Genomic DNA, 57,671 nt, shown 5'->3' on the forward strand with positions numbered 1-57,671 from the left:
GGTCAGATACCCTAATCCTACGTCTTTTAGCGTATGCACTCTTTTTATGATCTTAGGTATTTTAAAATAATTAATAGCCTCGTCTATTGTTAAATCTAAAATCTCTACTATATTTTTATCTTGATATCGATATGACAGTGCTTCGTCTGAATATCTCGTACCGTCACATGCTTCACAAGCGATTGTCACCGGATCTGCAAATGCTACGTCTGGCGTTAGGACTCCTTTTCCTTTGCAGATAGGACATGCTCCTGAGGAGTTAAAGCTGAACAAACCTGCTGGTTGTCCTGTTTCTTTTGAAATTGTTACGCGAATATCATCCATTATTCCCATATATGTAGCTAGGGTCGAACGATTGGAGATTCCTATGCCGCCTTGTCCTACCATTATGGTTTCTGGATATCTTTCTGTGAACGCTTCCAACATTAAGGAGCTTTTACCTGAACCTGATACTCCACATATAGAGACTAAGACATTTTTAGGTATATTTACGCTTATATTTTTTAAGTTATTGTTACTTGCTCTGTTTATTGTAAAATATCTTTTTATATCCCTTGGATTTTTATTTATTTTTAGCTTGTGGTTTAGGGCTGTTGCGGTGGGAGAGTTTTTTAGTCCTTCTAATTTTCCTTGATAGACAACTTCTCCTCCATTTACACCTGCTCCTGGTCCCATTTCTATTATTTCATCCGCTACTTTTATTACTGATAGATTGTGTTCGATTACGATTACAGTATTATGTTGGTCTTTTAGCCTTTTTAGCATTTGTATTAACATATCCACTTCTTCTGGATGGAGTCCTGCACTTGGTTCGTCGAAAATGTATGTAATATTGTTTAGACTGCTCCCTAAATGACGAGCGATTTTTACCCTTTGAGCTTCGCCACCGGACAGGGTGCCCATTTTTCTTGATAGACTCAAATATCCTAGTCCCATGTCGACTAGTTGTTTTACATGTGGGATTGCTTGTTGTGCTATAGATTCTCCCATAGGATCTTTTATGTTCTTTAGTTCTTCTAGTATTTCTGGAAGCTCTAATTGATCGTATTCTGCGATATTTAGGCCATTTATTCTACATTCTAATACCTTTGGGTTTAGGCCTAAACCTTGGCAGGTTGGGCATAATGAATGTGTTGACACTGCTAAGACGTCATCTTGGGATACTTGTTTTAGTTTTGAGATGTCCCTATTTATATAAAGACGCATAAATCGAGGCAACAACCCATCCCACTCCGCGTTTTGAGCTCCATGTTTTGTGTGAAACGGTGCATAGGCTCTTTCACCTTCTCGGGGACCATATAATAGTAGGTGGAGTTCTTCTTCTGAGTAGTCCTTTATGGGTTTACCTGGATCGAATAATCCGCAGGTCATCATCCAATTACCTTGCCAACCTGAAGGCGATAATGGCTTAAATTTCACTGCATAATCTCGAAGTGACTTATCGTAATCGATAATCTTATTTAGGTCTGGCGCAATTACCTCCCCATATCCACCACATTCTGGACATCTACCAAAGGAACTTTGGCTCGAAAAATCGTTGGCAAAACCTATTGATGGATTTCCTATTCTCGAGAACAAAAGTCTAATTAATGGATTTATATCCATATAGGTGCCTACTGTTGAGCGGGAATTGCCTCCTATAGGTCTTTGCTCTACTACTATAACCGGGCTTAAGTTTTGCATAAGATCGGCGTGGGGTCTTTCGTACCTTGGCATTTGATTTCTGACATAGAGAGGATAGTTCAAAGTCATTTGTCTTCTACTTTCTGTTGCTAATGTATCGAATACAACTGAGCTCTTTCCTGAGCCTGAAAGACCTGTAAATACGATGATTTTTTCTTTTGGTATGTTTAAATCTACATTTTTTAAATTATGTTCTTTAAGCCCTCTTAAAATGATTTCATCTTTTATTTCTGACATTTTGTTATCCTTTCTGACTTTATCATTTTTCCGACAGAAGACTCCCACTTCAAGGAATGTGTAGGGCGTAGCCCAATGAGTAAGTGGGAGATGAATGTCGGTAGGCGTTAGCCTAAAGATTACTTTTCAAGACCTTTTCGTATTAATTCGTATACAGCACCAGAAAAACTTGTGATGTAATTTTCCTTTTGATACCTTTCGATCTCTGACACTAAATCAATAGGGAATTTAATTAATTTTGAAATACGCTCCATATTTTTCACGACCCTTCCAGTATATACTTGAAATATATTATATATATTATAAAGGAGGTGAAAATCAATGTTAGTTCATAAAGCGTACAAATTTCGTATCTATCCAAACAATGAACAAGAAATTATGATTGCGATTCCTAAAAGGACAATTTTCATATATTACCTCCGTATCAGAGATTCTATTTAAAATAATCAGTTTCAATATCCAACAAACCTGTCTGATTGCTTGATACCAATTATTTCAAAGTCCGTTACTTAACTCAATCCTTTTATTTCATGAAAAAGACGCTTTCCTTAGGAAAGCGCCCTTTAATTGAACTGTTAATATTTTATTGTCGCTCGTTTTATAAGTTAGAAAAGTTACAAAACTGACGAATGATCTTCCAGAGTCCTTAGTATAGTAAACTTTTCATTCCTTCATAAAACTAGTAATTTGACGATATAGCTTCTCGTGATGCGTGAGATTGACCATATGGTCAGCACCTGGAATTTCTATTATTCGAGCATCTGAGTGCTTTCGAAAGTAATTGGCAACACGAAGGTTATCGGGTGAATCCTCCTTACCGATTATCAATAATGTTTTTGCCGTCAATTCTCCTAATCTTTCGATGGCCGGTGGTTGCGGCCAAATCAATTTAACAGTCGGCCATTCAAACATTCGGTTCATATGGTGCCGGAGCATTTGAACCATCAAATTCCTGTGAGGACTCACCGTTACAACACGATACGATGGATTACTGAGCAAAAGCTCAACCATTTTATCGATATCGGGGGCAGCTTCATGAATCTTCTTCATATTCTCTTCAAATTCCTTTGAATATAATCCTAAAATGTGTTGTTCTAGAATCTGGTACAATAAAAAAGACGCCTTCTTATTCGAGAAAAGCGCCCGTTTCTTAAACATCTGTTAACTAATATTTATATATAGATGAACTACATTGATTACAAATCGCTCTTTTTTGAATGGCAACAAGAATCCGATTCAAAAGAGTGTTCATATTCGTCATGACGACGAAGCCATGTCTTGCCGTTGCCGTCACTGCGTCCAGGTGGCTGTTCCCAGTCCTCCTGCCTGCCAAGAGCTGTTAAATCGAGGTAGTTGAAGGTGCCAATTAGTAGGTCAGTTCCACGGGCGTAAGTCGTATACGTGTGAAAAATTCTTTCACCATCGCGAAGAAAGGTACTCACGCCAGGCACTTCCATTGACTGTCCGGAATCAAGGGGTACGCCCTTCTGAACAAGCTCGTCCTTGGTCAAGTAGTTGTATTCGATCGGAGCGACGGATTCGTCTAGCGTAACATGAAAGTCATAGTTAAAGTCGCTATCGAAGGACGAGTACCAAGGAATGTTCCAACCCATGCGTTCCTTGTAGCGTTGGAGCTTGGGAAGTGGAGCACGGGATATCAGAGCCAGTGACGTGTTTCGTGCATGCAGGTAGGCAAGATGGCCGATGTTGTCCGCAGCGAGCGAGCAAGCCGGACAACCTGCTTCCCAATCAGGATCGAACATGAAGTGATGCACGATAAGTTGAGGACGTCCTTCAAACAGATCAAGCAGACTGGTCTTACCATGCGGACCATCTAAGACATAGTCCTTATTAATCTCTACCATTGGGAGTCGACGGCGCTCGGCATTCAGCGCATCCCGTGCTCTAGTGAATTCCTTCTCTTTGGCCAGCAGTTCCTTACGAGCAACAAGCCATTCGTCTCGTGACACGACATTTGGTAGTTGCAGATGATTTTGCGTTTTTTTCATATAGTCTTCTCCCTTCTTTTGTTTTCTTAAGCTTATCACACACGATGGCTATGGATTTCTTCTCGATTGCTAAAAACATTTCCTTTATTTCTTTGCCATCACTACTATGTATATTGAAAACAGATAGGTGTTCTCCTCCAGATGCCTTCTTTTTATCACCTTAAAGGAGCAAGGGCTTTCTGCAGTGCAGGCAAAAGCCAGAATTGCAGGTTTTCCTATATCAAATGAAGCCGCTTAAACTATAGGGTTCTTTTTTTGATTTGTTATTTGCCGGCAGGGGTATTTAAGTACGCACGAATACTCCATTAAACAGTAAGAACCATTAAGCGAACGAAACTTTCGGCGGTAAAATAACCAGGAAAATAACTGTGTTCAATGAATCTCAACTGAGCCTCTGCATCAAAATTTGCAAAGGCTCAGGCTTTACCATATTTTCAAACATGGCCTTTAGAAGCGCACCACATGAAGCTTTGCATAAGGCACAGTAGAAATCGATCTGGTTTGCACACAGGTTCAACCCTGCTTGAATACCTTTTACAAAGGAACCCCATAGGTTTGCGAAGTTAAGTTGAACTCCCCTTATGCCCCCCAACATGCCCGGCCCGCTGAAGATATGTTCCACCCCTCATCAGACTGTAGGCACGGAAGATCGCATCCTTACCAAACCGGTCGCGTATTTCATCAATCGTTTCATCCAAAATATGCCGCCGTTCGTCCACTTCCGGCGGGGTGAAAAGGTCCATTTGCTCGTGTCCGGCCTGCTGGAGCTTGCTGCACACAACATGAATTTGGCGCACCGGCTGCTGATTCCAATACTGCTTAAACAGCCGCACAAAGTGATTCGCAAGTTCAGCGGTTGTATTCGTCGCGCGCGGCAGCAGAACTTGATGGCGGAAACCCCGGTCTTCAATATCGCGAGTGTAGGAAATGCCAAGCGCGATGCCTGCAGCTGCTGCACCATGCTTGCGCAGACGGCTGGCCACGTCTTCTGTCATTTCTTTGATCACGATGATGATCTCGCCTTCATTGTAGTAATCCCTCATCAGGATCTGTCCTTTTGAGTACGACTTTTCATGGACGCCCGCTTTCTCAGAAATGACGCTGTAGTCGATTCCCCAGGCATGGTAGTACATCTGCATCCCAAGTATGCCGAACTTCTTTTTCAGCTTCCACTTATCCGCATGCGCTAGATCTCTAACGGATTCAATGCCGATATGGGCCAGTGACTTGGCATAGCCGGACGAAATGCCCCACATATCCGTGATCGGATGGATGTTCCACACTTTTGCCGGCACATCTTCATATGTCCAGCAGGCGATGCCGTCCGGCGCATTCTTTCCTTCATTATCAAGCGCCAGCTTGGCCAGCAGCGGATTGTCCCCGATGCCAATCGTCACCACCAGCCGCAGCTCCTGCCAGATCGTATGCTGGATCTTCCTTGCGATGGTTCTTTTATCGCCAAAAAGTCTCCGCGATGCAGTTACATCTAAAAATGCTTCATCCACCGAGTAAACATGCAGGTCTTCGTCCGCCACAAAGCGGCGGAAAATGTTCAGGATCAACTGGTTTATTTGGAGATAAAGCGACATAGACGGCTCGACAATCATAAGCCGCGGATCGCTGGGGATTTCAAAGTTTCGAGAGCCTGTTTTAATGCCGAACTCCTTTTTAACCCGGGGAGAAGCGGCGAGGACCACGGACCCGGGTTGCTCCCGATTGGCGATAACGATCATATACGCATCAAGCGGATGAATACGGCGCCGAACCGCTTCCACACTAGCGAAAAAAGACTTTACATCCACACAAAGCACATCGCGGCGCGGCAGCTGGTCATCCTCAATCGGCGTCCTCCTATTCATCACCTTCAGCCAGCTTCATCGAGACAATTTCGTCAATTAAAAAACGGGAGCTGAGGCCGTCCATCTTTAGGTACGACTTCTGTCCGGGATGCCGGCAGCACTCCGACACCACTCCCTTTACTTTCATCAGATCATCATCGCCAAACGTATTGAGTTCAAAAACCACCTCTTTTTTCAAATGGATAGAGACATGGACCATCCGGTTAAACTCTTCGTACTGCTGCTCATCCAACAGGATGCCTCTTCGTTCCCTTTTGTTTTTTTCAGCGTTCATCATTTCAGCATGTTCGGACAAAATCAGTCCTCTCCATTTCAACATGCCCCGATCCGGGTACTGTTTTCTCATTATCAACATCACTTCTTTAAATAAGAATATACGTTCTTACTCTTTATACTATTCAGTATACGAACAAATATTCCTTCTGGCAAATGTAATTTTTTCTTATAGATAAAAGATGATCGAAAACATGTTTGTAAGTACTTATAAAAAAACATTTGTTTGTGCAAGAGAAGGAGAAAGGAAGGTTGCTAACATGGGTTTTTTATTGAAAATCTCGATTGAAGACAAGATGCCGATTCAAATTATGTACCTGTCCGTAGACAACATGATTGCCGTCGGATCAATAGTGTTGACAATGTAGGTAGAGAAAGTATCAAGTAGAAAAACTGAACGAACAGAATTGCAAAATGCGATGAAAGCAGGTGCAAGTGGCGATCGCTTTGTTGTGTACAAATTAGATCGGCTCGCTCGGAGTACGAAAGAGTTGTACCAGCTAACATCGGAAGGAAAAACTGGCTATTCAGTAACACACCGAAAGGTGCACGAGCCAGTGCTGTAATCTACAGTATTGTGGAGACAGCCAAAGCAAATGGATTAAATCCATATTATTATCTTCGCCATCTATTTGAGCAGCTTCCCAATATGGATTTGACAGATATAGATGCCATAGATCGACTACTGCCATGGTCAACAACTTTACCTGTTACTTGTATCGTCTTTAACAAGTTACCTAAATAATAAATCAAGTCCCGACCTCTATGAAGGTGGGGACTATTTGACGCTTACAGTTTAAGTAAGATTGATAGAAGAAATGAAATGATATAAAATTCAGTTTTTTTGTGCTTTATAGGCCACTAAGCAATAACAAAATGTAATCACAGCAAAAATAATCGAAACAGCTGCTTTTATTTTTTTCATTATATCCTCCTCCATCCATCTTTTAGTTTTCCTAGCTTATTTTGGAATACGAAATCCACGACACGCCTGCTGTTGCTTTGAAATAAAGTTTGATCAAAAATACCTTACAAACCAATATTTTATAATAAGTAAAAAGAATCCAATTTGAAAAAGCTTGATCAAGATGTATTCTTATCCAGCAGATTTAAGTTTCAGTTTTATAAAAAAGTTTGATCATTTTCTACCCGTGTTGCTCTACAATCGCGCCCGATTGTGGAATAACAACTTACCTTTAATTAGGTCGTATTGTTAAACGGAAAACAATAGTTCAATAAAACAGCGGCAGTCTAGGACTTTATTTTCCCTAGGCTGCCGATTTTGTAATTCTAAAAACCGCGTGAGATCAGCAACCTCAATCTAAAACATTATTTTCAACGAACAAAAAGAAAGAAACTACTTAATCAGATATTCCTTGCTATCTATGATCGCCATTCGTAAAGGCTGTTCTTTTATTACATAATCCTTTTCTGATAGTTGTTTATTAATCAACTGACCATCTATAAACACGTGCTGTTTTAATTTCTTGTAGTAGAAAAAACCTGATTTTTCGTAAAACACTAAATTTGTGTCCCATAAGGTTGGCTTATGATATTCTCTGATTGCGATTAATTTCTCCCGATTGTTGTTTTCTTTTTATGGTAGTGGCGGCAATCTGCACGAACATCATCACTACGTTAATTACAATCAGCCCCGCTATTGCTGTTGAGAAGCTATCCGTCGCATCGTGAATCCAGCCAAGAATAAGGGGGCCGGTTGCCCCGATCACATAGCCGGCTGATTGAGTCATGGCCGACCAAGCAGCCGCCTCCTGCGGATTGTCGGTAGCGTCTAAAGGCAGTAGTAGATTGAGAGAAAACAATCCGCCGGCGCCTACACCAATAAAGATCGTGGCAACCCACGGTTCAATGGAGTATGCAAGCATCACAAGCCCGACGAGTTCCAACAGCGCTGCAACCATTAGCCAAAGGCGACGGGAAGGGAATTTGCGAAGCAAGATCGGCAAAACAAGGCTTACCGGAATCTGAACAACGACGAAAATCGTAAGCGCGCTTGCAGCGTAGGACTTACTATAGCCCATCCCTTGAATAATGTCTGGCAACCAAGCTGTGAATGAATAGAATAGCATGGCCATCAAGCCGAACGTCAGTGTAAGTAGCCACGCTTTCTTATTTGTCCATGGCATTCTCATCTTCGTGCCGGTTGAAGTGGGATGATCTTGCGGTCTAATATGCCGCATAACGAAAAACCACCATAACAGCACTGCGACGAATGCGATTACCGCCCATACCCCGAGCGCGCTCTGCCAAGAGTTCATACTATTCTGCATCGGCACGATCAAGCTCGAGCTTAGTGCTGCTCCCAGAGTAAGCGCAACCGTGTATATCGCAATCATCGAGGGCACATGCTTAGGAAAGTGGCGCTTAATAAATCCGGGAAGAAGCGGTCCTGCAAATGCAATCCCTATACCCGCGATAAAAGCGGTAATAAGCAAAAATGAGACCGAATTCGTGAAGAACCTAAGAATAGTACCGACTCCGATGACAAGCAGCGACCATCCCAATACCCGCTCAATACCCCATTTTCCGCTGAACTTTACGGCTACAGGAGCGAAGAGTCCCATGCAAAGAACAGGAATCGAGGTCAGCAAACTCGCTACGGAGGCGTTCATTCCTAAGCTGGTTCTAATCGTTTCGAGCAATGGTGCGATCGAGTTAATTGCCGGACGCAAGTTCAATGATGCAACAAATAAAGCTATTATCATTAGAATATATTTTTTTTCCATGAAAATTTCATACTCTCCTTTAGGGTGTTATTATAAATTTCAATTTAAAATTTACCATCGTTATAATCGCGATAAGCCTGTATGATCTCTTGCTCGGTGTTCATGACGAAGGGGCCTCTTGCAACGACAGGCTCGCGAATCGGCTCGCCGGCATACAACATGACACGCATGCTGCTGCGTGCTTCGATCTTTATTTCGCTCCGCTCGGCAGTTCCCGCAGATCCCATCCATAATACCTGCCCTTGCTTCCCTACAGTGCTATCGGACCCAAAGGAGCCTTCGCCTTCCAAAATATACAGAAACCCGTTGTAGGACCCTGGAAGCTCATACTTGAAGGCTGCGCCTGGCTCCATATTGATCTCAGCCATCGTAACAGGAGCAATATTTAATGTATCTGAGGCCTTATCGCCGAGTGACCCGGAAAATAGACGGATTTCAGCCCCGTTTTCATGAATGACAGGCATATCGGTCTTCCGCAAGTCTTGGTATCTGGAGGGTGACATCTTCTGTCCCGAGGGAATGTTCACCCACAATTGAAGAAGGTTTACTGTCTCGCCCTTTGCCGCGTCCTCGAGGTGTTCAACGCCTCTGCCCGCAGTCATCCATTGCGCGTCGCCGGCATGAAGCACGCCTGTTCCATGCTTGCTGTCATAATGGTTAAGGTTGCCGTCAATCAAAAAAGTGACCGTCTCCATTCCGCGATGAGGATGGACGCCAAACACTCCGCTGCGCATATGGTCATGTGCCATGAGCAGAAACGGATCATGCTCTTCCCAATGACCGGGTTCAATTATCCACGCCATCGTATGAATGTCGCTATTTCGTTGGAAATGAGGGGTGCGGACACTTTTTATGCCTCGACTAAATACATCTAGATTGGTCATCATGATCTTCCTTCCGTAAATTATTTATTAACTAACAAAGGTGTTAGGCGGTGTGGATTCATTATGCAACGAATCGAATGATTTATGAAGTAGGCACAACAATGAAACCGTGTATCTTCAAAGTAACCTTGCGGATTAGCAAAGCTTCTGGACGCCCTTTACACATCAAGTCGAATCGTAATAAAATTGAAATTACGATACAATAGGATAGTCAACAGGCTGGAGGATCAAAAATGGATGAAAAACCGGATAATTGTAAAGTCGCGACAACGTTGGATATGATTGTGGGCAAGTGGAAAATCGCCATAATGCTTCATTTGCTTCATAACGGGACGATGAGGTTTAATGAATTACGAAAAGTAATGCCCGGCGTTTCTCAAAAAGTACTCACCACCCACTTGCGAGAGTTGGAGGAGGAGGGAATAATCATGCGGGTAGCTTACCCTGAGGTTCCTCCGAAGGTTGAATATTCGATGACCAAATACGGGGAGTCGCTCCAAACGGTTCTTGATATGATGCATGACTGGGGATTGTCTCATTTGGCACGAAAGCAACGGCAGCAATCGCGACAACTGTTCGAGAATGATAATGGTTAACATTTGACACTTACTTTTAATACAAGAGGGGCTGCAATGAGCAGCCCCTTCGCCACGCTACTTGAGAGTGATTTTATAATATCAACTAAGTAGTTTCAGTTTTAAGCGTTTATACTACCCGCTAAATTTCCTAATAAGCAGAGATTTTCTGTAAGGATTGCTCTCTTATCCATTCTGAATCACTGTTGATATAAAAAATATTGTCGTTTTCTTTAGAATGAAGATCCTGTTCTTTAGAGACTCTCACTTTTAAATCAGAATACATCAGCAATCCCTCCAAATGCTTCAGCGATTCAGTAATCACAATCAGCCGCTCCCTAAACTCTTTCCATTTCAAAAACACCATAAGATCTTGAAGATCCCCTTTCGCGGAATAGATATAAAGCGGCTTGTTTTTATAAAAGATGACGCCCTCAAATGGCTCAATAGCGGGAGATATACGGGAACCGGGAAACCGCTCGTACAGCTGAAAGAAAAGCAGCTTTTTCAGCATCTCTTCCACCCCATATGCCAGCCAGTAGTTATTTTCATATCCAGGCACATTGACTGCCTTTGCCCCATTGATGCCAAGCGTATAAACCGGTATCAGCTGCTTGTTCTATTGAACCACTCTTTTTCAGTGCTCAAACTGCATTAGAGAAGGCACTTGAAAATGTGACCATTGAAGATGTAGTAAAGGATATTATTGAAAAAGAGAAATTAAACAGTTAAAGGAAATTCAAATATAAAAAAGCCTGATTTCTCGGTGTTGTAAGTGAGAAATCAGGCTTTTTTACTCATGAAAAACGTCCTTTAATGGAATCACTATAACAAGTTCTCAACCCTAAAATCTCTTAATTCTTATTCAGAAGCTGGTTTTTCCGCCATGGTATCTACCCTATCTCCTAATGTAATTTTTTCTTGTGTCCTGTCTTTTAATAATAAAAGGGGCAACAACTAGAGCAAATATTAAGATGATACCCAGGTAGCCAATTAATGGGTAAAAATAACTGACTAGGTCGGTAAATCCGACATAACTTGCCAAATATCCGACAATCATAGTGATGATAAAGAATATTTTAAATTTATTTGTTCCTGACTCTGCAAAACGAGCTGTAAAAGAAAAGAACATTCCAATAGCGGTGTTATAGATCATCCCAAAAATAACTAATGACATCATAATACCTAGTATAGGCGATAAATTACTAACAATACCTAGCATAGGCATGTCTAAGGTGCCAACTTCTTTGATTTTAGAAAAAATAGCTAAATGGATTAATATGATAAGTATTCCTAAAACAAGTCCACCAACTAATCCACCTATTGCTGCTATCTTGGGACTCTTTTCAGTTCCACCCATTACAATTGACATCGAAGCTCCTACGGCAACATTAAATGAAACATAATTAATACTGGAAATAAACCAGTTTGGTAGTGTAGTAGGAGTTGATTGTGCTACTTGGTTAAGCGATGCAAATGTTCTATCCATGGTTTGTAAACTATAAATTGATATAAACACAACAAAAAAAATTAAAAACGGGGTAATGCTTCCAATAATGGAAACGATACGACTTACTTTCAATAATCCTGTTAAAATTACTAGTATAGTCATAAAGGTCGTACCAACAAAGTATGGCAGTCCAAACTGTTGATTCAGGTTAGAACCTGCACCAGCAATCATGACGACTCCTACTCCAAACAACGTAAAGATAAGAATATAGTCAATAACTGTTCCAAGGTATCGTCCGCTAATTCTGTAAATGACTTCTTTATGTGATGTTGTTTTTGTATGACTACCGAGCCATACAAGGATCATGCCAATATATGAAAAAAGAACAGTTGCAGTAATTGCTCCAAAAATACCCATTAATCCAAAACTAGTAAAGTATTGCAATACTTCTTGTCCAGAGGCGAATCCAGCACCAACTATTACTCCTATAAAGGCGCTTCCAATTCTTAATATATTTTTCACTTCTAACTCTCCTTTTAATTCCATCGAGGATGTTTATAAATATCTAACAAATACTAATATGTTGCATTGTAAATCCAGGATTTTTTATCTATCAAAAAAAATTTCAGTCATTGTGAATCCTCTATCCTTTATGTTTTTTAACAATTTAAAAAATACAATTATGACTATAATGAATGTAATCGTTATAGGTATTCCAAAATCACAAAGGAAAAAGATAGATATGTATTTATCGATCCTGAACTCAGTCCATTTACATCTTCGCTGATTGTTGATCGAGGTATCACTACTGTCAATAATAAAAAAGATGTAATAAATGTATATATAGTAGTTTTCACTTAAGTTTTTTCCATGTCCATCCCCTTTTATCTTTTTCTAATCGTTTTTCCATAAAAATTCATAACATTATTAAACTAAACTGTCCAATAGTTTAAGTACAATCTTCATAATCACATTCGTATTTTAACATAACTATACAGAATTCTTTGAAGTTATTATTCCATTAATTGGCCCGATTACGGAACAAAAAAATCCTGCAACACAGGATTTCTGATCAAACTTTATTCAAAATCCACACCATTTCCTTTCTTACAGTCTCGATAGATTAAAATTACAGTCTGTATTCTTTATCTTTCTCATTTTATTCTGATATAATGTAAAATTCTCACAACCAGGAAATAAAAGATAAAAAATCCCGCCAGCATATAAGCCAACGGGAGAATTGATTTATTTTCCAATAAACATTTGTGTCCAATGACCGTCTACGTATCCAACGCCAATGTGCGTGAAGTCGGCACTTAAAATGTTTTTACGGTGTCCATCACTATTCATCCAAGCATCCATTACTTCTTCCGGTGTTTGTTGTCCTTTTGCAATATTTTCACCGGCTGATTTGTACGTAATGCCAAACTGTTTCATCATATCAAATGGTGATCCGTATGTCGGAGATTGATGAGAGAAATAGCCTTTATCTTTCATATCTTGTGATTTTGTACGCGCAACATCACTTAACTTCGTATCTAGTTGAAGAGCTTGCACTCCTTGTTTTGCGCGTTCTTGATTGACCAATTCAAAGACTTGCTTTTCAAATTGGCTGACGGAACCAGTCGTTGCTGTTGGCTGCGTTGCTGGCGCTTGTGTAGTAGTTGGTGCTTTTGTTGTTGTCGGTGCTTGTGCTGGTGCAGCAGATTCTTTTTGAACCGGCTGTTGTACTTTTACGTCTGTTTTTTCACCATTATATGTTTTATATTGAACAGGTTGATTCCAGTTACAAGTTGGTGTAGCGGCTTCTGCTTGTCCTGCTGTAAATAATCCAATTGACATTGCACCAGCAATCGCGGCCATACGTAGATTCTTTTTCATTTTTAAAATCCTCCTGGTCATTTGTTTTTGAATGTGGTGCCCGGGCTTCGGCTTTAATGTTGCCGGAAATCTTACAATCCCGCAATAGGTTTTAAGCTCCCAAATTAAGCTAGCTTTCCATAATAATAGTTTCCTGTTTTCACCACCAACTTCAGCGCACACAGCGCTTGGTATTTAATCAGGTCGCTTTTTTCAAAAAAAAATCAGTTTATAAAAGTGTAACCCGCTTGTCATATTTGTTATGGAGAAAAAATCCTAAAAAGGCATTTTATAAAGACGTATTATCATCAATTTGTGCTTTTAAAGCTTGTCCTAACATTGACACTCTTGATAAATATTTAATTATGAGTTTTGCACAATATGTATTTTTTAAATAAATTAAATAAAAGCGGCTCATATAGCTGAACCGCTCCGTGTGACAAGAACTTAAGATATAACTGAATAAATTCTGTCTTTTATCTATTAGCTGCTTTCATTCGTTTTCTCAATTGATTGCGTATAATATTGGGTAAATATGCCGTTCTGGTACCCTCCCCCTTACTAAATCTTAGATTCTTCTCTTGCTATGTTCTTTCATTGCTCAGAAAACTTAAAAGGCATGTGTGATTTGGTTGATTGCATAAAAAAGAACCGCTTGTTGGAGCGGTTCTTTACAGATATGAAGATATGCCAAACTTAGTTAGCCATGATACCAACCTGTTTTTACATTAACAGTAACAATGTAGTCGTATTCCACTCCATCCATCTCAGCACCTACTGAATAGTATCCTTGATTGCCGTAAACACCAGCTTTTTCATATTTAATAGTATCGATAGAATCTGCGTATCCTTGTCGTACCAGCTCAGCTTCAAATTCCGCTTTTACCCCGGGAGCCCATTTGTATGGATCAGCAAATTTTAGCTCGTGTGTTTTGACATAGGCGTATTTGTTTTTGTATTTGATTTTAGACCAGCCATATTGCTGAGCAGTACTAAAATCGTCCTGATCCTCACCGATAGGTACGCCACCATATACTGCCACTGTTTGACCAGTTTTAATATTCCCTACTGTTTTAGACAATGTGCTTGGTGAAGATTTTACGACAAGAGATTTGGCTGCATAGGCTTTGTCATAGTGTACAAATCCACTTGAAGCTACGTATCCCGCTTTTCCATTGTACTTAATCTTCGACCATCCACCCGGTTCAGTGTTGTAGACAAAGACAACAGTTCCTTTTTTAAGAGAACCTACTATCTTTGCTTTTGGACTTGGCTTTTCACGTACATCCAATTTGTTCAAATTAACCGTATAATGCTTGTTTACGGCTGCCGCTTCTGCCTGTTGCAAAGGCAACAACGTAATCATTAAAACTAAAGCTGCAATGAATCCAAAAATCTTCTTCATAATCTACCTCCTATGTATTTCCCTTCCAATGAGACAATTATACCATAACCTTTAGACCTATAATTAACATTTTTTTGATTTTAAACGAGTATTAAATAATGAAATAAAAAAACACGCTATTAATTGACGTGTCATAATTAATTCATTTTATTAATCATGGCTTGTTTCGTTGGTTTTCACAGCCTGCTTGTTTCGCCACTTCATAGCATCCCCTGTTTAAGAATTTCAACCGATAGAATAAAAAGAAAAATACGCCATTCATGGACGTATTTAAATCCTATCACTTAATAAATTGATAATTTTCGTGAGTTTCCATTAATTGAAAATATCTTGCGTCCTTCCTTGTGTTTTCAAATGATCCTACATACACAATTGCCCTAAATCACTTCTGTTTATTTCAGCATATTATGTTGAGTAACTATCTAATAAAGGAGTGAAATCGTATGCCACCTGAATTCCCTCCACCACCGTTTATTCCACCAAAGCCTTCTTCTCCATCCTATATAATAGACTGTTACTTTCAAAATACTTATGTTTGGCTTAGAAATGGGGAAGGTTTCTGGTTTTATCCAACTCGTGTCGAGTATGGTGAAATTTCCGGATATAGATGGAATGGTGCATTCTGGATGTTTTATGGTATAGACCCAAGACTTATTGATGCTGTTGCCTGTTATCCTACCCCTACCCTTTACTAAATGTAAAAGTTCCTTGTGGAAATTAAAATCACAAGGCTTTTTTTCATTTGTAAATCCAACGTAATTCATATTATGTTGAATATTTATTTTTGGGTCCATTCTTCTATACAAAACGATAGAGATACTCCATTTTCCTGCATCGTCATATGTATTAAATGAATATTCTGGAAGTGTAATGACTTTAACTTTTGACACTTAAAGGCATAAAAAAAGCATTTAAAACGGATTTCATTTTAAATGCCTTTTTTTATTTGTTTTTTAAGTATTGCTCGATTCTATTCATCGCTTCATTCAATTTTTCCATCGAATAAGCAAAGGAGATACGCAGTCGATCCGATCCTCCTTTTGTAAAAACGGTACTGGGCAGAAGACCTACTTTCGCTTGCTCCAACAGTTCCATGCTGAATGCATACGAATCATGATGAAATCTTTTTATACTTGGAAACGCATAAAACGTTCCATCAGGCACAATTGTATCTAATCCCAAGGCATTTAATCGTTTACACAAGTAATCTCTCCGTTTTTGATATTCGAGTTTCATTTGTTCAACTTCTTTTTCTCCGTGATTGAGGGCATAGGCAGCGGCTTCTTGTGAGATAGAAGAGATACTTGTATTGAGGTATTCATGAACTTTAAACAGTTCATTGGTGATATAGGAAGGCGCAAACGTACATCCGATTCTCCATCCCGTCATCGCATGAGACTTGGACACGCCATTAATAACAATCACTTTTTCTCTTATAGAAGGAAATGAAGCGATGGATTGATGAGGTTGATCAAAAACCAATTCACTGTACAATTCGTCTGAGATGACGAAAACATTATGTTTTTCTATGACTTTCGCTAAATCCATTAACTCATCTTTTGTTAGAATGGCGCCCGTTGGATTAGAGGGGAACGTTAGAATGATTGCTTTTGTTTTAGGTGTAATGGCTTGCTCCAGTTGTTCTTTTGTTAACTTAAAACGGGTGCTGCTAACATCAATGGGCACGAGTACACCGCCGCATAACTTTATAACGGGCTCATACCCTGGATAAGCAGGTGTTGCAAGGATAACTTCATCACCTGGTGACAAAAGGGTCTTCAACGTAAGATACACGGCTTCCGTTGTCCCATTCGTGACAATAATTTCAGTGTCGGGGTTATACGATAAATGATATCTCCGTTCCATAAATGATGACACTGCTTTTCGTAGTGCAGGTTCCCCCGCCGTTGGTGCATAAAACGTACGATTGTTGTCTATAGCAGCCTTCCCTGCTTCTTTTATCAAAAAGGGTGTTTGAAAGTCAGGTTCACCTATTGTTAATGCCACGACACCATCGTATGTTTTAATTATTTCAGACATTTTTATGATCCCAGAAATTTCGAGTGACTGCACATCTTTATTGAATAAATTTTTCATAAAACCCACTCACCCTCTTCCAAATTATGGTGTGTTTTAAGAGAAGAAAAATAAACCCTTTGAATGAAAAAGAATATTAAACATAAACAAATCTTGTTTTGTTTATTTTTATCTCCGAAAAATGACTACATGGGTTTCACTTGTGCTTTGTTTGGATAAATTCGATATCGGCACCATTCCACCACTCTTTCCACCTCCCTCAAAAAGCATTTGTGTTTATTCTTATTATATTATTTTTATATTTAGTGGTTCAAAATAATAAACCTCAACTGTTCTACTTTTGTTTTTCTAGCATGGCAATGATCGCTTTGTTACGTGCTTCCGATAGTTCTTGTAACTAAATGCTCCTATCATGCTGTATACATCCTGTGCGCTGAAGCCTTTCATGACTTTTTTCGGTACCTTTGGGGTTTCAACCTATTTCATTAAATTTTCCTTCCAGTACCCTTCTCTGACACACCAATTAAAAAAAGCTGAAACCATTTTATACATCGACACAACTCTTTGCGACTGCGATCCCGGCTGTTGCTTATAGCGAATCTATGCCCTTAGATCATCGAGATAAATACTTTGCAATTGAGTAATTCCACGTTTCTCTTTCAGAAACAGTTTGACGTTCTTTAATTCCTGTCGTTTGTTAATCAGTGTCTTATTTGTAGATCCTTTCCCCAAACAGTAGTAGACATACTCGTCAATCGCATCTTTTAATTCCATAATAAAAACCACCTTTTCTGATTAATCTTTCAACAAGAAAAGGTGGTTATCGTTATTTACAAGGAAAATAAACCGAATAAATGCAACAACAGTGAAGAAAGATTAACCTTTCGACATTCTGTTTAAATGAATAAGCAGAGAAAAATCGTTCCAACCCTTATTCAACAAAGAATTATTTCTCCTGTTGTTTATTCATTTGCGCCATCATTTGATTGATTTTCTTTTGTGATGGTTTCATTCCCATTTGCATCATCATTCGCAGCATTTGCTCGTTAATCGGTGGATTTTTTTTCAAATAATCCATCATGTAACGGCGTGCGATGAAAAAACCGATGGCAACGCCGGCAGCGAGTTTTTAATATGACAAGGGCTACAGACCAATATAACCCTTTAAATCCTTTAATCCGTATGAGGAAAAGTTATCATGAAATTGACGTTATTACAAGAAATGTTTAATAATTTAAAAAATCCGCTTAATTTTTCATTATATTTATAGTTGTTAATTAGGTTTTTAAGCCACATATATAATAGGAAAAGTTACACATTCAATTCAATTTTTAACTAAAATTTTATCTTATTCATAACCTTAAATCATTCTTTTTTAAATGTGTGTACTAGATATCTTTGAACAAATAGCATGGTTATCGGATTCCTAAAACACCCCTCATCTATTTTATAAAATCTTTCTTATTTCTTAATAGTAGCCATTCTTCATTAAGTATCATGGTTTTTTTCTTCAACAACCAATTTCCCCATTTTTACCTTTCTACACATCCAATCAATTAAGTTATAATACTAAGTAGATAAAAACTGTATTACACAAAATAAGAATATTACCTAAAACAAAGTACTCTCCTAAAAAATACTTATTTAACTTGTTAAGAGGAAGGACAGCAATGAAAATGAATAACAGTAATAATAGTTTACAAGTTGTTGAATCAAAAGAGGAATTATATAATCTAGAATTTAAAGAACGGTTTCTCCAATTATATTACTCAAATGAAAATACACGTAGAGTGAAAAGAGTTCAGCTAAAGCACGCAACTGATTTAGAGTATTACTATAATAAAGATTTATACGATTTTACTTATGTGGAATTTGAAGAATTATTATATAAAATAAAAGCCAAAACAGTACGAAGTCTCCAATCCATCCTTCCAACTTTCAGGAAATATATTCAGTTCTCAGTAGAACAGGGAGTAAAAAAATTAATCGATAATCCCCTCGCTCGTTTCAATTCAAAAGATGTTATTTCTAAATATTTAAATAAACTAAATATAATTAGTAAGGAAAAAATGACTAACATAATTTTCACAACTGAAAACCCTCAGGATGGGGTAATTTTAGCTTTGATCTTTGAAGGAGTAAGTATTAAAAACAAATTTCAAGAATTGGTAAACCTTCGAATAAATGATATTAATTTTGATAAAGGGATAATCACCTTACCGAACAGGGTAATTTCAATAAGTGATGAGACTAAAAAAATTATTCATCTTGCTATTAAGAGTATAGATTATTTTAGTACAAAAGGTGATGAAAGAAAATATGCGTTACCCACAAGTAAATATGTTTTAAAGTCTCCAAGGGAAAAAGAACAAATTCCTGCAGATATTATCTATCAAAGAATTGTTCGCATGTCTAATTATTTTGGTTTAGATACTTTAAACGCAACTACTACTTCATATAGTGGTCAGCTCCATTATGCAAGTAAGTTACTAATAGGTGGAAATAATATAGATAATGTTATTACTAGTATTCTTGAAAAGTTTAATATTAAGGACAACGCCAGCTCACGACATAAATTACGAAATATGATTGAAGAAAGATTAGGTGATTTATTACAAACTATGAAAAATAATTATATCGATCATAGTTCACGAGTTGATTTAAGTACAATAAAACGAGATTTAAATGCCAAACGTGCAGAAGAGGACGAATATTATGAAGATGGAGCAAGTATAATTTTTTATGGTAAGAGGTACGAACGTAATCCTAAAAATCGTCAACGTGCCATAGAAATTCATGGCTTATCATGTAAGGTATGCAATTTTAATTTTCAAGAAGTATATGGAGAATATGGAAAAGATTTCATAGAGGTTCACCATATTAAACCTCTTAGTTTATCAAAAAAAGTGAACATTAATCCTGCAGAAGACCTTATCCCTGTTTGTTCAAATTGTCATACAATCATTCATCGGCACAAGAATGAAATATTAACCATTGAACAAGTAAAACAAATTATTCAACAACAACAAAATAATAAAAAATATAAGAAGTAAATTCCTCTATCCAATTTTAAAAACTCCCTGCTGATAAAATTTTAAAAGAGCTATTCAACTAACCGGTGCGATGCTTAAATAAGACATCACTTTTTTTGTTTGATTAACATATGATGATTTAAATAATTAAAGCCGTTCTACAGATAAGAGCGGCTTTTTATCTTTATGATAGTTAATTAGCATTAAAAGCAAACAACTTTTTATTCAAAAATATTGATAAGCGTACAAAAAATTAAACTATAAAGAGAAAGACTATGTATATTATCTAATGAATGGATTACTTTATTTACATATTAAAATAACTACAATAAAAAGACAGGAAAAATCCCCACCCGCTCTATTCATATTTCATAAAACCATCAAAACCAAATGATTGAAGTTCTGCAAGCCGATTGTCTGCATTCTCTTTTACGCTGAACGCTCCAACGTAGACGATGTACAATCCCTCTTTTTGAACAACCGCTGTTTCAATACCATTTTCTTTAATATCATTTTCAAGCGCCATTGCATTAAATTTGGAAGAAAACACACCCGCTTGTATACGGTAAAGCTTGTCTGACGTTGAAGCATGTGCACTTGCCTCACTGTAGACATTATCATAATTGCTAGTACTTTCAATTGATAGGTTTTCTTCAGTTCTATTATATGTTTCCTGTGAATCATCATTAACCCCTGCAGTCTTTTCTTCAGGAATAGCATGGGAAGGTGCAGCTTGCAGAGCTTCTTTTTCTCTGGGAGACAGAACAGTACTTGCTTGTCCCCCTTCCTTCAAATCATTTAAAAGCAATTTATATTCGTATGACATGTCAGGAAAATTATTAGAAAAACGAACAATTAGGCCAATCAGAAATAAAGTGTTTAGACCAATCCCAGCGGTACTAAGCACCTTGAACTTTCTTCCAAGATAACCAGCTATTAAACCTATAAGAATACATAACATAAGTAGGCCTAGAAATATGAGGCCTGTCACTATATCGTATATGTTGTTTAGAGCTGCAGTAAGAGAGAGTGAGAAAATGCCGAACAGAATAGATATTATTGCCCACAGTTTGCCTTTCTTTTTAGGTTTTTCTATATCCGTATATACGTTTGTTGATGTACTCCTTTCACTACCACTCTCAATCTGGACGATTTCAGTCCCGCATTGATCACAAAGTTTAGAATTCTGAGCACGTTCTTTACCACATTCATGACAAAACCTTACTTCCATTCCTGTAACCACCTCTTTTTAAGAAGCTGATTTTAAAAGTGCCTGCTTCGACAATGATAATATATGGTATGAAATGTTAAATAACAGTACTATATACCATGATTCCATGGAAAGTCAGACACTTTTAAATCATTCTCATAAATACCTTATTTCTCAAATAAAACCCTTGCCAATGCCTCATCTATATGATCGGTCTTTCCATCATGATTTAGGTCATAAGCAAATTTCGTTCCCATATGGTTTTGTTCAAACTTATCAATAACCGAATTCTGGTCAATGTCCGCCTGAAACTTATCAAAAGATGTATCACTGTTAAAGTCTAATCCTTGTAAACGATCAAGCGTTCCGTCGTGATTTAAATCATGAAGCGAAGGGGGATCACCTTGTTGCAATTCCCATATCTTCAAATCACTTTCATCAACAACTCCATCTACATTAACATCTAACTGGACAAATGGATCAAAGTCGAAAGCCATAACTTCACCCCCTTTCTAAAAGAGAGAAGATTAAGTATCTAGAAATTCTTTTATACGCTTAGAGGTATTCACAACTTTTTTACTCTGTTCTTTTACTGCAAATTTAACTGCCCCTTCAAGCTTCCCTCCGCTATCGTAAGTAAATTTAAACTCATGGACAGTAGGTGACAATTGTGGAATTGTGCCCCCATTTATTCCTCTTTTCGACAAGATACCCTGCAATAATTCAAGGGAAGGGGCGAAGCCCATTTTCCGAGATACATTCAGGGCTCGATAACGAAGTTCCTCATTATTTAATTGCTGGTAAACCTGAGCCAAATAAAAGAAGTATTCAGCAATCCATTCTCTATTTTGTTCAGTTTCGATAGCTAATGAGATATAGTAGACTGACTGTTTGAAGAAGTTATTTTTCTTACTATCATCTGTTTCATTAATCCCTTTATAGTACAGGGACTTGCCTATAATTAATAAGTCTCTGCTACTATATTGTCTACTCTTAACATTCCTATGTCCCAATGATACAGCAGCATTTAGACAGGTTAGAGGATCAAACTTTGTGAATTGGTCATCCGTCGCGTTTAAGCCCACGGAGACACTTTTTGAAATTGCAAATCCAACTGGATTAAATACGAGTCTTGCAACATTGATTCCAGATCTGACCTTACTGTAAGTGACAAATGCTTCATAGTAAAATAGCCAGTATAAAGGGTTTTTGGGTTCAATTTGAATTTGTTTTTGCAATTTATCCAATCCCGAAGCTCCTAAAACAGCATCACTTAATGCTGTAACAATAGGTAGTGAAGAAATTTCCTTCTTTACCTTTCGAGATATGTCGCCAACACTTGTGATCTTGGTGTCCAAAACAGGAGCCATCTGTTTAGATGGTGAGGCTGGTTCAACGACTCTCTCCACCAGTTGGATTTTTTCGTTTTTCTTAATAACAATTGATTTTGATAGATAATCATGAAGACCTTGTTTCTTTTTGGTCCATCCTATTATTAAGATTCCTATAATGGTGAATCCCGAAAGATATTTGGCAAACAATCTCACCAGTGCTTTACCAAAAGAAACTCTTTCCCCAGCCTCATTCGTAACAATGATACCAACAGCTTGTTTACCAATTGTCCCTTGTAATACTGAACTCTCCATGCCCACAAAATAAGCAGTTCCAATCAAAAAATTAATAAAACCAAACCCTTCATGAATCGAGTAAAGAATGAAACAAGGAATTCCAACAACAAAAACGTCAATCCAATAGGCCAAAAACCTCAACCAAAAACCAGCATGGGGATACACAAGTTCTTTTCCCATGCGCCTTAAGTCCTGGCCCCCCCCTAATAATTTACCCGATATACTGCGACCGCAGTATGGGCAAAATTTAGCTTCAGAAAAAGTTCCTAACCCACAATGTGTACAAGACATCTAGATTCCTGCTTTCATAGATATAGCACCTTAATAAAAAAATACATAAAGTAGCATGCTCACTATATAGTAATTTATATCCGTTAATATAGTACCATTATTTGAATACTTAGTAAATTATTATTTATTTCAATAGGCTTTGTATATTATTGATTTGTACATATCTGCTTTCTGAATGACATGATTGAGATAATTATTTTTATTACTTTCTTGCGAAGCCCCTTCATAAGACGGTAACTGATAATGCAAACTAATATTACTAAAATGAAATTTATCAAGTGGGGTTTCATCGCTTTGGTTGCATTATTTTTTCTTAGTCTTATTATAAATGCCCCATTAACCTTAATAGGTCTGGCTGTTCTTGCTTATGGTATTTATGAATTGCGAAATAAGAGGCAAGGACGAAACAAGGTTTCAAAACCTGGATGGGTTGTCGCGACAGGGATCTTTCTTCTCCTTATCCTTCCTTCTTTCTCTGACTCTACAAATGTAAATGAAGTCACTCAAGAACAGGAGAAAAAACAAGAAGAGTTAGAAGAACAAGAAAAAGCTCTTGCAGAACGCGAAAAAGAATTGGCCGCTAAAGAAACAGAATTAGAAGATAAACAGAAGCAAAAAGAGCAGACAGCAAAAGAAGTCGCTGATCCGGCAACTACAGCAGTTGTAAATAAGGAACAAGCAGCCAGTTCGCTTCCTGACGGTTTAATTGCTGCTACGGTAAATAGTGTAGTAGATGGTGACACAATTAAAGTTACTATAACAGTCCGTCTGATTCTTGTTGATACACCAGAAACAAAGCATCCACAGAAAGATGTGCAACCATTTGGTCCAGAAGCATCCACTTTTACGACTGAACAGCTGTCGGGTATAGAAGTGAAGATTGAACCCGGCATCGAGGAACGGGATCAATACGGCCGTCTTCTTGCTTACGTGTATACCGGAGATAAAATGTTTAATAAAATGCTGTTAGAAAAAGGATTAGCTCGTGTAGCTGTATATCCACCGAATACGCAGTATCTTGATGAATTTAAAGCGCTACAAGCTACAGCGAAAGAAAAGAAAATTGGCATTTGGTCTATCAAAAATTATGCGACGGAAAATGGTTATAATTCCGAGTCAAATAAAGAGCCTGAGGCGATACCTGTTCCAGTTCAAGAAGAACCTAAGCCCATTCCTGTTGTTGAACCAGAACCGGTTGCTGAACAACCTGTTGCGCAATATGAGTCCTATCAGAACTGTACAGAGTTGAGAAAAGTGTTTCCAGCTGGTGTCGCTTCCGATCACCCTGCCTATGAATCACAGCATGACCGTGATAAAGATAATTGGGCCTGTGAGTCGTAATTTTCTAATTTAAAAAAGCTCATCTAGCCTGTCTCTTTTTGAGACAGGTTTTTTCTTTTATAACGAATAAGAACTTACGTTTCAAAAATCATTTAAGTACATTTCACTCTTTACTGTCACTAATGAACATTCATGTGAGAGTCACTTTGTACTTTGAGCCGTTTTGAAGAAGGACTTTTTATCATTTAGAATCTAAGTATTACTGTCCCAATGATTTTGCGCCTTAGAAATCATCCTGATACGTCTGACAAATCGCATCATTTCTGACCTACAATGCTATATTCTTCCCTTATGGTTTGCAAAGGAAAAAAGCTTCACTGTTTTCAATATATTTGATAAAATTAGGTATTAACGTCCCATTAAGAAAGGATTGAAATTTAAATCAGGTGTGTGTCTGGCCTTTGTTCATAAATAACATGTTGCAACGAATGCCACGTTCAGAGCTGAAAAATTTGTTCCCCTTCTTCCGATTGACGATGGCAATCTTCCCTTTAAATTGATTATAAGTACCCTGTCTAGTGTACCTAATGATTGCTATGGTTTTGAATCAAGGGAAAAACTCGTTATTTTTTATTTAAAAACAACAAGAAAGGAATGATCAACGTGGAAAAAGGTACATCGTTTATTAAAAGAAGTTGGAAATACATTGCAACGGCCGTTGTTGCTTTGTTTATTGGAGCAGCCACCGGTCCTTCTCCGGGTGAATTGGATGCAGCAAACAAGTCAATTAAGGAATTGACCACAGAAACAGATACACAAAAATCTAAGATTGATACCCTTACAGCAGAAAATAAGGAACTGTCCACTAAAGTAAAAGAAGCAGAACCATACTTTGCAATGGCTGAACAGGAACGTACGAACAAAGCGAAAGAGGCAGAATTAAAAGCGGCTGAACTAAAAGCACAGGAGCAAGCGAAGAAGGAAGAAGCTGAGCGTCTTGCTGCAGAAAAAGTAAAAGAAGAAGAACGCCTTGCCGCTCAAAAAGCTGAAGAGGAAAAACGCAAAGCTGAAGAAGCGGCCGCCGCTGAACTGGCTGCAAGAAGCGTTACTCTTTCAGCTGGTAAATATGTTGTCGGCCGTGATATTGATCCGGGACTTTATGATGCGAAAGCTGCTTCTGGACAAGGAAACTTCTCCGTGGTGGGTTCTGGTGAATGGGGCGACTTAAAAGTAAATGAGATGTTTGGTGTTGGCGGAGGATTCTACAATGATTCTTTTAATAATGTTGAACTTGAAGATGGCGATGAAATTGAGCTTAACAATGATTTACAGATACACTTTGTTCCAAAATAATAATCGAACTATAGGGAATTGAAACACCTCTTACTTTTTTCTCATAATCATGAAAAATCAAAGTTATAACAAATGTCCCGTTACGAGGCGATTATATGCGTTAACTTGTCGCCAGCTAATAACACCTAAAAACACTTACAAATATGTGAGTGTTTTTTGCTATCACTAAAGAAAAAACACATCATTTTATTGACGTATCATAATTGATTCATTTTATTAATCAGCGCTTGTTTTGTTGGACTCGTATAGAGCATCGTTATCTGTGCGCTCACATTTCCTGCTTGATTGGCGACTTCATAAAGGCCCATAACTTTTTGAAGACATAAAATTGTTCTTTTAACAGAGCTTTATTTTTGCTCAATTTTATAGATTAGTCTATAAAAAATAAACAATGAAGCGGTTTAAAGTACTTACTTATCCCTTAGAATTAATTAGAGGTCTTCAATTTTATTGTAGTAATCATAATCTGATAATAAATAGAGCGTGTTATATAAATTCTGCTTAATTTCTCGATATTGCGAAGCTTTTTACCTAATTAAACCAAAGAAGAGGAACAATTTTAAAATTATCGTACTTTATCATTAATAATTGAATTAAGCGTACATTTCCAATTCAATAAAGTACATTTTTAATTCAACCTGTACACTTCAGGTTTTATCCCCTACACTTTGGGTTCGTAGCCTTACAAAAAGGATTTATGAGTACCATTCCGTATAATTTCGGTCTAAATTAGTACAAAACGGGTTTAAAACAGTACATTTTTAACTTTATAAAGTACATTTTTAATTCCCGAGCGTACATTTTGGATTGGATAAATTACAAATTTAACTCTATTCCCTACACTTTGGGTTCCTTGGAAGTGTGAAATCCTCTTTTGAGTATGGAAATAAACTACTGGCAACAAAAGCGGATGAATAATAATTAAGCAGTAAAATAGATGGTAAAGCATATCTTGCTTTACCATCTTTTTTCGTTTTATTTACTAAGAGTGATTAATAAACTTCTCTAATTGGAAATTAGGATTCATCTTTTTATATGTTCCAAAACTCCTGTTTTATGAACATGTCGTTTAATATTTTGCGGCGTGTTTTTTCGTGTCGGCTGTTCAAAAATATTTCGCAATGAATCGCCCCTTAACAACAATTGCTAATGTAGGAGCAAACATATGAATTAGATTTGTTGAAAAAAAGGTAATTTACATAATTCGGAAAGATAATAACAGTATAAACATTAACATAGATTTGAAATTAGACGTATATTATTTAATCCAATTCTATCTGTACCTAATCTCAATTCAATTATCTCGATTTCTGCAATTGATTTCTAAAGGTCGGTTATTTACAAAATAATGGAAGATTTTTCATTGTGAAAAAATCTATCTCTTAATTGATTACTTTCTCCCGTTTTAAAGGAGCATTATTACGAGTAGTACAAGGATAATGGGACGCATAAGTTAAGTATGGGTGCTGGTTGCCTAAATAACAATAAAGGTGTGATCCCATGAGTACTAGCGTGAATCCATCCGATCCGAGTACCATTCCAAAGTTTGTTGACAAACTTGAAAAACCGCCTGTTGCTCAGCCCGTTGATCATGATTGTTATCCTGAAGGCTCTTACTATAAAATCGTAATGAGTGAAGCAAGACATAGATTCCATAAATGTTTTCCGAAGACACGAATTTGGGGGTACGATGGAATAAGTCCTGGGCCTACCATCGAAGCAACGAAGGACAAAACCACTTATGTGAAGTATGTGAATAAGCTACCTGAAAAACATTTTCTTCCAATTGATCATACCCTTCATGGTGCTATTGATACGCCCGAGGTTAGGTCTGTCGTTCATCTTCACGGGGCAAATGTAGACTGGAAGAGCGATGGTCATCCTGAGGCATGGTATACTCAAAATTATGAAAAGACAGGGCCCACTTTTAGAAGAAAAGTACACGCTTATACAAACCATCAGCCTGGAACGACACTTTGGTATCATGATCATTCCATGGCGCTTACAAGATTAAATGTTTATGCGGGGCTCGCAGGCTTTTATCTGCTTCGTGATTCGCTTGAAGAAAGACTTCAACTGCCCAGTGGAAAATATGAAATACCTTTAATGATACAAGATAAATCTTTTAATGAGGATGGTTCTCTTTTCTATCCGGACTCTCCCCCATTTCCTGTATCTGTCCACCCTTCCATCACACCGGGCGTTACAGGAAACACCATTTTAGTAAATGGCAAAGTATGGCCCTATCTCAGGGTAGAACCGAGAAAATACCGTTTTCGGATTCTCAATGCCTCCAATAGAAGAGGATATGTATTAAGCTTGTCAAACGACAAAACGTTCTTCCAAATAGGCACGGATGGGGGATTTCTAACGAAACCTGTCGAGCTAACATCCGTTGAATTGCTCCCATCTGAACGAACGGATATTATTATTGATTTTTCAAAGATGAAAGGACAAGAGTTTACGCTAAAAAATACCGATACAGAATTTTCAGATGAGCACACAAGTGTTATTATGCAATTCCGGGTAGATCTCTCTCTAACAGAAAAAGATAAAAGTAAAATCCCAAAAGAATTGTCTCCTCTAATGGACCTGCACAAACATCATGCTCACATTATAAGAGATTTGCCCTTAAGTAATTCTAGGGATGAGTATGGACGGCCCATGTTGATGCTGAACGATCGTATGTATCATGAGCCGGCTACTGAAAAACCATCGCTCGACAGCATTGAAATATGGAATTTCATCAATTTAACGCCGATCCCGCATCCCATTCACGTTCACCTCGTTCAGTTTAAAATCATTGAGCGGCGGCCATTCAATAGAGAACGTTACCAACGTGATGGGGTGATTGAATTTACAGGGCCAGCAGAGGAACCCCGGGATTACGAGAGAGGCTGGAAAGACACGGTGAAGGCCGATATTGGAAAGATCACCAAAATTATTATGCATTTTAAAGAGCATACAGGTAATTACATCTGGCACTGCCACTTCCTTGAACATGAAGACCATGACATGATGAGACCTATCCGAATTATTAAGGATGCTCATCCTGTGCAGCTTCCTCATGCTGGAGACACACATACTGAAGAGAATCCTACGCCAGAGAGTTCTCAAGCTGATGATTCCTCTTCTAACTGATTCAATAAATTCAGAGATCGAAACAGAAGACACCGTTCGAATTAATGAACGGTGTCTTCTGTTTCGATCGACTTAAAGTGTCTAATAATTGAAGGTGAAGTTTTTATATGGCGAAATTTACGATAGATGAAAAAACAAGGTGCTATTCAAAGATACTTAGATAGGTAAAGGAGAGATTCAACGATCGCTCAAAATTATTCATTGATCGAGAGCGTTTGAATAGAATTCTAGGCATCGGCTTGTTAAAAACACATAAAGTCGAAAGATTACGTATTTTCTGGGTGATCATCTATTTCTTTATTAAAAGCTCGAAGAAGTGCTTTTTGATTGACCATTGCATATGAAGCTTAATAGAAGGATCTTTCATAGGTATGCGAAAATTTTTAAGTAGGTTTCTAACTTATATTTGCAATATAATTTTCCTGAATGGCCTTTAACACTGGAAAATTATGTCCTAAAACTCCTGAGTTATTGAACAATGTTTAGTTTAAATGATTCATCCAAGCATTTAACCCTTCCTATATAACAAAACCCTGTTCATTAATATATGTTCATTAAGTATCTTCTTTTTATGTTTCTGAACAATTTCCACAATAAGGACACCGTGCTACAAGTACCCCTTTCTAAAACGCGTCAGATTCGTTTCAATGAGCAGTACATCTTTTTCATGGAGGAAGCGGAAAATGCGGATTTACACCGATTAGATTTTGGTACAAGCCTTATGAGACAAATTTGAGACCTATTGTAGCACCTAAAACCATCCCTATAAAAACAAGTCTTCTCCACTGTTTTGACTCGCCATATAAAGCCATACCTAAAATTGCTCCACCAGACGCACCAATTCCTGTCCAAATTGCATAAGCTGTACCCATAGGAAGTGTTTTCATTGAATAAGCAAGAAATATAAAACTTGCTCCAAATCCTAGAATTAATAAAAGTAATGATTGCCAATTACGGTCTTTATGCAATTTATTTATCATGACAACACCAAACATTTCACACAAACCTGCCAAGATTAAAGAAATCCATGCCATTAGGATTCATCACCTTCCTGAACTTTGTCCTTTGTAACTAATTTCAAGCCAATTACCCCTGCTAATAAAAGTAAAATCAAGAGTACTTTTTCCACTTTAAATGATTCTCCAAAGAATAGGATTTCAGAAAAGACAGTTCCTGTTGTACCTAGACCAACAAAAACTGCATATACAGTTCCCACGGGAATTTTTCGTCCAGCCATAATCATTAAATAGAAGCTGATAAAGATAGCAATAACAGTTCCAACCCAAGTCCAAAAGTCATCAGCGTGTTTTAAACCAATAACCCAAAAAATTTCAAAGAAAGCAGCAACAAATACTTTAATCCAATCTTTATTCATCTAAAAGACACCTCCAATTTTATTATTACCAAAAACAAAAAAGCCTAAGAGATAACTGTAAAACAGTATCTCCCAGGCTTTTATCCTTCCGTGACACAGCATAGCTGTGAGTTTTCTCTCGGACCAGACCAGCACTCATTACTGCGGAACCCTAGAAAACATTTAACTTATATAGTTACTTTATATCATACACACAATTAAACCTTATTCATATGTAAAATATGGTGATAAGTGGACTTATGGTAATGGATTAAAGAGAGTTTTATTTGGAACGATAATACTCTGTTCTTATTTAATTAAAGGGCGCTATACTGGAACAAGGATAAGCGCTCATTTTCCATTTCAGGGCCAAATTATGGTATAGTTTCTTCAAATAAAGTAACTTAATAACTAGATTATCTTATTGGAAGCATACAGATAGTCAATAATTTTTTTCATTAGAAAGGATTGATATAGTATCGAATTAAGACATTTAGAATATTTTTTAATGGTCAGTAAAGAACTACATTTTACAAAAGCAGCTGAAAAATTAGGAATTTCGCAACCAACTTTAAGCCATCAAATTAAAATGCTTGAACAAGAGGTAGGCTATGCACTTTTTAACCGTATTGGTAAGAAGATTGAACTTACTAAGGTGGGAGAAATTGTACAACAAGAAGCATTGAATATTCAATCTTCCTTACAAAGTATATCTTCTCAAATTAAAGCATTTACAAAAGTAGAAATCGGGGAATTGAAAATTGCTGTGTTACCAGGAGAAATGACTGATTTGGTATCTACTTTGTGTATTAAATTTAACCAATTATACCCGAACATAAAAGTGTTTGTTCAAAGTACTGATCAAGTGGAAAAGGCTGTTTTAGAGAATCAAGCTGATTTTGGCATTGGTTTTGAAGTCAATCGCTATGATATGTTGCAGGTGACGAAATTGTATGATGAAGAATTTTACCTGATTAGTAATCAAAATAATCGAGAGCAGAAGGTTTCATTTTCCGCTGTTTTAGACAGTTCTCTTATTTTATTTCCCAATATGCATCAATGCAGAAAAATACTTGATAAAACGAGTATTGAGGTTGGCAGGCAGTTAGAACCTATTGTCGAAACGTCTAGCATTGAATCGATCTTGAAGCTTGTTCGAAATGGGATTGGCCGCAGTGTTGTCTCGCGTACATTATATGAATTTTATGATACAGAGGATTTATTTTTCCAACGTATTGAAAAACCATCTTTGACTAGATCAGTTTATCTCGTGATGAAAAAGAATTGTTTTATCAATTATGCAGCACGTAAGTATATTAACTTATTAGTACGTGAAATCGAAAGGCTACATTTTCATACAGAAAAAGATGAGATAGCTTCTTTACAAAGTTCTATATTATAGTTTTTATCTATTATTATCATAGAAATGATTGAATTGATAAATGATAAAATCCTCTTTACAATGAATACAAGTTCATGAAGATGAGAACTATCAAACTGTAAAGGGGATTTTCAATTATGTTTCAAGAAGTAGCAGGTATTAAAATTCCAGATTCTCGATTGGCGAAAGATGCAACAGATATTTTACGGGAGCATGGTGATGACTTGTTGTGGAACCATTCAAATCGTGTATTTTTATTTGGTGCAGTCAACGGAAAAAAGGCGAAGCTGAATCATGATTTAGAGTTGCTATATGTCAGTGCTTTATTCCATGATTTAGGCTTAACAAAAAAGTACAGTAGCCCAGATTTACGGTTTGAAGTAGACGGTGCAAATGCAGCAAGAAGTTTTTTACAGCAGTATCAAATTCCAGATGTTTCGATTCGTCTTGTATGGGATGCGATTGCGTTACATACGACGCCAGGAGTTGCTGAACATAAAGAGTCTGAAGTGGCACTACTCTTTTCTGGTGTTGGTTTAGATGTAATGGGAGATGGTTTTGAGCAATTTCCTGACGATTTGCGTGAGGAGATTATAAAAGCGTTCCCGCGAAACAATTTCAAAAAGGAAATTATTCCAGCGTTTTATGAAGGATTTAAGCATAAGCCAGAAACGACTTTTGGCAATATGAAAGAAGATGTTATTCAACATTTTAGACCGGAATATAAAAATAAGAATTTCTGTCATTGTATTTTACATTCACCATGGTCAGAATAAGAAACAGAAATGACAACCTTTTGTGCATGTATAAAATAATAATCTGGCAATAAGCAAAAAAAGTGTTCATATAAAAGAATTGTTTAGATTAGCCGCCGATCTGTCAGCAGAAAGGCGGCAGATTTTTATTACTGGAAGAGCTTAGCGGCTTCAATTAGAGATAAAACAACTTGTACACCGGTTAATTTTACGAACTTTTTCAATGAGATTTACAGCGGCACGTAGTTCATCAGGTGTTATTCTCTTTTTCTCCATCTCGCTTGCGAAGGCCGCCCAGTCTATCCCAATGTCATGTAATTCATCAGGGACGAGAAAATAGGTCATCGGAACATCGTACACTTTTGCAATATTCTCCAATAATTCAATACTAGCCTTAATCTCGCCACGTTCGACTTTTCCAAGTGTCCCGTGACTATAATTGGTCTTAAGTCAACTAAATACTCGAAAAAACATTGATACATCAACGTTTTGACCAATCACCCACATTCACCATATGCAAATTCTATACATCGCCGCAAATCAGCCGTTTCAGCCCTGTTTCATTCGTCACTGGTACAGCGATCCTGCATATTATCCGGCTGTTTTGGATGAATGAATTATGCAATGAAGATAAAAACACCCGATGAAGAGGATTTGATATGAGGGAGTATGAGTAAATCGATTAATGTCTCTTTCCAGATGAAGTGTGCCATTGGATCGATTGTAAGTGAAAACAACACGTTTATCATTTAATCATTATATACATACCGTTTCTTACATCCTCTTGCAGTTTGCTCCTACTAATACTGCCTAAATTACAATTATCCGTTTTATCTTCAAACTCCATCCACAAAAGGTTTGGATCACCCTTATCCATTTTCACGTTAATCATCTGACCATTTTTATCTTGGATACGAAACATCACGTTTCACCCCTTATTTGTTTGATTTTCCTTTAATATACTTCTTAACACCTTTACAATTCTTTATTCGATAAGTTCCTCCAATGTCACGTATTCACCATTTTTTATCTGCTCTAATCCTTCTTCAATATCTGCCCACTCATCATCAGAAATTTCTTCATCTTCATAGGGAATTAATTCATCAAAAACTTCCTTCAATCTGGGTAACATTAATCCAACAAAGATTTATTTCTCTTGTTGTTTATTCATTTGCGCCATCATTTGATTGATTTTCTTTTGTGATGGTTTCATTCCCATTTGCATCATCATCATTCGCAAACGTTGATACAACGGGCTTCGCCAGCTAACGATAACGCCTTAAGTTGTGTAAAAAAAACATACCTCAAACCGACTTTATTGTCTACATTTAAGCAGAGCTTTCAATGGAAAGTGGTTAATCATTCATTGGTTATTCTGTTCTCACATCGTTTATATGGCTCACTGGGATGAGAGTCTCGTTCGCTTTAAAAATGTTCTTCTTATGCCATTTAAAAAACACCTTATTTTCAGAGTGAATTTTTATCTTAGTTAATGGCACCAAGCCATACAGCGGATAGTCTTCCTCACAGATGATTGAAGAAATGTGCAAACGTCCTTGACCGTCAAAAGCAATTAAACCTCTGTCATAAAGGGCATCATGATTACAACAAAGCAAAACGCCGTTATGTGGGTCTAAACGTTCTGCATTTGTGCCGTCTTTCCAAGGCTTTGAATGGCTTGCTCTTAGTAATTCTGGTAAGTTTATACCGCATAGAGCACATTTACTTTGCCATAAAGGCATTAACTTCTTTCTGAACTTTTGCTGCCCCAATCGGATTTTTGTTTTTACCTCAGATTCGGTCTCGGTAATCACTGGAATAAGTGTATTGTGTTCAGTTCTTCTTACATCATCAATGGACAATTCTAGTTGTTCTTTATCCACTTGATAAATGTTTAACTCGCTAATTAGCTCAAGTAATTTGATGGCTAATTCTTCGTTACATGGATATAAGTAACCTTGATTACCATTTGCATCATCCTGGAATGGTGAGTATTTGACGGGCAGCAGCGGTAAGATTTCTTCAAATTTGTCACGCACATTAACCGCTCTATCTAATTCATGATATTCTAAATTCACTAGATATCCTTCATTTTTCCATTCATTATGACTTTGCAAAGTATCTGGTTTACTGGCTGCTTTACAATCTTCTTTGGCAATGCTCACAGCCACGATGTTTCCTTTTACATAATGAAATACTTGGTCTCCCTTTTTTACTTCTGTCATTCGCAACCATGAATGTGGCACAGTGTTTCCTTTACCTTGCTGTGGAGACCAGATGATTCCTAAGTCTTTTTCTTCTTGATAAGTACGACCCTGCATAACAATAAAACTGTTCAAATTACTTCCTCCTACAATACATACGCTTATTAATACTTTCTATTTTACATTAAATGTTTTATTAAATTCACATCAGCAGGTTATTCATCTTGAACCGCTAGAAACTTTTACCCTGTAGAAAAAAGGCTGCATACTACCCATTTGCTTTTCTTCAAGCTAGAATAAAATCACTCTTTTAACAATATGAATTCTTTGGCATTTTCCTGGAGTAATGACTTGTAAATCTGGATCGGTTGAAAATCTGATTGTAGTGTAGATAGATGTACGAAGCTTTTTGAGTAAGGAACATGGTCGCTGGAATCCTAAAGTGCTCTCTCACTTTTAGGAATTTTAACAGTAGCCATTCTTCATTGAACAAGCAACTTCTCTTACATATAATCCACTGAACAGGGAAAAACAATTAAAAGCACGGAATATTTGTCCATGCTTCTCTCTAACATTATTTATTTTGGAGGAGTAAGTTGCAGTTGCCATGAAACGCCAAACCTATCGACAACCTAACCAGACTTCTTACTAAAGGAATAATCATCTAATGGCATTAGAACGTCTTCACCCTTAGTTTATTGAATCATTCTGCTTCGTTTGCTAATTTTCATAGGAGTTAAACCTCAAAACCCTCTTTTATATGCTATTGTCACTCCCCAGTTGGATAAAAATATATTTTGCGTTTACGTTTAATTAATGGCTAAATTCGGGAACATACATTTAATCGATGACTTGAAAACTAGGATGGATGCTAATGGGAATTTCAGTTAAAAAAATAATATATCACCTGATTAAGTTAAGAGGTAGAATCTTTTTTCCATTTGTCATTTTATACATATTAGTTGCTGCATATGTTGCTTTTTCTATAGAGCCACAAACGTTCGAATCTTATTTAACCTCCGTTTACTGGGTTCTCACAACACTTGCTACGGTTGGTTTTGGAGACTATGCACCGGTCACCGATCTTGGAAAAGCATTTACCATTGTTCTTTACATCACGGGTATCGGGCTGGTTAGTGTTTTTATTGGGAAAATGATTAAATCTGTACATCTTATCGAAAAATTTAAAGTTGGTGGAAAAATGAAATATAAAGGTGAAAATCATATTATACTGATTGGATGGAGCGATAAGTCAAAATCATCTATCCAAGAAATTTTAAAATCTGATAAAACCATTGATATTGTAATCATTGATAACTTGGAAAAAGCGCCAATGATGGAAGAGCGTCTGTTTTATGTTCGTGGGGATGCTACTGATGAAGAGACATTACTCCGTGCAAATTTATCTAGAGCAAAAGGTGTGATCATTTTTGCCGATCAAATAACACAAGCAAGTTATGCTACAAAAGATCCATTACTGGTCGATGGGAAGACATTACTAGTTGCCACTGCCATAACATCCATTGAAGAAAAAATGAATACGCCTATTCATGTCACCGCCGAGGTAATTAATCAAAAACATATCCGTTTATTCAAGCATGTGAAGGTCGATGAATTTATTCCTACACAAGAAATGATTTCCCACGCCGCAGTAAGATCATTATTTTCTCATGGAGTGATTCATATGTATTCTGAACTTATGAGCAGACAGTACGGAGAAAGTATGTATGAGATTCCTAAACAAGATGAATGGAGAACCTATCGGGATGCTTTTATGGATCTTCTTAACAAAGGAGCCACACTGGTAGCAGATCATGGCGACCTCCATATAAACCAAAAATTGGATGAACTAATTCCTGACGGAGCACAACTTTTCGTTATTTGTGATAAAGAAACTATTTCCAAAATAAATTCAAATGCATGACATTAAAAGCCAAAACCTTTAGAGATGCTATACTAGCATCTTTTATTAATTTTCTTATTAAAAATCGCTTGGCCCAATTTTTTATATTTTTGAATGAGCTCAACTTCGTGTCGACTGGCTCCCTCTCCGTTTTTGTATTTCCCAACCAAACGATAATTTATTTTTCCTAACTTCATTAGTTTCACCACCCAAACGGTACAAACACAAAAAACACCATCTCCGAAGAAGTGGTGTTTTCGTAGAGAAACCGTGTTCCTGACGCTCTCTCAAGGGTTTTAACACCCAATGATTCCTACTGGGTTCGAACCAGCGACCTCTACCCTGTCAATTCACATGGCGGTGTTTCCTATGATTTCTTATAATGTCCCCAAACCCCTTCATATCAAGGGTTTGAGGACATTTTTCATATGAACCGTTTCCCGCTGTTTCCTATTGTTATTTCGAGTGTGTGACCAGTTTGGTGACCACTTTTTGAAACTTAAGTCTAAATTTATCTTCAATACTCTTTTCTTATATTAGTTCTGCAGTTCCTGTTTGGCATTCTGTAGCCATTGAACCAACCAGTCGTTCTGAAGAATAATAGGTCGGAGGATAGCATCGCCGATGCCGAGACGTTTGCACAAATGATAAAACAGGACTGTGTGCATACGCTTGTTGGCAAAGTATAACTCCCATCCTTTAAAATAGTAGTCTGGTACGTCGCCGATGTGCGTATAATAATCCCTTGTATTGGTTACGTCCCCTGCAAATGTCGGTTTGAAACAAAGTTTTACTGTTTATAAGAAAGTCGTACCGTTTATAAAAAAGATGAACCGTTTTAAATGGTCCTAGGTAAAGCAAAAAGGAGAGAAAAACACCTTCTCTCCTTTACCTTAAACGTACCTTCATCACTTTAGACGATAGAAGAACTAGGGCTAACACCAATTCCTCCTTGTCAATCTTTCTACTAATCTCGACCTATTTCAGGGAGTGGCAGCGGTACCGCAACCCGATTCAACCTACCTTTTGTAATAAATTGGTAAAGCACAAGAACCGTCTCCTTGTTTCTATGCCTCTTTTCCCTTTTTATAATAGGTTTCCATTACGTCTTTTGGAACCATGCTGCCTCCTGTTCCCCAAGCGATATGTGTTACATTTTTAATTTTATCTTCTAAATGGTTACTCTCTATATACTTTTGTCCAGCTTCATCTTTGAATAATTGAATTGGACCATGGACTCCAGCTAATGCAGAAGGCTCCAATTGAATATTTTCTGTGTCGGATAACATACTTAAAAGTACGTATAACTGCTCATCTTGTACAGTATAGGATCCACTTATTAGGTTTTCTAATGTTTTCCCGACGAAACCAGAAGCTCTACCAACAGCGAGCCCATCTGCATCAGTAATGTTATCAATACCAAAATCTTGTACGGATACTTTATCATGCATACCTGTCATTAATCCGATAACCATACATGGTGAATGTGTTGGTTCGGCAAAGAAGCAATGGACAAGATCTTTGAAAACTAACTTTAACCCAAATGCTACTCCACCAGGTCCGCCGCCTACTCCACATGGCAGATAAACAAATAATGGATGATCCTCATCTACAACTACATTCATTTCTTCTAATTGCTTTTTTAATCTAAAAGCTGCAACAGCATACCCTAAAAACAAGTTAATTGAATTTTCATCATCAATAAAGTACATGTTTGGATCAGCTTCTGCTTGTTTTCTGCCTTCCTCTACTGCCTTGCTATAATCTGATTCATACTCAATGACTGTAGCACCCTTGCTTCTAAGGAGGTCTTTCTTCCATTGTTTTGCGTCAGCCGACATATGAACATAAACCTTAAACCCTAATTGCGCACTCATGATTCCAATACTAAGTCCTAGGTTTCCAGTTGATCCTACTGCAATAGAATACTTAGAGAAGAACTCTTTAAATTTATCACTATCGATAATTGAATAATCATCTTTTACTGTTAGCATGTTATTCGCAATAGCTAAATCTTCCGCATGTTTTAAAACCTCATAAATACCGCCTCTTGCTTTAATTGATCCCGAAATAGCAAGATGACTATCACATTTGAGCAATAATTGACCTGAGATTTCTTGATGATAGGTCTCTTCTATTTTGCTTTGCATAGTAGGAATTGGAACAATAGGTGATTCAATAATCCCTTTCGTTTTTTCTGTTTCTGGAAAAACTTTAGCTAGATATGGAGCAAATCTATTTAATCTTTCTTCTGCATCTTTTACATCCTTCTCTGATAAGGAAATCTTTTTTATCGCATCTGCAAATTTTTCATATTTAGAATTTGTCCAGAATACTTCTTCCGTTGAAATGATCTTGCTCATTAAAGGATATTCCTCTTCCCACTGCTTAATCGTTTTTCCTTCAATTATCTGATTTTCCATGCTGACCATCTTCCTTTCATTAAAGTATAAAATTTGGATCCAACGCCAGCGACTAGCAAACTTCACCCTCCACCACTTCGATCGGTGCGGTACTAGCTATCTCATTAATTACGGAATGCTCCAGTTTGCTCATCGCTAAGCGGGCGCTTCGCTTTTTTATATAAATTGGGCTAAAAGTAATACTCCACCAAGTGCAACAACCGATGCAATAACAGTTGCAGCAGTGAAGCTCTTAAACGCGTCTGGTAATGATAATCCCAAATATTCTTTTACAAGCCAGAAAGCAGAGTCGTTAACATGACACCATCCAATAGCTCCAGCACCAATAGCTAGAACTGCAATTTCTGGACTTAAAGTTGGATAAACAGCCAACAATGGACCTATAATACCCGCAGCACTAAGCATGGCTACCGTAACAGATCCAATAGCAAGGTGTAAAATGGATGCTACTAGCCAAGCCAGAATAATTGGGTTCATATTTAATGATTGCATAATATTAGATAACTCTGTACCTAACCCACTATCAACTAAAAATGCATTATAAGCACCGCCACCACCAATGATCAATAAGATGGCTGCAATTGACTTAAATCCTTCCTCAGTATGCGATAACAGCTCTTTCATCTTTAGTCCACGGGAAAGGCCTAGTGTATAATAAGCTACAAATACTGAAATAAGTAAAGCGATAATTGGATTACCTAAAAATGCAAAAAGATTATAAGAAAAAGAACCTTCTGCAAAATATATATCACCTACTGTTTTTCCTACCATAATGAATAAAGGTAAAAGAATCGTAAATAAGGTAATTCCAAACCCAGGAAGCTTCTCATCTGGAGTTGGAGCTTTTACTTCTAATTCACTAGATGCATCACTCTTGCACTTACGACTAATGAACTTAGCAAAGATTGGTCCAGCAATGATTGCAGTAGGTGTTCCTATAAGAAGTGCATAGAAAATAACTTTCCCAACATCAGCACCCAATATTTCGGTAATAGCAAATGCTGCAGGATGTGGAGGTACCATTGCGTGTACAACCATCAGAGATATAGCCAAAGGAATTCCAACCCTTAGTAGCGACATATTAGCTTGTCTAGCAACAATGAAAATTATTGGAAAAAGTAAAACAAAACCTACTTCAAAGAATACAGGAATTCCAGCAATTAAGCCTATAAGTGACATAACCCAAGGCGCACGTTTTTCTCCCAAAGCATTTAGCATTGTTCGCGCTAAGCGTTCAGCACCACCAGATATCTCCAACATCTTACCTAAGATCGTTCCAAAGCCGATTACAACAGCTAGTGACCCAAGCGTTCCACCTACTCCGCTTTCAATGGAAGTAACAATATCGGTTAGGGGCATACCTGTAGCTAATCCAATAAAAATACCCGCCAAAACTAATGAAATAAACGGATGTACTTTAAGTTTAAGTATAAGAAATATAAGTAATACGATAGATAAAAATAATATAAGCATCATCATTGCACCTGTTTGCATTTTATATTCATTCCTTTCACTCCGCTCGAGGCAGAAAATAGTATGATATACGTGTGTCTAAAGCAATATTTTTTGCTAATCTTGAGCCGAGGAGATAACAATTATCTACCAATCCCGCGGAGGTGAGTTGGCTGCTCCAATTGTAGAGTTTTCAGATTTTTATGTGTGTAGATCGCCTTTCAAAGAAATGATGATTACCATGACTGACAGCAACCTAGATGTTCTTTTCAAATTTTTTAAATAAGTCATCATTTATGGCTAATTTGGTATGCTCTTTTATTCGTTTATTAATAAAACTAGTTAATTTGAATCTTAGATTAGTTGTTATACATGACTGTGATCCCTACATAAACCAATTTTCAGCTGATATCCCCCTCCCTCATAGTAGAAATCATTGTTGATATTTCGGGGGGCCATGCCATAAAAAGAGCGAGTAAAACCTCCCTTGCAAACAGCAAATACATTCCAAAATATAGTTATGAAAATAGGTTTTGAAATGATCTTTACCGCAACGAATCCTTATGTTTACAAACCCAATATTTAGGTTCAGCTGTCGGAAGCGCTTTCAAAATACCTACAATCCTTTCAAAATATAATTTAGAAAGCCCGAAATTTCAAAAATTAAATATAACTTAATTTATTTAATACAACTTAATGATAGCGCTTTTATAAGGTAAAATCAAGAATAAAATTAATTATGATTTAATTAATTAAATATTATTTAACTAAACCTATAAAAAAATAACCGCTCTATTTCTCTTGTTCGTGCATAAAAAGCACATCATAACAGGAGTTATAGAACGGTCAAAGAAATCGCTTACCGTATTATATTTTTTAAAATGTGGGAGGTGTAACAGCAAAAATGATCGTTACTTCTTTATCTGTGTTATTTTCCCATTTATGCTGTACGCCAGGTGGTATTTTTACACTGTCCCCAGTATTTAAAGTCTCAATATCATCACCAATATGTAAAATGATACTGCCTTCTAACACGTATGCGACTTCTTCTCCAATGTGAACAACAGGATTTTCAGCTGAATTAGACAGCGGCGGTATTTTCATTAGGACCATTTCAATTGAGCCGCTCAAATCTGGGGATAGCAACATATACTCCATATTTTGTGGTGGTGGAAATACGATTTTTTTTCTGGAATTTGCTCTTGTTATTAAATCCTTACTTTTCTCAGACTGGGAAAAAAAACTAAGTAATGGCACCTCTAATGCATCTGCAATCACTCTCAGAGTATTTAGTGATGGATTGGTAAGCCCTCTTTCAATTTGACTTAACATTGATGATGAGACATTCGTTTTTTCAGCTAATTGTTTAATATTATAATTCTTTTTTATACGAAAGCTAGCAATTGCTTTTCCTAATTCTAGATTATCCACAACTCATCATACCTTTCATAAAATACCTCAAGATCATTTTTATCTCTCTCCTTAAATTAAATATATCACGAACCTTTCATTATTAAAATTAAAGGTTTCGGGGTAGATGCAAAGGCATTAAGTAAGGTATTAGGGCAAAATTTTGGTTATTGGGAAAAGGAACTGGGATCGCGATGCATAGGCACTGCAGTCTGCCATTTGGAATAAATTAGGGGGACAAAAGAACCGTCCCCTTGCTTCACGGCACACAAAAAAAATCACATAAGAAATGTGCTGTTTATTATAGCGGATTTACTTTATCATTCACATTTAAGTTTTCAATGATATACGATTAATAGTTGGAATGTCCAGCAGGTGATTTTCACTTTGATTCCCTTCCCATATTCATAAGTGGACTGCTTGAATTGGCACGCTCACTTAATGTCTCGTCTGTCAGTGATTCTAAGTATCGTTGAGTAGTTAAAATGCTCGTATGACCCAATAAACGTGACAAGGAATAAATGTCGATCCCATTCATTAATGACGTTAAGGCAAAGTAATGACGAAACGTATGGGGTGAAATCCGTTTTCCTTTGACTCCCGCCCGTTCACCCGCTTCCTTTACTATCTTATCCAATGATACATGAGAAAGCCCCTGTCCTTGATAAGACAAAAAGTAAGCATCCTCTTTGAGTATTTTATCTTTCACATAATTTCTGCGGATTCTCTCATACTTGATTAGCACTTTTTTTAATGCTGGACTTATATATGCAGTACGCTCCTTGTTTCCTTTTCCGTGGACAAGAATGGATGTTTCCCCCACACTTTCATAAGTAAGTGAACGTAACTCCATAGCTCTAAGCCCACAATCCGCCAGCATGCCGATGATTGCCTTATTTCGGGCTATCTTCTATCTTGATAGTTCTTATAGCTAAACGCTTCTATCATGCCGTATATGTCCTCTGCGTTAAATCCCTTCAACACTTTCTTTGGTACCTTGGGCGTTTCGACCTTTTTCATTAAATTTTCTTCCTGATACCCTTCATTGACACACCAATTAAAAAACGCTGAAACCATCTTATACATCGACACAACACTCTGCGGCTGTAGACCCGACTGTTGCTTAAAGCGGATATAGGCTCTCAAATCGTCTAAATGAATACTTTCAAGTTGTGAAATTCCCCGCTTCTCTTTCAAGTATAGTTTAAGGTTCTTTAGTTCCTGTTTCTTGTTAATTAAAGTCTTTTTCGTGAACCCTTTTGCTAAACAGTAATAGACGTACTCCTCAATTACATCTTCTAACTCCATAAAAAAACCACCTTCCTTGGTTAATCTTTCACAAGAAAAGGTGGTTATCGTTATTCAAAAGAGAAATTAACCAAAATAAAGCCAAAATAGTGATGAAGGTTTAACCTTTTACGCTATTTTAACAAATGAACAATGGATTAAAACTGCCTTAAATGCGGTTCCATCCCCTATCCAACAAGGAATTATTTCTCTTGTTGTTTATTCATTTGCGCCATCATTTGATTGATTTTCTTTTGTGATGGTTTTTGTCCCATTTGCATCATCATCATTCGCAGCATTTGCTCGTTAATTGGTGGATTTTTCTTCAAATAATCCATCATGTAACGGCGTGCGATGAAAAAACCGATGGCAACGCCGGCAGCGAGTGCCAGTATAGCCGTAAGCACATACCAAAACATAAACGTGTTCCTCCTTCAAGTTGTCTATTCAAAGTGTACTAAACCATTGATGATTATACAATAAGGGCGGGTAAATTTTTGTTGATTGTTGCCGAAAAAAAAGTCCGGAACAAAGGTCCCGGACTTTTCAATTCTTATTTTTCTAGAAGAGCTTTTACTCGTGCCACAATATTTTCAGCTGTAAAGCCATATTCTTTCATTACAGTTTCACCTGGAGCAGAAGCACCAAACTGATCGATCGCCAGTACGTCGCCTTCTTCTCCTGTGTAACGGTGCCAGCCATATGAAGAGCCCATCTCGATACCAAGACGTTTCTTCACTGACTTCGGAATAACGGACTCTTTATATGCTGCATCCTGTTGTTCAAAACGGTCAAATGATGGCATGCTGACCACATTTGCATGAATGCCTTCGCTAAGAAGTGCTTCCTGTGCTTCAACGGCGATGCCAACTTCAGAACCGCTCGCAAGAAGAAGAACATCTGGTGTTTTTTCTGCTTTCACAACTGTGTAAGCACCTTTTTCAACACCTGTATGCGACTGCTCTTCTGACGATGGCAGAACCGGCAAGTCTTGACGTGTCAAGATGAGCGCTGTCGGCGTTGATTTACTTGTCAGCGCTTGTTTCCATGCAGCTGCTGTTTCGTTTCCATCAGCTGGACGAATCACAGACAAGTTCGGCATTGCGCGTAATGAAGACAATTGTTCAATCGGCTCATGTGTCGGACCATCTTCTCCTACCGCAATACTGTCATGTGTGAATACATATGTGACAGGAAGACCCATCAACGCTGCTAATCGAATCGCTGGACGAAGGTAGTCAGAGAACACGAAGAATGTCCCGCCAAATACTTGAAGACCGCCATGTAGGGCCATACCGTTCATCGCCGCACCCATTGCGAATTCGCGTACACCAAACCAGATGTTGCGTCCTTCATACTGTCCTGGCATGAAATCGCCAACGTTTTTGATTGTTGTTTTGTTTGAACCAGCAAGGTCAGCAGATCCTCCGATAAGTGTCGGTACGTTTTTCGCGATTGCATTTAATGCATCACCTGACGTTGCACGCGATGCAGAAGCTGTTCCTTCTTTATAAACAGGCAGATCAGCATCCCATCCGTTAGGAAGTTCACCGCTAATCGCTTTTTCAAGCTGTGCTGCCAATTCAGGGTAGTTTTCTTTGTATGATGCAAATGATTTTTCCCATTCAGCTTGCGCCTGCGCACCACGACCAACAGCGGCTTCTTCAAAACGGTTGTATACTTCGTCCGGCACGTGGAAATCTTGATCAAATGTCCACTTGTAATATTCTTTTGTTAACTTCATTTCGTCTGCGCCTAGTGGAGCACCATGTGATTCAGATTTACCCGATTTGTTTGGAGAACCATAGCCAATCACTGTTTTTACTTCGATGATTGTTGGGCGATTGTCTTCTTTTTTCGCAGATTCAAGCGCGTTTGTCACAGCTTCAAGATCGTTACCATCTTCTACACGGATATAATTCCATCCGTATGCTGTAAAGCGGCCTTCTACACTTTCAGAGAATGATTTGTCCAGATCCCCATCAAGTGAAATGTCATTTGAATCATAAAGAAGAACGAGACGATTTAATTTCAAATGTGCTGCAAGCGACGCTGCTTCTGATGCAACACCTTCCATTAAATCACCATCACCGCAAAGTGCGTATGTATGGTGACCAATGACTTCGTGTCCATCTTTGTTATAAACAGATGCAAGATGACGTTCTGCCATTGCCATACCGACAGCCATCGCAATCCCTTGTCCAAGCGGACCTGTTGTTGCTTCAACGCCGTCTGTATGTTTATATTCCGGATGACCCGGTGTTTTACTTCCCCACTGACGGAAATTTTTAAGCTCGTCAAGCGGCAAATTATAGCCAGCAAGGTGAAGCAAGCTATATAAAAGCATGGAACCGTGACCTGCAGACAATACGAACCGATCCCGGTTAAACCATTGTGGATTTTTCGGATTGTGGTTCATTACTTTCGTCCAGAGTGCATACGCCATCGGAGCAGCACCCATCGGCAAACCCGGATGGCCGGAATTCGCTTTTTCAATTGCATCAATAGATAGTGTACGGATTGTTGTGACCGCTAGTTGGTCTGTTTTATCAAACATGTGATCCATCCTTTCAAAAGGTGATTTACTCCTCTATATTAAATGTCTTTTGAAGAATACACAACAATAAAGCAGAACAATGTGAAAAAAAAGAGAAAATTATCAGATTTTCTCTTTTTTTCACATTCCTTAATTTAACTTTTTTCTTTTTTGAATATCCCGTACTTTTTTTGGTGTTACTTCATCGCCGTTCGGATCAAAAATACGGACAGATTCGACTGTCTGACGCATTGATGAGCGGAATGTTGTTAAATATTCTTTACGAAGCGCAGATTGCTCTTTTAATTCAGCATCCGTCAACGACGTTTCTTTCGCTTTTTTCGCTAATTCATTTATGCGTGCAATCTTTTCAGATGATAACATCGGGATCATGCTCCTTTCTATTCATGCCGTTATCGTACACAACAGAACGAAACATGACAAGAAAAAAGCTTACTGATTAATGGATTCATTTCCTTTGTATTCTATGTAGCGCCGATGAACCGTCGCACGCGAAATATTGTATCCAAATCCTCGTAATGTTGCCGCAATCTCCTCATATGTTAAGCCATTTTCACGAAGCCGAACAATTTCTGTCACCGGAATTTCTTTTCGGCTGCGTCCTTGATCATTGCCACGATTTTTCAAGTTTTTTTCAGGTCGATATCCTTTAGCTACTGCCCGTTTCATTCCCCGTTTAATCTTCAAATTATGAATTTTCCGCTGATATTCTTCTACCATGCTCACAATTTGTAAAATCATTGAATCTGAATCAGACATGTGCAGTTCACCGTCATCCGCAATGCTGTAAACGACTGCACCTTCTTTCACTATACAATGGATAAGGGCAATTTTAGCATTCCCGCGTCCAATTCTTGTTTCATCTTGAATTAAAACGGCTTCAATATCATCCTTTTTTACTAGATCGAGCAGTTCAAGCATCCCTGGCCGATCGAGGTCATATCCACTCGCCTGATCTTTAATAATAGCTGCTGTTTGAAATCCTTTTGCTTTTGCTAGTGCTTTTAGTTCTTCTTCCTGTCTTTCAAGTGACGTTCTCTGCTCTTCTTTTTCTGTACTCACTCGGCAATATATAACCGCTTTTTTCATCCATTATCAGTCTCCATCCGCCAATTGCAGCCCCCCGTTATTTTTTACAGACGGTACCGGAATAATAAGCTGTTCCCCTGGCAAAATTTTCGTTGTGATCAAATCATTTTCATCCTGTACCCACTTAATAAATTCTATTTCATCCATATTATGAAATGTTTTATACTCTTCCGCCAAACTCCAAAGCGAATCTCCTTTTGCTACTTTTATTTCGGAATAGGACGGGCCCTCTGCTCCGCTAAATGTAAAATAGAAGGCTGCTAATATAATCATTCCGGCTAATATTAACATAAATACATAATTTTTGGCTTTCTCCACTAAGAACACCCTTTCTCCGAATACTCGTTCGCTCTTTATCCTCATAATAAAACGAACACTCGTTTTAGTCAAGCAAAATTCCGAACCTACGTTTGTCATTTTCCAGAACACATGTTATACTGTAGGCAAATAGAAAACAAGAGAGGTGTAAGAATTGACAAAACTATCAAAACGGCAACAAGACATTCTTGATTTCATTAAGGATGAAGTAAGAAGAAAAGGATATCCGCCTTCCGTACGTGAAATTGGTGAAGCGGTTGGACTTGCTTCAAGCTCAACTGTTCATGGGCACTTGGCGAGACTGGAAAGCAAAAACTATATTCGCCGCGACCCAACAAAACCGCGTGCGATTGAAATTTTAGATACGGATAGTTCTGTACCAAAACAGCACCCGGTTAACGTACCCGTTATTGGCAAAGTGACAGCGGGCATACCCATTACAGCCATTGAAAACATTGAAGAGTATTTTCCCCTTCCTGAGCGGCTCGCTCCACCAGATGAGAACGTGTTTATGCTCGAAATCGTTGGCGAAAGCATGAAAGAAGCTGGTATTTTAAATGGTGACTATGTTGTTGTCAAACAGCAGCAAACAGCAAAAAACGGTGATATTGTCGTTGCTATGACAGAAGATGATGAAGCAACAGTTAAACGCTTTTTTAAAGAGGCTGACCACATCCGTCTTCAACCTGAAAATGCATCGATGGAGCCTATTTTGCTTCCAACGGTCACCATTTTAGGAATCGTAACCGGCGTGTATCGAGAAGTTATTTAAAACAACTGCTTGTCCGCATACTCCACGTTATGATGGACCAATGAAGTGTATGACAACACAAAAAATCCCCTCGGTTTTCAGGGGATTTTTTCAAAACAATTAAAAAACACTCTGTCAGAAGACAGAGTGTTTTCTCGAAATTTGCGGCGTCCAGACCATGCTCCACAACATGTTCCTAAAAGGATTGTCCGTCCGTCTTACGCAAATGAGCTCATCGCATACATAAATATATAAGATATTTCACTCTTTGTCAACATGCTTTGTCATATTATGAAAGGAACGGTTTATTAATAAAGACATCTATTCCCAAAATGAGCATTATCTATTTTATACTTGCTGCTGTTTGGCTTCTCGCGGCCGTAAGTTTTAATTGAAACAGAAAAATTAAAACTTCAATTGAAACAAATTGAATTACATGATGTAAAAGATGAAGCCAATTTTTTTATAAAGTAACAGCAGATTCATTTAAACAGAATCGGCCGCTACTTTGTAAATAATTAATTTCCCGCTCCTCTATACTTGGTGATACCGATATTCCACATGATAACAGAGAACGTAAAGAACACAATGCCAATGACAGGTGTCATAAACGCGTACGCATACCAGTCTTCCCGACCTAAAAAGTACGTCGCCGGATAGACACCAACAAACGCAAATGGCAAAATCCATGTAAGCACAAATCGGATAATATGATTATAAATATCAACTGGATAACGGCCATAGTTGCCGATATTGTATATCATCGGCATGATGCTTGTCGGGCTATCGGACCAAAAACTAATGCTCGCGACCAGAACAAAAATCGCCGAATACACAAGCGTACCGCCAAGTACCATCAAGACAAAAATAAACGGATCATACCATGTAAAGCTTAGCCCCAATCTGCTGCCTGCATAGAACATAACGCCTATTCCTGTAATTACACCAAAGAGCGATTCCAGTTCCATCCGTTCAAGCACAATTTGAAAAAGACTATGTATCGGCCGTGTTAAAATACGATCCATTTCTCCTTTTACGATATACCGTTCATTAAAATCCCATATGTTAAAAAAGGCTCCAAAGATTGCAAATGGCACAAGAAAAAATCCATAAATAAAAATAATTTCGTCTCGCGACCAGCCGCTAATAAAAGAAGTATGGTTAAAAACGAGTAAAATAAAAATGAAATTAACCGCTTGCGATAACAAATCTGACACAATTTCAATGAAAGTATCAACACGGTATATAAACCTCGTCTTTAAATACTGGGCGGCATATTGAAAAAAGATCGCTGTATATTTCATATGTTACCCCCCTTGAACGACTAATTGCTTTCTGGCAATCAGCCATAGTACTTGAATAGGCACAATTAAGATTAATACCCAAACAAATTGAAACAATAGTGCATTCACCACCGCGAACCCTCTCAAACTTTCTGTAAAAATCATGCTTGGAACATAACTGATTCCTTGAAACGGCAGAAAATCCATAATCCGCTGCGCCCATCCTGGAAAAAAACTAATCGGTAGCAATAATCCCGAAAAAAGGTCAATAATGACACGTTTTGCTCGAATTAAACCCGTGTTATTAAAAAAGAAAAACGTCAATATGCCTGTTAATAAATTAATTTGCATATTGATTAAAAAACTAAAAACGAGTGCCAATACAAATAAAATCCACACAGCCGGATCCTTTGAAAATGTGATGGGGAAAATAAGCGCAACGATCACCATGCCTGGAATCGAGAAAAAGGATAATCGAAAAATACCTTCTCCGAATCCTTGCATTGTTTTCATAAGTAAATAATTGTAAGGCCGGATCAATTCAACTGCCACTTTGCCTTCTTTAATTTCTTGTGCAATTTCCCGATCAATATTATTAAAATAAAAGGCCCTTGCCATCCACGCAATCGCAATATATGACGTCATTTGAAGACTGGACATTCCTTCAATCGATCCTTTTTCCCCATAAATTGCTGTCCATAGAAAATAGTAAGCTCCAATATTAATACTGTAAATTAAAATGCCACTGTAATAATTGGTACGATAGGCAAGCATCATGAGAAAACGAATTCGGATCATTTCAATATACTTACCCATGCATCATGCCTTCTTCATAAATATTTCGGATAATGTCCTCAATCGACATTTCATGCACTTTTAAATCCATTATTTTATAGGCCGCAACGACTCGTCCAATCGCATTTGAGATAACCTGTTCATCATTTTTCACGTTTGCGACCCATACATTGTTCCGATCCCCTGGCATCCATACAGCATCCAATCCTTCTAATAAAGGTGTTAAACGTTCTCTTGTTATATGAAGATCCACAAACTGAAATTCAATTTGCTTTCCTTCTCCCCAATTAGATCGCAAATGGGCAAGCTTCCCATCATAAATGATTTTTCCTTCATCTAACATTACAACTCTTTCACAAAGCGCCTCAATATCAGTTAAATCGTGTGTCGTCAGTAAAATAGTCGTATTGTATTTTTCATTCATTTCTTTTAGAAACTCACGAATTTTCAACTTTACGAGTACATCCAGCCCGATTGTCGGTTCATCTAAAAACAACAGAGGGGGATTATGAAGAAGAGCAGCTGCCAGCTCACATCGCATTCGCTGACCGAGTGACAGTTTTCGAACCGGTTTATCTAAAAGCGGCGCAATGTCTAGTGATTTAATGACATGATTCATATGATCGTTGTATACATCATCTGGCACATTGTACACTTTCTTTAACAAACGGAACGATTCTTGGACTGCAATGTCCCACCATAACTGTGACCGCTGTCCAAATACTACTCCGATCGATCGAACAAACTGCTCGCGCTCTTTATGCGGATCCATCTCATTGACCTTCACCATACCCGAAGTCGGTGTTAAAATACCCGTCAGCATTTTAATACTCGTTGACTTACCCGCTCCATTTTCACCGATATAACCGACCATCTCACCGCTTTTCACGGTAAATGAAATATCATTCACCGCTGGAACAACCTTATAATTGCGCGTAAACAGATCACGAAACGCTCCTTTTAATCCAGAGCGGCTCGAATGTGACTTAAATTCTTTGCGTAACTCTTTTACTTCAATCATATTTTCTACCATATACGACTCCTCTTTCTTTATATCTTAATTAGTTTACCGAAGAGTTCGGTAAGTGACAATGCTCTTTCCTTTTCTTCTCCTACAAAAAACTGACCAGGCTTTAAGTACCTGATCAGTTTTTATTGTTTGATTCATTCCAACTTCTCTTTGCTGCTTTCAACAACGTTATCAATATATTTAGCAAAAAAAATCAAAAAATAAATTATTTTTTTCGTTATGCTATATATGAAGGGATGGTGCAATATCTTTGAACTATGACAGTATCATCCAAAAAATGATAAATTGGATTGAATCTCATTTGCATGAGCCAATTTCCGCAAATGATATTGCGAATATTTCTAGATTTTCAAAATATCATTTTCACAGAGTTTTTCAAACCTCTGTTGGAATGTCTGTTTCAGAATACATTCGAATGAGGCGTCTCGCCAACGCCGCAATTACTCTTCTTCACACAGACGAAAGAATTATTGATATTGCTTTGCATTTTCAGTTCGAATCACAAGAAGCATTTACACGTACATTTAAAAAATTATATCACTTACCGCCTGGTCAATATAGAAGGCTAATGGGAAATATAGCAACTAAATGGGAGGATTCAAATATGGAAGAAGAAATCAAAGGATGGTTTTTAAGCGGCAGCCATCCGTTTAACTACGAAATGGGGTCTGATCATAAAATTGTACATCAAGGAAGGGTATCAGGGTACTTACAATCAAAAACCGTACAGAATAGCGGTGAATTTGCGACAATGATGCAGCATTTTAAAGCTGACCAATTTAAGGGGAAAAGAATTAAACTATCAAGTTTCATTAAAACAAAAGATGTTGAACAATTTTCAGGATTATGGATGAGGGTAGATAATTCGACAGATGATATTCTTCAATTTGATAATATGAGTAATAGGCCTATTACTGGAACAAGAAATTGGAATCATTACTCTATTGTTCTTGATGTACCTGAAAACAGTACACTTATATCATTTGGCGTTCTACTTACAGGATCTGGACAAGTATGGATTGATGGACTTAAATTTGAGGAAGTTGATAATAATACCCCATCGACCCATATTCCTTTTGATAATAAAATATTAGACGAACCAACAAATTTATCATTCGAACAATGAAAAGAGATGTCTTAAATCATACTTATTCGTTAACGAGCTTGTTAAAGATAGATTAAGAGCACTGACCAGGCATCAGTGCTTTCTTCGTCATAGTTTAATTTTATTCACTTCAATAATAAGTAGTTCCGTTAGTTCCTCTGTCAGTTCCTAAATTTTCAAGAGAGATGTCGTTTGTCCTTCTGTAGACGAAGCGACTTTCGACTTTTTACAAAATAGTTATCTTCCTTAGTTTACATTCATGTGATTTATTTTTATAAGTCAGATCCTCTTTTAATAATCGCATCGCCAAATTTTCGTTTAATGGCATCTACCGTTTTAAGAAGCGGTTCAATTTTATCAGCTTCTTCTGCATACGAAAAAATGTCCAACTGTGCTGTCTGTTCCCTTTTTTTCACTACATTTTGTGCCGTAATCCCAATTAGCCGAACAGGGTTACCGTCCCAATGTTTAAAAAAGAGGGTTTCTGCATGTTTAATAATATCCTCCGCTTCATCAATGTCTTTCTCCAGCGTTTGGCTCCTCGTAACCGTTTTAAAATCCCCATAACGAATCGTTATTTGAAGCGTATTGGATACGACTTTTTTCTGTTTTATCCGCTGACTGACAGAACAAGCCAAGCTATTGATTTTATCTGCAATATCCTTTATTTCGGTCACATTTTTCGGGAACGTTGACGAATTGCCTACGCTTTTAAACGTGGTGTTTGCTTCAGGATTTACAGGCCGCTCGTCTTTCCCATTCACTCGTTCATGCAGTTTCACACCTCTCACGCCGAGAATACTTTCCAGTAATTTCACCTCTGCTCTTGCCAGGTCACCCATCGTTAAAATGCCCTTGTCCTGCAGTTTTTTTGCCGTTTTTTTGCCAACTCCATGCATTTCAATAACGGGTTTCCCCCATAAAATATGTTCAATATCCCGTTTACGCAACACCGTTAACCCGAGCGGTTTTTGCATATCACTTGCCATTTTCGCTAGAAATTTATTCGGCGCGATCCCGATGGAAATCGGGATGTGAAAGAGCTTCAATATATCTTTCTGTATCATTTGAGCAATCTCCATTGGCGTGCCAAGATGTGCACAGTTCGTAATATCCAAATAGGCTTCATCAATGGAGGCATATTCAATAATCGGTGAAATCTCGGTTAAAAATGCAAATATTTTCGCTGAATACTCGCGGTACAGCTTATGATTAGGCTTTTTCACAACGGCTTCTGGTACGAGCTTTTTCGCTTCCCAGAGAGGCATTGTTGTATAGATGCCGCGGTTTTTACATAAGTAATTCGCTGCTACTACAATCCCTTTTCGCTCACCTGGATTTCCTGCCACGATGACCGGTTTATTCTGCAAGGTTGGATCTTCCGCCATTTCTACACTTGCAAAAAAAGCGTTCGCATCAATATGAAAAATCACCCGTCCTTTTTTCGGATAAAAAGCGCTCACAATTTCGCCTCCTATTCAATAAACAAATAAACGCGCTGCATGGCGCGTCTTATTTTACTCATATATTTTAATCAGGCCAAGCTTTCTATCGCTTGTTTAACAGTCGCATATGTTTTAACAGTTGAAAAATCAATACCGTCTCGCACAACTCTCGCTGCTAAATCAGGGCGTATACCTGTTGCAATAATGGTTATACCTAGCAAGCTCAGAATATCATGAATATTAAAGAGATGGGTTGCAACCTCTGTATTAATGGTGACGATACCTGAAAAATCCATAATCAGACATTCAATTCCCAGTTCAGAAATTCTTTGCACTACGTTGTTTAGAAGGTGTTCTGTCCTGTCAGCATCAATTGAACCAATCAGCGGAAGAACAGCCATCCCGTCCTGAATCGGCACAACAGGAGCAGATAATTCATTTATCTCTCGAGTTCTCTCTTTAATGACATTTGCTATAAAGCGTTCATACGCACGAATGGTCTCTGTAATACTAATATCAAACATATAATTCGTCTGTCTATTAATCATGGTAACTTCTTCTATAGTAAGTCCATGTTCCATCGTGATCGCAGTGATACGTTTTATAAAAACTAATCGTGTATCAGGATAACGTTCAATAATGCTTGAAACTTTCCCCATCATAGATGCTTCACGTTCTCCATTCCACTTGCTCCATTCAATAAGCTCCTCTGGCACTTTCTCATCTCCACGAGTAATTGCCTGTCCTAAAAATCCTATAAATGCAGCATAAACAATAATTGCCTGCTCAATTTCCTCTTTAGGTACTTCAAATTCAAATTTAGCAATAATATCATCCACAATTTCGTTAGCTAACAATTCTGCATTTTCAGTAAAATATTTAGCAACAGATGCAATCGAATTCATCACTTTACACACCCTTATCTATTTGATCGTTTACTGTTTATTGACACTTTCTACTGCTATTCACTTCATTGATTTATTATTTCAAATTAATATCCGCCGAGCAAATTTCAAGTTACTCACATTATACTTTAAAATAATGAAATAGTTTGTTTAAATTACTGGACCTTACCGCCATCCAAATAAAAAACACCTGCAAGAGGTGTTTTTTATTCTGTTGCTTATTCAATTAAAAAACTCCTTTATCCAAACGATGCCTAAATCCGTGTATTAATGATTTGTTAAAAATTCTATTTTCTTTCTAGGATTTTTTCGAATTTTAATGTAATAATCTCCAGAGATCGGGAATTTAAATAGCTTAATTCCCATTAATTTTAACGGGGTCCAAATTTCTTTCATCTGATATACCGGCATATAAATCTTCCTTTCTTTATAATTAGATGAATGCTCCTATTCGTTTACTGAATTATCCATTTTATTCAGGCTAAGCCTATGTAGTGTTGGGGCCTCCTTTGTTCCAACGACGTTATTCTTAAAAATATTTTTAAGTATATAATTCAATTATAAAACATATATATAACTTTCTTAACACTTTTTCATCGACATTTTCTTCAGCAATTCGCGTTTATTGATGATATAATTCGACAAAAAACGCAGTCCACTGCGGTTCATGACTATAGCAATTCACAGAAAAAACCCCCTCGAACCTTTAGTTCAAGGGGTACACTTCTGTTAAATTTCGATATCTACAACGATACTATCTACCCGGCCCACCTCGCGAATATAAGCAGCAACTGCTTGGTGTTCTGGATGTGGTCCATACGCTTCAAGAGCTGCTTGATTTTCAAAGCGAGTTGTTAAGACCACTTGATAACCTTGGTTTTTATCGGAAAAATTCAGGCCTGCTTGAATATCAATAAGTCCTTCAAGATGATTCTGCAAAGCTTTAAATCGTCTTACCACTTCTTGTAATTGTGCTTCTGTTGTCGTTTCCTCAAATTTAACGAGTACAATATGATCGATCATTTGGCTTCCTCTTTTCTCTTTTGATATACATAACTATACCATTTTTTAAATAAGGAGAGAAAGATTATAGCCTTTTCTTTTGCTTATGGATTACCTGTCATCCTTCTTGATAACTCAAGGAACCATTTTTGATCATCAGTTGAAACCGCCATATCGATCATTGAATCCCAATCTTCTTTAGCCAATGTTAAACCTAGCGGCACGATGTATTCAACCTCTATTACGCCAAGAACGGGTTTCATTTGACGGATTCGTTTATTGAAATATGTGGAGACTTGTATAATGTATACTTCATTGCGCAACCGTGAAAAATCTCTAATATAGCCAATAATCCGTTCAGATCCTTGAGCAACAAGCACCCAATCACCTATTTTAAGCATCATATTTCCCCCTACACTTCAGATAGAACCTCCTCAACTGCCGTAATTTCACTTTGTCATCTTTTCCCTTAGGAACACTGCTATTAACAGTAGATGCTTGTAGGCGCTCTTATGCCACTGGATAGCTAAACAATATGAAAAATGACGTTATTATTTTTCTTTAGGAATTATTATAATTTTGAATTTTACACAATATGAAATTAGTTATATTTATCTGACGTTTTAAAACTTTTTTATACGATCGATCCTTTGTTTTATGCTGGAGGCTTCTGCCCAATCACCGAAGGAATTTTCCATACTTGTATTGAGGCTGTGTTAGACAATATTGTTGATGATATGAACGTAAAATAAAAAGTCTTGCTCATGTGAGCAAGACTTTTTATCAGTTCTTTCTGTTTCAATATTTTCATTTAAGCTTTTCACTCTTAGTTAGGAAGTAACCTCTCTCCTGCTTAAATATTGATCCAATTTTCTTTTTACTCGCTGAATGGCATTGTCTATCGACTTCACATGCGCGTTCAGTTCAATCGATATTTCTCGATAGGATTGGCCTTCTACATACAAATCCCATACTTTTCTTTCAAAATCACTAAGTAATTCTGCAATTTTCATTTCGATATCTTTCGCTTCTTCCCGATGTATGATAACGATTGCGGGATCCATCGTTTTTGCCCCTGCAATAACGTCCATCATCGTCTGATCCGATCCTTCATCATAAATAGGCTTGTCCAAAGAAACATACGAATTAAGCGGTCCATGCTTTTGGCGGGTAGCCGTTTTAATTGCCGTTATAATTTGTCTTGTAATACATAGTTCAGCAAAGGCGACAAAAGAGATGAGTTTATCTTCTTTAAAATCGCGTATCGCTTTATAAAGGCCAATCATTCCCTCTTGAACAATATCGTCTTTATCCCCACCAATCAAAAAGTATCTGTTTGCTTTTGCCCGAACAAAGTTCCGGTACTTATTAATTAAAAAATCCGATGATTCGCTGTCCCCATTATGAACCCGCTCTATTAAATCTTCGTCTTTTAACATATCATACGGTTGAATCAACTTTTCTTCGACGTTTACACTCACTCGTATACCTCCGTTGAGTTTTGCTGTTTTATAGCTAACTTATCTCTCAGCCATGCATTTAACGAAAGGGGTTTCTTAATGAATCACCCACTCTATTTCGATCACTATGCCCTTTATTTTAACGTATATGAGCTGTGAAAGATATTTGCAAATACCGACTAATCCCTACAGTCTCCATCATAAACAGGGAGATATCGGACACGTATCTTTCTATTTATGATGAACGAGGGCCCTTTATGCAGAAATTTGTCGATATTTTTTTTATTTTTTTATCTATACCTTCGTCCATACGTTATGAAATTGGTTTCATATCATGTAGTAAAGGAGGTGAGATATTCATGGGCAGCTCATACAATGGTTCTGGTTTTGCGTTACTCGTTGTTTTATTTATTCTTTTGATTATCATCGGTGCATCTTATGCTGGCGGATACGGCTATTAATTAATTTATTGCCATGCTCAATACAGCATGGTGAATCTATAATATGGTATGCTAGAAATATGAAAAAAGGACTTGCCGGGGCAAGTCCTTCTTTCTATTTTCATCTCACTTAATATCTATACGGTATTTTTGATTTACTTATGGAAACGTCCGATAGCCCATTGAGATCTAAAAAATGCTTTAATCCTTCTTCTGCAATGTCCAGACTGTTTTTCGGACCAATCGTTATTCCTTTTATCGGCATATTACTTGATTCATTTGATATTTGAATGCCCATATAGGGAATAAATACTCCATTACTTAACCTGCAATGATAAACTGGTTTTTCGTTTTTTTTCGGATTGAA

General features: G+C 37.6%; 55 protein-coding genes, 5 pseudogenes and 1 riboswitch (2 of these 61 running past the window's edge). Of the genes and pseudogenes, 16 read left to right on the forward strand and 44 right to left on the reverse strand.

Annotation, left to right across the window (positions count from 1 at the left end; genetic code table 11):
* Window positions 1–1,920, reverse strand: partial view of an excinuclease ABC subunit UvrA gene (locus ACZYRN_RS12425; RefSeq protein WP_488911911.1) — the 5' portion only. Its footprint begins 360 nt before the window's first position; 1,920 of the gene's 2,280 nt are visible here — the first part of the coding sequence; it begins with the start codon at window positions 1,918–1,920; its stop codon lies off the left edge, out of view.
* Window positions 1,921–2,241: 321 nt separating this feature from the next.
* Here ACZYRN_RS12425 and ACZYRN_RS12430 point away from each other — a divergent pair, with 321 nt between their 5' ends.
* Window positions 2,242–2,361: a helix-turn-helix domain-containing protein gene (locus ACZYRN_RS12430; protein WP_488911912.1), complete on the forward strand. Its 120-nt coding sequence runs from the start codon at window positions 2,242–2,244 to the stop codon at window positions 2,359–2,361.
* A gap of 222 nt (window positions 2,362–2,583) precedes the next feature.
* On the opposite strand, the gene ACZYRN_RS12435 is transcribed toward ACZYRN_RS12430, so the two are convergent.
* From ACZYRN_RS12435 to ACZYRN_RS12450, 4 genes are all read right to left on the reverse strand, one after another.
* Window positions 2,584–2,970, reverse strand: a complete 387-nt coding sequence (locus tag ACZYRN_RS12435; protein WP_488911913.1) for an alpha/beta fold hydrolase — start codon at window positions 2,968–2,970, stop codon at window positions 2,584–2,586.
* A gap of 146 nt (window positions 2,971–3,116) precedes the next feature.
* On the reverse strand, window positions 3,117–3,929 hold the full coding sequence (locus ACZYRN_RS12440; RefSeq protein ID WP_488911915.1) for a DUF899 domain-containing protein: 813 nt from the start codon (window positions 3,927–3,929) through the stop codon (window positions 3,117–3,119).
* Window positions 3,930–4,492: 563 nt separating this feature from the next.
* Window positions 4,493–5,788 (reverse strand): Y-family DNA polymerase, encoded by a 1,296-nt coding sequence (locus tag ACZYRN_RS12445; protein ID WP_488911916.1) that lies wholly within the window; start codon window positions 5,786–5,788, stop codon window positions 4,493–4,495.
* Window positions 5,781–6,134, reverse strand: coding sequence for a YolD-like family protein (locus tag ACZYRN_RS12450; protein ID WP_488911917.1), 354 nt, complete (start codon window positions 6,132–6,134; stop codon window positions 5,781–5,783). Before ACZYRN_RS12450 ends, ACZYRN_RS12445 begins: the two co-directional genes overlap by 8 nt.
* Window positions 6,135–6,480: 346 nt before the next feature.
* Here ACZYRN_RS12450 and ACZYRN_RS12455 point away from each other — a divergent pair, with 346 nt between their 5' ends.
* Window positions 6,481–6,627: a hypothetical protein gene (locus ACZYRN_RS12455; RefSeq protein ID WP_488912046.1), complete on the forward strand. Its 147-nt coding sequence runs from the start codon at window positions 6,481–6,483 to the stop codon at window positions 6,625–6,627.
* Window positions 6,558–6,806, forward strand: a pseudogene (locus ACZYRN_RS12460) (transposase domain-containing protein); the annotation flags it as partial. The gene ACZYRN_RS12455 and the pseudogene ACZYRN_RS12460, both read left to right, overlap by 70 nt.
* An 802-nt stretch (window positions 6,807–7,608) precedes the next feature.
* Here ACZYRN_RS12460 and ACZYRN_RS12465 read toward each other — a convergent pair.
* Window positions 7,609–8,808, reverse strand: coding sequence for an MFS transporter (locus ACZYRN_RS12465; RefSeq protein ID WP_488911918.1), 1,200 nt, complete (start codon window positions 8,806–8,808; stop codon window positions 7,609–7,611).
* Window positions 8,809–8,852: 44 nt separating this feature from the next.
* Window positions 8,853–9,692 carry a pirin family protein gene (locus ACZYRN_RS12470; RefSeq protein WP_488912047.1) on the reverse strand — a complete coding sequence of 280 codons (840 nt, stop codon included), beginning with the start codon at window positions 9,690–9,692 and terminating at the stop codon, window positions 8,853–8,855.
* 233 nt (window positions 9,693–9,925) lie between these two features.
* Between ACZYRN_RS12470 and ACZYRN_RS12475 the strand changes: the two genes are divergently transcribed.
* Window positions 9,926–10,288, forward strand: coding sequence for a winged helix-turn-helix transcriptional regulator (locus ACZYRN_RS12475; protein WP_488911919.1), 363 nt, complete (start codon window positions 9,926–9,928; stop codon window positions 10,286–10,288).
* 130 nt (window positions 10,289–10,418) lie between these two features.
* Here the strand turns inward: ACZYRN_RS12475 and ACZYRN_RS12480 are convergent, their stop codons facing one another.
* Entirely contained in the window at window positions 10,419–10,829 is a 411-nt protein-coding gene (locus ACZYRN_RS12480; protein ID WP_488911920.1) for a hypothetical protein, read from the reverse strand.
* 56 nt (window positions 10,830–10,885) lie between these two features.
* On the opposite strand from ACZYRN_RS12480, the pseudogene ACZYRN_RS12485 reads away from it, so the two are divergent.
* Window positions 10,886–10,999: pseudogene (locus tag ACZYRN_RS12485) on the forward strand (Rrf2 family transcriptional regulator); the annotation flags it as partial.
* A 166-nt stretch (window positions 11,000–11,165) separates the two neighbouring features.
* On the opposite strand, the gene ACZYRN_RS12490 reads toward ACZYRN_RS12485, so the two are convergent.
* From ACZYRN_RS12490 to ACZYRN_RS12500, 3 genes are all read right to left on the reverse strand, one after another.
* The gene (locus tag ACZYRN_RS12490; protein WP_488911921.1) at window positions 11,166–12,239 is read right to left on the reverse strand and encodes a YkvI family membrane protein; all 1,074 of its coding nucleotides are present in this window, start codon (window positions 12,237–12,239) and stop codon (window positions 11,166–11,168) included.
* A 723-nt stretch (window positions 12,240–12,962) separates the two neighbouring features.
* Window positions 12,963–13,598 (reverse strand): CAP domain-containing protein, encoded by a 636-nt coding sequence (locus tag ACZYRN_RS12495; protein ID WP_488911922.1) that lies wholly within the window; start codon window positions 13,596–13,598, stop codon window positions 12,963–12,965.
* Between the two features lie 679 nt (window positions 13,599–14,277).
* Window positions 14,278–14,982 (reverse strand): SH3 domain-containing protein, encoded by a 705-nt coding sequence (locus tag ACZYRN_RS12500; RefSeq protein WP_488911923.1) that lies wholly within the window; start codon window positions 14,980–14,982, stop codon window positions 14,278–14,280.
* Between the two features lie 443 nt (window positions 14,983–15,425).
* On the opposite strand from ACZYRN_RS12500, the gene ACZYRN_RS12505 reads away from it, so the two are divergent.
* A complete protein-coding gene (locus tag ACZYRN_RS12505; RefSeq protein ID WP_488911924.1) occupies window positions 15,426–15,677 on the forward strand; it encodes a transporter in 252 nt (83 codons plus the stop codon).
* A 247-nt stretch (window positions 15,678–15,924) separates the two neighbouring features.
* Here the strand turns inward: ACZYRN_RS12505 and ACZYRN_RS12510 are convergent, their stop codons facing one another.
* Together ACZYRN_RS12510 and ACZYRN_RS12515 are read right to left on the reverse strand one after the other, a co-directional pair.
* Window positions 15,925–17,079: an aminotransferase class I/II-fold pyridoxal phosphate-dependent enzyme gene (locus ACZYRN_RS12510; protein WP_488911925.1), complete on the reverse strand. Its 1,155-nt coding sequence runs from the start codon at window positions 17,077–17,079 to the stop codon at window positions 15,925–15,927.
* Window positions 17,080–17,965: 886 nt separating this feature from the next.
* The gene (locus tag ACZYRN_RS12515; protein ID WP_488912048.1) at window positions 17,966–18,127 is read right to left on the reverse strand and encodes a YneF family protein; all 162 of its coding nucleotides are present in this window, start codon (window positions 18,125–18,127) and stop codon (window positions 17,966–17,968) included.
* A 562-nt stretch (window positions 18,128–18,689) separates the two neighbouring features.
* On the opposite strand from ACZYRN_RS12515, the gene ACZYRN_RS12520 reads away from it, so the two are divergent.
* Window positions 18,690–20,072 (forward strand): phage lytic cycle repressor MrpR family protein, encoded by a 1,383-nt coding sequence (locus ACZYRN_RS12520; protein ID WP_488911926.1) that lies wholly within the window; start codon window positions 18,690–18,692, stop codon window positions 20,070–20,072.
* A gap of 337 nt (window positions 20,073–20,409) precedes the next feature.
* Here ACZYRN_RS12520 and ACZYRN_RS12525 read toward each other — a convergent pair whose 3' ends face one another.
* The 3 genes from ACZYRN_RS12525 to ACZYRN_RS12535 form a co-directional block, all read right to left on the reverse strand.
* Window positions 20,410–21,282: an SPOR domain-containing protein gene (locus ACZYRN_RS12525; RefSeq protein ID WP_488911927.1), complete on the reverse strand. Its 873-nt coding sequence runs from the start codon at window positions 21,280–21,282 to the stop codon at window positions 20,410–20,412.
* Between the two features lie 146 nt (window positions 21,283–21,428).
* Window positions 21,429–21,758: a hypothetical protein gene (locus tag ACZYRN_RS12530; RefSeq protein ID WP_488911928.1), complete on the reverse strand. Its 330-nt coding sequence runs from the start codon at window positions 21,756–21,758 to the stop codon at window positions 21,429–21,431.
* Window positions 21,759–21,788: 30 nt separating this feature from the next.
* Entirely contained in the window at window positions 21,789–23,180 is a 1,392-nt protein-coding gene (locus tag ACZYRN_RS12535; RefSeq protein WP_488911929.1) for an RDD family protein, read from the reverse strand.
* A 294-nt stretch (window positions 23,181–23,474) separates the two neighbouring features.
* Here ACZYRN_RS12535 and ACZYRN_RS12540 point away from each other — a divergent pair, with 294 nt between their 5' ends.
* The 3 genes from ACZYRN_RS12540 to ACZYRN_RS12550 all read left to right on the forward strand — a co-directional run bounded on the left by ACZYRN_RS12540 (window position 23,475) and on the right by ACZYRN_RS12550 (window position 28,955).
* On the forward strand, window positions 23,475–24,521 hold the full coding sequence (locus ACZYRN_RS12540) for a thermonuclease family protein (protein ID WP_488911930.1): 1,047 nt from the start codon (window positions 23,475–23,477) through the stop codon (window positions 24,519–24,521).
* Window positions 24,522–25,124: 603 nt separating this feature from the next.
* A complete protein-coding gene (locus tag ACZYRN_RS12545; protein ID WP_488911931.1) occupies window positions 25,125–25,814 on the forward strand; it encodes a coiled-coil domain-containing protein in 690 nt (229 codons plus the stop codon).
* A gap of 1,500 nt (window positions 25,815–27,314) precedes the next feature.
* Complete coding sequence (locus ACZYRN_RS12550) at window positions 27,315–28,955, forward strand: multicopper oxidase family protein (protein WP_488911932.1); 1,641 nt, start codon at window positions 27,315–27,317, stop codon at window positions 28,953–28,955.
* 719 nt (window positions 28,956–29,674) lie between these two features.
* Here ACZYRN_RS12550 and ACZYRN_RS12555 read toward each other — a convergent pair.
* Together ACZYRN_RS12555 and ACZYRN_RS12560 are read right to left on the reverse strand one after the other, a co-directional pair.
* Window positions 29,675–29,989, reverse strand: coding sequence for a DMT family transporter (locus ACZYRN_RS12555; RefSeq protein WP_488911933.1), 315 nt, complete (start codon window positions 29,987–29,989; stop codon window positions 29,675–29,677).
* Window positions 29,989–30,330, reverse strand: a complete 342-nt coding sequence (locus tag ACZYRN_RS12560; protein ID WP_488911934.1) for a DMT family transporter — start codon at window positions 30,328–30,330, stop codon at window positions 29,989–29,991. Before ACZYRN_RS12560 ends, ACZYRN_RS12555 begins: the two co-directional genes overlap by 1 nt.
* A gap of 67 nt (window positions 30,331–30,397) precedes the next feature.
* Window positions 30,398–30,496, reverse strand: a riboswitch (guanidine-I (ykkC/yxkD leader).
* 291 nt (window positions 30,497–30,787) lie between these two features.
* Here ACZYRN_RS12560 and ACZYRN_RS12565 point away from each other — a divergent pair.
* Both ACZYRN_RS12565 and ACZYRN_RS12570 read left to right on the forward strand, forming a co-directional pair.
* Complete coding sequence (locus ACZYRN_RS12565) at window positions 30,788–31,711, forward strand: LysR family transcriptional regulator (RefSeq protein WP_488912049.1); 924 nt, start codon at window positions 30,788–30,790, stop codon at window positions 31,709–31,711.
* Between the two features lie 116 nt (window positions 31,712–31,827).
* Window positions 31,828–32,466 carry an HD domain-containing protein gene (locus ACZYRN_RS12570; protein WP_488911935.1) on the forward strand — a complete coding sequence of 213 codons (639 nt, stop codon included), beginning with the start codon at window positions 31,828–31,830 and terminating at the stop codon, window positions 32,464–32,466.
* A 150-nt stretch (window positions 32,467–32,616) separates the two neighbouring features.
* Here the strand turns inward: ACZYRN_RS12570 and ACZYRN_RS12575 are convergent.
* The 5 genes and pseudogenes from ACZYRN_RS12575 to ACZYRN_RS12595 all read right to left on the reverse strand — a co-directional run.
* Window positions 32,617–32,880 (reverse strand): annotated as a pseudogene (locus tag ACZYRN_RS12575) (helix-turn-helix domain-containing protein); the annotation flags it as partial.
* Window positions 32,881–33,190: 310 nt separating this feature from the next.
* Window positions 33,191–33,367 (reverse strand): hypothetical protein, encoded by a 177-nt coding sequence (locus ACZYRN_RS12580; protein ID WP_488911936.1) that lies wholly within the window; start codon window positions 33,365–33,367, stop codon window positions 33,191–33,193.
* Between the two features lie 63 nt (window positions 33,368–33,430).
* A complete protein-coding gene (locus tag ACZYRN_RS12585; protein ID WP_488911937.1) occupies window positions 33,431–33,577 on the reverse strand; it encodes a hypothetical protein in 147 nt (48 codons plus the stop codon).
* A 15-nt stretch (window positions 33,578–33,592) separates the two neighbouring features.
* A pseudogene (locus ACZYRN_RS12590) lies at window positions 33,593–33,691 on the reverse strand (YneF family protein); the annotation flags it as partial.
* A gap of 124 nt (window positions 33,692–33,815) precedes the next feature.
* On the reverse strand, window positions 33,816–34,784 hold the full coding sequence (locus ACZYRN_RS12595; protein WP_488911938.1) for an HNH endonuclease: 969 nt from the start codon (window positions 34,782–34,784) through the stop codon (window positions 33,816–33,818).
* A gap of 739 nt (window positions 34,785–35,523) precedes the next feature.
* On the opposite strand from ACZYRN_RS12595, the gene ACZYRN_RS12600 reads away from it, so the two are divergent.
* Window positions 35,524–36,573 carry an ion channel gene (locus tag ACZYRN_RS12600; protein WP_488911939.1) on the forward strand — a complete coding sequence of 350 codons (1,050 nt, stop codon included), beginning with the start codon at window positions 35,524–35,526 and terminating at the stop codon, window positions 36,571–36,573.
* A gap of 32 nt (window positions 36,574–36,605) precedes the next feature.
* Here ACZYRN_RS12600 and ACZYRN_RS12605 read toward each other — a convergent pair whose 3' ends face one another.
* The 12 genes and pseudogenes from ACZYRN_RS12605 to yneA form a co-directional block, all read right to left on the reverse strand.
* A complete protein-coding gene (locus ACZYRN_RS12605; protein ID WP_488911940.1) occupies window positions 36,606–36,749 on the reverse strand; it encodes a hypothetical protein in 144 nt (47 codons plus the stop codon).
* Window positions 36,750–37,088: 339 nt separating this feature from the next.
* Window positions 37,089–37,316: pseudogene (locus tag ACZYRN_RS12610) on the reverse strand (HEPN domain-containing protein); the annotation flags it as partial.
* Window positions 37,317–37,619: 303 nt separating this feature from the next.
* Window positions 37,620–38,975, reverse strand: a complete 1,356-nt coding sequence (gene dsdA / locus ACZYRN_RS12615) for a D-serine ammonia-lyase (protein WP_488912050.1) — start codon at window positions 38,973–38,975, stop codon at window positions 37,620–37,622.
* A gap of 156 nt (window positions 38,976–39,131) precedes the next feature.
* Complete coding sequence (locus ACZYRN_RS12620; protein ID WP_488911941.1) at window positions 39,132–40,469, reverse strand: GntT/GntP/DsdX family permease; 1,338 nt, start codon at window positions 40,467–40,469, stop codon at window positions 39,132–39,134.
* An 834-nt stretch (window positions 40,470–41,303) separates the two neighbouring features.
* Window positions 41,304–41,858, reverse strand: coding sequence for a helix-turn-helix domain-containing protein (locus tag ACZYRN_RS12625; RefSeq protein ID WP_488911942.1), 555 nt, complete (start codon window positions 41,856–41,858; stop codon window positions 41,304–41,306).
* A 361-nt stretch (window positions 41,859–42,219) separates the two neighbouring features.
* Window positions 42,220–42,690: a tyrosine-type recombinase/integrase gene (locus ACZYRN_RS12630; protein ID WP_488911943.1), complete on the reverse strand. Its 471-nt coding sequence runs from the start codon at window positions 42,688–42,690 to the stop codon at window positions 42,220–42,222.
* A 50-nt stretch (window positions 42,691–42,740) separates the two neighbouring features.
* Window positions 42,741–43,145: a tyrosine-type recombinase/integrase gene (locus ACZYRN_RS12635; RefSeq protein ID WP_488911944.1), complete on the reverse strand. Its 405-nt coding sequence runs from the start codon at window positions 43,143–43,145 to the stop codon at window positions 42,741–42,743.
* Between the two features lie 182 nt (window positions 43,146–43,327).
* Window positions 43,328–43,543 carry a YneF family protein gene (locus tag ACZYRN_RS12640; RefSeq protein ID WP_488911945.1) on the reverse strand — a complete coding sequence of 72 codons (216 nt, stop codon included), beginning with the start codon at window positions 43,541–43,543 and terminating at the stop codon, window positions 43,328–43,330.
* Between the two features lie 134 nt (window positions 43,544–43,677).
* Window positions 43,678–45,681: a transketolase gene (gene tkt / locus ACZYRN_RS12645; protein ID WP_488911947.1), complete on the reverse strand. Its 2,004-nt coding sequence runs from the start codon at window positions 45,679–45,681 to the stop codon at window positions 43,678–43,680.
* Between the two features lie 129 nt (window positions 45,682–45,810).
* Window positions 45,811–46,044: a DUF896 domain-containing protein gene (locus tag ACZYRN_RS12650; RefSeq protein WP_488911948.1), complete on the reverse strand. Its 234-nt coding sequence runs from the start codon at window positions 46,042–46,044 to the stop codon at window positions 45,811–45,813.
* Between the two features lie 69 nt (window positions 46,045–46,113).
* Window positions 46,114–46,770, reverse strand: a complete 657-nt coding sequence (locus ACZYRN_RS12655) for a YneB family resolvase-like protein (protein ID WP_488911949.1) — start codon at window positions 46,768–46,770, stop codon at window positions 46,114–46,116.
* A gap of 6 nt (window positions 46,771–46,776) precedes the next feature.
* Entirely contained in the window at window positions 46,777–47,088 is a 312-nt protein-coding gene (yneA, locus tag ACZYRN_RS12660; protein ID WP_488911950.1) for a cell division suppressor protein YneA, read from the reverse strand.
* Window positions 47,089–47,242: 154 nt separating this feature from the next.
* On the opposite strand from yneA, the gene lexA reads away from it, so the two are divergent.
* On the forward strand, window positions 47,243–47,860 hold the full coding sequence (lexA, locus tag ACZYRN_RS12665) for a transcriptional repressor LexA (protein WP_018392791.1): 618 nt from the start codon (window positions 47,243–47,245) through the stop codon (window positions 47,858–47,860).
* A 497-nt stretch (window positions 47,861–48,357) separates the two neighbouring features.
* Here lexA and ACZYRN_RS12670 read toward each other — a convergent pair whose 3' ends face one another.
* The 3 genes from ACZYRN_RS12670 to ACZYRN_RS12680 are packed head-to-tail and all read right to left on the reverse strand — an operon-like array spanning window position 48,358 to window position 50,950.
* Window positions 48,358–49,143: an ABC transporter permease gene (locus ACZYRN_RS12670; RefSeq protein ID WP_488911951.1), complete on the reverse strand. Its 786-nt coding sequence runs from the start codon at window positions 49,141–49,143 to the stop codon at window positions 48,358–48,360.
* A 3-nt stretch (window positions 49,144–49,146) separates the two neighbouring features.
* Entirely contained in the window at window positions 49,147–49,938 is a 792-nt protein-coding gene (locus tag ACZYRN_RS12675) for an ABC transporter permease (RefSeq protein WP_488911952.1), read from the reverse strand.
* Entirely contained in the window at window positions 49,931–50,950 is a 1,020-nt protein-coding gene (locus ACZYRN_RS12680; RefSeq protein WP_488911953.1) for an ABC transporter ATP-binding protein, read from the reverse strand. The genes ACZYRN_RS12675 and ACZYRN_RS12680 overlap by 8 nt, the downstream gene beginning before the upstream one ends.
* Window positions 50,951–51,224: 274 nt before the next feature.
* On the opposite strand from ACZYRN_RS12680, the gene ACZYRN_RS12685 reads away from it, so the two are divergent.
* Window positions 51,225–52,073: a helix-turn-helix domain-containing protein gene (locus ACZYRN_RS12685; RefSeq protein WP_488912051.1), complete on the forward strand. Its 849-nt coding sequence runs from the start codon at window positions 51,225–51,227 to the stop codon at window positions 52,071–52,073.
* Between the two features lie 251 nt (window positions 52,074–52,324).
* On the opposite strand, the gene ACZYRN_RS12690 is transcribed toward ACZYRN_RS12685, so the two are convergent.
* From ACZYRN_RS12690 to sigH, 5 genes are all read right to left on the reverse strand, one after another.
* The gene (locus ACZYRN_RS12690) at window positions 52,325–53,515 is read right to left on the reverse strand and encodes a DNA polymerase IV (RefSeq protein WP_488911954.1); all 1,191 of its coding nucleotides are present in this window, start codon (window positions 53,513–53,515) and stop codon (window positions 52,325–52,327) included.
* A gap of 71 nt (window positions 53,516–53,586) precedes the next feature.
* Window positions 53,587–54,402: an STAS domain-containing protein gene (locus ACZYRN_RS12695; protein WP_488911955.1), complete on the reverse strand. Its 816-nt coding sequence runs from the start codon at window positions 54,400–54,402 to the stop codon at window positions 53,587–53,589.
* A gap of 729 nt (window positions 54,403–55,131) precedes the next feature.
* Window positions 55,132–55,425 (reverse strand): Dabb family protein, encoded by a 294-nt coding sequence (locus tag ACZYRN_RS12700; protein ID WP_488911957.1) that lies wholly within the window; start codon window positions 55,423–55,425, stop codon window positions 55,132–55,134.
* 83 nt (window positions 55,426–55,508) lie between these two features.
* The gene (locus tag ACZYRN_RS12705; protein ID WP_488911958.1) at window positions 55,509–55,805 is read right to left on the reverse strand and encodes a hypothetical protein; all 297 of its coding nucleotides are present in this window, start codon (window positions 55,803–55,805) and stop codon (window positions 55,509–55,511) included.
* A gap of 429 nt (window positions 55,806–56,234) precedes the next feature.
* Window positions 56,235–56,885, reverse strand: a complete 651-nt coding sequence (sigH, locus tag ACZYRN_RS12710) for an RNA polymerase sporulation sigma factor SigH (protein ID WP_488911960.1) — start codon at window positions 56,883–56,885, stop codon at window positions 56,235–56,237.
* Window positions 56,886–57,223: 338 nt separating this feature from the next.
* Here sigH and ACZYRN_RS12715 point away from each other — a divergent pair, with 338 nt between their 5' ends.
* Window positions 57,224–57,325, forward strand: a complete 102-nt coding sequence (locus ACZYRN_RS12715; protein WP_488911961.1) for a YjcZ family sporulation protein — start codon at window positions 57,224–57,226, stop codon at window positions 57,323–57,325.
* Window positions 57,326–57,434: 109 nt separating this feature from the next.
* On the opposite strand, the gene ACZYRN_RS12720 is transcribed toward ACZYRN_RS12715, so the two are convergent.
* Window positions 57,435–57,671, reverse strand: partial view of a DUF2971 domain-containing protein gene (locus ACZYRN_RS12720; protein ID WP_488911962.1) — the 3' end only. 702 nt of this gene lie beyond the right edge of the window; the window shows 237 of its 939 coding nt (coding positions 703–939); the start codon falls outside the window, past its right edge — the gene reads right to left on this strand; it ends in the stop codon at window positions 57,435–57,437.

It is taken from the genome of Domibacillus sp. F004, assembly GCF_057814295.1.

What these genes read in the sequence shown, in the direction of transcription:
- tkt (WP_488911947.1), bottom strand. Translation starts at nt 45,681, where the DNA reads ATGTTTGATAAAACAGACCAACTAGCGGTCACAACAATCCGTACACTA.
- ACZYRN_RS12505 (WP_488911924.1), top strand. Translation starts at nt 15,426, where the DNA reads ATGCCACCTGAATTCCCTCCACCACCGTTTATTCCACCAAAGCCTTCT.
- ACZYRN_RS12585 (WP_488911937.1), bottom strand. Translation starts at nt 33,577, where the DNA reads ATGTTACCCAGATTGAAGGAAGTTTTTGATGAATTAATTCCCTATGAA.
- ACZYRN_RS12580 (WP_488911936.1), bottom strand. Translation starts at nt 33,367, where the DNA reads ATGTTTCGTATCCAAGATAAAAATGGTCAGATGATTAACGTGAAAATG.
- ACZYRN_RS12640 (WP_488911945.1), bottom strand. Translation starts at nt 43,543, where the DNA reads ATGTTTTGGTATGTGCTTACGGCTATACTGGCACTCGCTGCCGGCGTT.
- ACZYRN_RS12465 (WP_488911918.1), bottom strand. Translation starts at nt 8,808, where the DNA reads ATGGAAAAAAAATATATTCTAATGATAATAGCTTTATTTGTTGCATCA.
- ACZYRN_RS12695 (WP_488911955.1), bottom strand. Translation starts at nt 54,402, where the DNA reads ATGAATTCGATTGCATCTGTTGCTAAATATTTTACTGAAAATGCAGAA.
- ACZYRN_RS12650 (WP_488911948.1), bottom strand. Translation starts at nt 46,044, where the DNA reads ATGTTATCATCTGAAAAGATTGCACGCATAAATGAATTAGCGAAAAAA.
- ACZYRN_RS12450 (WP_488911917.1), bottom strand. Translation starts at nt 6,134, where the DNA reads ATGAGAAAACAGTACCCGGATCGGGGCATGTTGAAATGGAGAGGACTG.
- ACZYRN_RS12670 (WP_488911951.1), bottom strand. Translation starts at nt 49,143, where the DNA reads ATGAAATATACAGCGATCTTTTTTCAATATGCCGCCCAGTATTTAAAG.
- ACZYRN_RS12570 (WP_488911935.1), top strand. Translation starts at nt 31,828, where the DNA reads ATGTTTCAAGAAGTAGCAGGTATTAAAATTCCAGATTCTCGATTGGCG.
- ACZYRN_RS12525 (WP_488911927.1), bottom strand. Translation starts at nt 21,282, where the DNA reads ATGGAAGTAAGGTTTTGTCATGAATGTGGTAAAGAACGTGCTCAGAAT.
- ACZYRN_RS12600 (WP_488911939.1), top strand. Translation starts at nt 35,524, where the DNA reads ATGGGAATTTCAGTTAAAAAAATAATATATCACCTGATTAAGTTAAGA.
- ACZYRN_RS12675 (WP_488911952.1), bottom strand. Translation starts at nt 49,938, where the DNA reads ATGGGTAAGTATATTGAAATGATCCGAATTCGTTTTCTCATGATGCTT.
- ACZYRN_RS12555 (WP_488911933.1), bottom strand. Translation starts at nt 29,989, where the DNA reads ATGGCATGGATTTCTTTAATCTTGGCAGGTTTGTGTGAAATGTTTGGT.
- ACZYRN_RS12520 (WP_488911926.1), top strand. Translation starts at nt 18,690, where the DNA reads ATGAAAATGAATAACAGTAATAATAGTTTACAAGTTGTTGAATCAAAA.
- ACZYRN_RS12700 (WP_488911957.1), bottom strand. Translation starts at nt 55,425, where the DNA reads ATGATCGATCATATTGTACTCGTTAAATTTGAGGAAACGACAACAGAA.
- ACZYRN_RS12510 (WP_488911925.1), bottom strand. Translation starts at nt 17,079, where the DNA reads ATGAAAAATTTATTCAATAAAGATGTGCAGTCACTCGAAATTTCTGGG.
- ACZYRN_RS12605 (WP_488911940.1), bottom strand. Translation starts at nt 36,749, where the DNA reads ATGAAGTTAGGAAAAATAAATTATCGTTTGGTTGGGAAATACAAAAAC.
- ACZYRN_RS12620 (WP_488911941.1), bottom strand. Translation starts at nt 40,469, where the DNA reads ATGCAAACAGGTGCAATGATGATGCTTATATTATTTTTATCTATCGTA.
- ACZYRN_RS12475 (WP_488911919.1), top strand. Translation starts at nt 9,926, where the DNA reads ATGGATGAAAAACCGGATAATTGTAAAGTCGCGACAACGTTGGATATG.
- ACZYRN_RS12715 (WP_488911961.1), top strand. Translation starts at nt 57,224, where the DNA reads ATGGGCAGCTCATACAATGGTTCTGGTTTTGCGTTACTCGTTGTTTTA.
- ACZYRN_RS12685 (WP_488912051.1), top strand. Translation starts at nt 51,225, where the DNA reads ATGATAAATTGGATTGAATCTCATTTGCATGAGCCAATTTCCGCAAAT.
- ACZYRN_RS12550 (WP_488911932.1), top strand. Translation starts at nt 27,315, where the DNA reads ATGAGTACTAGCGTGAATCCATCCGATCCGAGTACCATTCCAAAGTTT.
- dsdA (WP_488912050.1), bottom strand. Translation starts at nt 38,975, where the DNA reads ATGGAAAATCAGATAATTGAAGGAAAAACGATTAAGCAGTGGGAAGAG.
- ACZYRN_RS12535 (WP_488911929.1), bottom strand. Translation starts at nt 23,180, where the DNA reads ATGTCTTGTACACATTGTGGGTTAGGAACTTTTTCTGAAGCTAAATTT.
- ACZYRN_RS12630 (WP_488911943.1), bottom strand. Translation starts at nt 42,690, where the DNA reads ATGGAGTTACGTTCACTTACTTATGAAAGTGTGGGGGAAACATCCATT.
- ACZYRN_RS12455 (WP_488912046.1), top strand. Translation starts at nt 6,481, where the DNA reads ATGAAAGCAGGTGCAAGTGGCGATCGCTTTGTTGTGTACAAATTAGAT.
- ACZYRN_RS12530 (WP_488911928.1), bottom strand. Translation starts at nt 21,758, where the DNA reads ATGGCTTTCGACTTTGATCCATTTGTCCAGTTAGATGTTAATGTAGAT.
- ACZYRN_RS12500 (WP_488911923.1), bottom strand. Translation starts at nt 14,982, where the DNA reads ATGAAGAAGATTTTTGGATTCATTGCAGCTTTAGTTTTAATGATTACG.
- ACZYRN_RS12655 (WP_488911949.1), bottom strand. Translation starts at nt 46,770, where the DNA reads ATGAAAAAAGCGGTTATATATTGCCGAGTGAGTACAGAAAAAGAAGAG.
- ACZYRN_RS12680 (WP_488911953.1), bottom strand. Translation starts at nt 50,950, where the DNA reads ATGGTAGAAAATATGATTGAAGTAAAAGAGTTACGCAAAGAATTTAAG.
- ACZYRN_RS12635 (WP_488911944.1), bottom strand. Translation starts at nt 43,145, where the DNA reads ATGGAGTTAGAAGATGTAATTGAGGAGTACGTCTATTACTGTTTAGCA.
- ACZYRN_RS12705 (WP_488911958.1), bottom strand. Translation starts at nt 55,805, where the DNA reads ATGCTTAAAATAGGTGATTGGGTGCTTGTTGCTCAAGGATCTGAACGG.
- ACZYRN_RS12430 (WP_488911912.1), top strand. Translation starts at nt 2,242, where the DNA reads ATGTTAGTTCATAAAGCGTACAAATTTCGTATCTATCCAAACAATGAA.
- ACZYRN_RS12440 (WP_488911915.1), bottom strand. Translation starts at nt 3,929, where the DNA reads ATGAAAAAAACGCAAAATCATCTGCAACTACCAAATGTCGTGTCACGA.
- ACZYRN_RS12435 (WP_488911913.1), bottom strand. Translation starts at nt 2,970, where the DNA reads ATGAAGAAGATTCATGAAGCTGCCCCCGATATCGATAAAATGGTTGAG.
- ACZYRN_RS12495 (WP_488911922.1), bottom strand. Translation starts at nt 13,598, where the DNA reads ATGAAAAAGAATCTACGTATGGCCGCGATTGCTGGTGCAATGTCAATT.
- ACZYRN_RS12560 (WP_488911934.1), bottom strand. Translation starts at nt 30,330, where the DNA reads ATGAATAAAGATTGGATTAAAGTATTTGTTGCTGCTTTCTTTGAAATT.
- ACZYRN_RS12470 (WP_488912047.1), bottom strand. Translation starts at nt 9,692, where the DNA reads ATGACCAATCTAGATGTATTTAGTCGAGGCATAAAAAGTGTCCGCACC.
- ACZYRN_RS12445 (WP_488911916.1), bottom strand. Translation starts at nt 5,788, where the DNA reads ATGAATAGGAGGACGCCGATTGAGGATGACCAGCTGCCGCGCCGCGAT.